The organism is Methylocystis sp. WRRC1 (assembly GCF_020733155.1).
Taxonomy (GTDB): domain Bacteria; phylum Pseudomonadota; class Alphaproteobacteria; order Rhizobiales; family Beijerinckiaceae; genus Methylocystis.
Genome location: NZ_JAJFZJ010000001.1, coordinates 3098289 through 3152499, shown reverse-complemented (window position 1 = coordinate 3152499; position 54211 = coordinate 3098289). Strand labels below are relative to the sequence as shown.

General features: G+C 62.0%; 63 protein-coding genes and 1 pseudogene (2 of these 64 only partly in view). 43 read left to right on the top strand and 21 right to left on the bottom strand.

All coding sequences use genetic code 11. The annotated features are described in order from the left end of the window. The 4 genes in view from LG047_RS15305 to LG047_RS15290 are tightly spaced (at most 3 nt apart) and all read left to right on the top strand, a layout consistent with a single transcriptional unit that may run on beyond the window. Nucleotides 1–373: the end of a hypothetical protein gene (locus LG047_RS15305; RefSeq protein ID WP_227967604.1), read on the top strand. Its footprint begins 2165 nt before the window's first position; 373 of the gene's 2538 nt are visible here — the last part of the coding sequence; the start codon falls outside the window, past its left edge; the stop codon is at nt 371–373. Next, nucleotides 374–1381 carry a phage late control D family protein gene (locus tag LG047_RS15300; protein ID WP_227967603.1) on the top strand — a complete coding sequence of 336 codons (1008 nt, stop codon included), beginning with the start codon at nt 374–376 and terminating at the stop codon, nt 1379–1381. Further along, the gene (locus tag LG047_RS15295) at nt 1378–2103 is read left to right on the top strand and encodes a phage baseplate assembly protein V (protein WP_227967602.1); all 726 of its coding nucleotides are present in this window, start codon (nt 1378–1380) and stop codon (nt 2101–2103) included. The genes LG047_RS15300 and LG047_RS15295 overlap by 4 nt, the downstream gene beginning before the upstream one ends. Before the next feature lie 3 nt (nt 2104–2106). Continuing rightward, nucleotides 2107–2475 (top strand): hypothetical protein, encoded by a 369-nt coding sequence (locus tag LG047_RS15290; protein ID WP_227967601.1) that lies wholly within the window; start codon nt 2107–2109, stop codon nt 2473–2475. Between the two features lie 49 nt (nt 2476–2524). Here the strand turns inward: LG047_RS15290 and LG047_RS15285 are convergent, their stop codons facing one another. Continuing rightward, nucleotides 2525–3652 (bottom strand): transposase, encoded by a 1128-nt coding sequence (locus tag LG047_RS15285; protein ID WP_227967600.1) that lies wholly within the window; start codon nt 3650–3652, stop codon nt 2525–2527. A 164-nt stretch (nt 3653–3816) separates the two neighbouring features. On the opposite strand from LG047_RS15285, the gene LG047_RS15280 reads away from it, so the two are divergent. The 20 genes from LG047_RS15280 (at nt 3817) to LG047_RS15185 (ending at nt 16011) form a co-directional block, all read left to right on the top strand. After that, nucleotides 3817–4947, top strand: coding sequence for a baseplate J/gp47 family protein (locus tag LG047_RS15280; RefSeq protein ID WP_227967599.1), 1131 nt, complete (start codon nt 3817–3819; stop codon nt 4945–4947). A gap of 1 nt (nt 4948) precedes the next feature. Continuing rightward, nucleotides 4949–5698, top strand: coding sequence for a hypothetical protein (locus tag LG047_RS15275; RefSeq protein ID WP_227967598.1), 750 nt, complete (start codon nt 4949–4951; stop codon nt 5696–5698). A gap of 4 nt (nt 5699–5702) precedes the next feature. Then, nucleotides 5703–6221, top strand: a complete 519-nt coding sequence (locus LG047_RS15270; protein ID WP_227967597.1) for a hypothetical protein — start codon at nt 5703–5705, stop codon at nt 6219–6221. Between the two features lie 60 nt (nt 6222–6281). Next, nucleotides 6282–8105, top strand: coding sequence for a glycine-rich domain-containing protein (locus LG047_RS19680; protein ID WP_305080339.1), 1824 nt, complete (start codon nt 6282–6284; stop codon nt 8103–8105). A gap of 3 nt (nt 8106–8108) precedes the next feature. Further along, nucleotides 8109–8561 carry a hypothetical protein gene (locus LG047_RS15260; RefSeq protein WP_227967596.1) on the top strand — a complete coding sequence of 151 codons (453 nt, stop codon included), beginning with the start codon at nt 8109–8111 and terminating at the stop codon, nt 8559–8561. Beyond that, on the top strand, nt 8561–8956 hold the full coding sequence (locus LG047_RS15255) for a hypothetical protein (protein ID WP_227967595.1): 396 nt from the start codon (nt 8561–8563) through the stop codon (nt 8954–8956). Before LG047_RS15260 ends, LG047_RS15255 begins: the two co-directional genes overlap by 1 nt. Then, complete coding sequence (locus LG047_RS15250; RefSeq protein WP_227967594.1) at nt 8953–9243, top strand: hypothetical protein; 291 nt, start codon at nt 8953–8955, stop codon at nt 9241–9243. The genes LG047_RS15255 and LG047_RS15250 overlap by 4 nt, the downstream gene beginning before the upstream one ends. A gap of 16 nt (nt 9244–9259) precedes the next feature. Beyond that, entirely contained in the window at nt 9260–12295 is a 3036-nt protein-coding gene (locus LG047_RS15245) for a hypothetical protein (protein ID WP_227967593.1), read from the top strand. Between the two features lie 5 nt (nt 12296–12300). Next, nucleotides 12301–12510, top strand: a complete 210-nt coding sequence (locus LG047_RS15240) for a hypothetical protein (protein WP_227967592.1) — start codon at nt 12301–12303, stop codon at nt 12508–12510. 92 nt (nt 12511–12602) lie between these two features. Beyond that, nucleotides 12603–12848 (top strand): hypothetical protein, encoded by a 246-nt coding sequence (locus tag LG047_RS15235; RefSeq protein WP_227967591.1) that lies wholly within the window; start codon nt 12603–12605, stop codon nt 12846–12848. 5 nt (nt 12849–12853) lie between these two features. Then, on the top strand, nt 12854–13039 hold the full coding sequence (locus LG047_RS15230) for a hypothetical protein (RefSeq protein ID WP_227967590.1): 186 nt from the start codon (nt 12854–12856) through the stop codon (nt 13037–13039). Next, nucleotides 13036–13257 (top strand): hypothetical protein, encoded by a 222-nt coding sequence (locus LG047_RS15225; RefSeq protein WP_227967589.1) that lies wholly within the window; start codon nt 13036–13038, stop codon nt 13255–13257. The genes LG047_RS15230 and LG047_RS15225 overlap by 4 nt, the downstream gene beginning before the upstream one ends. A 16-nt stretch (nt 13258–13273) precedes the next feature. Then, nucleotides 13274–13816, top strand: a complete 543-nt coding sequence (locus LG047_RS15220) for a hypothetical protein (protein WP_227967588.1) — start codon at nt 13274–13276, stop codon at nt 13814–13816. After that, complete coding sequence (locus tag LG047_RS15215) at nt 13816–13959, top strand: hypothetical protein (protein ID WP_227967587.1); 144 nt, start codon at nt 13816–13818, stop codon at nt 13957–13959. Before LG047_RS15220 ends, LG047_RS15215 begins: the two co-directional genes overlap by 1 nt. Nucleotides 13960–13964: 5 nt before the next feature. After that, on the top strand, nt 13965–14156 hold the full coding sequence (locus LG047_RS15210) for a hypothetical protein (RefSeq protein WP_227967586.1): 192 nt from the start codon (nt 13965–13967) through the stop codon (nt 14154–14156). Between the two features lie 221 nt (nt 14157–14377). Continuing rightward, a complete protein-coding gene (locus LG047_RS15205) occupies nt 14378–14587 on the top strand; it encodes a hypothetical protein (protein ID WP_227967585.1) in 210 nt (69 codons plus the stop codon). A 25-nt stretch (nt 14588–14612) separates the two neighbouring features. Further along, nucleotides 14613–14855 carry a hypothetical protein gene (locus tag LG047_RS15200; protein ID WP_227967584.1) on the top strand — a complete coding sequence of 81 codons (243 nt, stop codon included), beginning with the start codon at nt 14613–14615 and terminating at the stop codon, nt 14853–14855. 2 nt (nt 14856–14857) lie between these two features. Beyond that, nucleotides 14858–15115 carry a hypothetical protein gene (locus tag LG047_RS15195; protein ID WP_227967583.1) on the top strand — a complete coding sequence of 86 codons (258 nt, stop codon included), beginning with the start codon at nt 14858–14860 and terminating at the stop codon, nt 15113–15115. Nucleotides 15116–15284: 169 nt separating this feature from the next. Continuing rightward, nucleotides 15285–15470 carry a hypothetical protein gene (locus LG047_RS15190; RefSeq protein ID WP_227967582.1) on the top strand — a complete coding sequence of 62 codons (186 nt, stop codon included), beginning with the start codon at nt 15285–15287 and terminating at the stop codon, nt 15468–15470. A 64-nt stretch (nt 15471–15534) separates the two neighbouring features. Then, nucleotides 15535–16011: a hypothetical protein gene (locus tag LG047_RS15185; protein ID WP_227967581.1), complete on the top strand. Its 477-nt coding sequence runs from the start codon at nt 15535–15537 to the stop codon at nt 16009–16011. Nucleotides 16012–16050: 39 nt separating this feature from the next. Here LG047_RS15185 and LG047_RS15180 read toward each other — a convergent pair whose 3' ends face one another. The 4 genes from LG047_RS15180 to LG047_RS19810 are packed head-to-tail and all read right to left on the bottom strand — an operon-like array spanning nt 16051 to nt 17516. Continuing rightward, nucleotides 16051–16266, bottom strand: a complete 216-nt coding sequence (locus tag LG047_RS15180) for a hypothetical protein (RefSeq protein WP_227967580.1) — start codon at nt 16264–16266, stop codon at nt 16051–16053. Then, nucleotides 16263–16844 carry a hypothetical protein gene (locus LG047_RS15175; RefSeq protein ID WP_227967579.1) on the bottom strand — a complete coding sequence of 194 codons (582 nt, stop codon included), beginning with the start codon at nt 16842–16844 and terminating at the stop codon, nt 16263–16265. Before LG047_RS15175 ends, LG047_RS15180 begins: the two co-directional genes overlap by 4 nt. Next, nucleotides 16837–17010 carry a hypothetical protein gene (locus LG047_RS15170; RefSeq protein WP_227967578.1) on the bottom strand — a complete coding sequence of 58 codons (174 nt, stop codon included), beginning with the start codon at nt 17008–17010 and terminating at the stop codon, nt 16837–16839. Before LG047_RS15170 ends, LG047_RS15175 begins: the two co-directional genes overlap by 8 nt. Beyond that, on the bottom strand, nt 17007–17516 hold the full coding sequence (locus LG047_RS19810) for an HNH endonuclease (RefSeq protein ID WP_227968513.1): 510 nt from the start codon (nt 17514–17516) through the stop codon (nt 17007–17009). Before LG047_RS19810 ends, LG047_RS15170 begins: the two co-directional genes overlap by 4 nt. 421 nt (nt 17517–17937) lie before the next feature. Between LG047_RS19810 and LG047_RS15160 the strand changes: the two genes are divergently transcribed. The 4 genes from LG047_RS15160 (at nt 17938) to LG047_RS15145 (ending at nt 21921) form a co-directional block, all read left to right on the top strand. Next, nucleotides 17938–18672: a TetR/AcrR family transcriptional regulator gene (locus LG047_RS15160; protein WP_227967577.1), complete on the top strand. Its 735-nt coding sequence runs from the start codon at nt 17938–17940 to the stop codon at nt 18670–18672. A 165-nt stretch (nt 18673–18837) separates the two neighbouring features. Continuing rightward, nucleotides 18838–20130: a selenium-binding family protein gene (locus tag LG047_RS15155; RefSeq protein ID WP_227967576.1), complete on the top strand. Its 1293-nt coding sequence runs from the start codon at nt 18838–18840 to the stop codon at nt 20128–20130. A gap of 2 nt (nt 20131–20132) precedes the next feature. Further along, a complete protein-coding gene (locus tag LG047_RS15150) occupies nt 20133–20843 on the top strand; it encodes an SCO family protein (protein WP_227967575.1) in 711 nt (236 codons plus the stop codon). A 1-nt stretch (nt 20844) separates the two neighbouring features. Continuing rightward, nucleotides 20845–21921, top strand: a complete 1077-nt coding sequence (locus LG047_RS15145) for a cytochrome-c peroxidase (protein ID WP_227967574.1) — start codon at nt 20845–20847, stop codon at nt 21919–21921. Here the strand turns inward: LG047_RS15145 and LG047_RS15140 are convergent. Beyond that, nucleotides 21916–22749 carry an enoyl-CoA hydratase gene (locus LG047_RS15140; RefSeq protein WP_255679578.1) on the bottom strand — a complete coding sequence of 278 codons (834 nt, stop codon included), beginning with the start codon at nt 22747–22749 and terminating at the stop codon, nt 21916–21918. The two genes, LG047_RS15145 and LG047_RS15140, sit on opposite strands and share 6 nt — an antisense overlap. Before the next feature lie 181 nt (nt 22750–22930). Here LG047_RS15140 and LG047_RS15135 point away from each other — a divergent pair, with 181 nt between their 5' ends. Then, entirely contained in the window at nt 22931–23773 is an 843-nt protein-coding gene (locus LG047_RS15135) for a hypothetical protein (RefSeq protein ID WP_227967573.1), read from the top strand. 75 nt (nt 23774–23848) lie between these two features. Here LG047_RS15135 and LG047_RS15130 read toward each other — a convergent pair whose 3' ends face one another. The 3 genes from LG047_RS15130 to LG047_RS15120 form a co-directional block, all read right to left on the bottom strand. Then, the gene (locus tag LG047_RS15130; RefSeq protein WP_227967572.1) at nt 23849–25354 is read right to left on the bottom strand and encodes a PAS domain-containing sensor histidine kinase; all 1506 of its coding nucleotides are present in this window, start codon (nt 25352–25354) and stop codon (nt 23849–23851) included. A gap of 379 nt (nt 25355–25733) precedes the next feature. After that, nucleotides 25734–26144 (bottom strand): ArsC/Spx/MgsR family protein, encoded by a 411-nt coding sequence (locus LG047_RS15125; RefSeq protein WP_227967571.1) that lies wholly within the window; start codon nt 26142–26144, stop codon nt 25734–25736. A 173-nt stretch (nt 26145–26317) separates the two neighbouring features. Next, nucleotides 26318–27034, bottom strand: coding sequence for an SIMPL domain-containing protein (locus LG047_RS15120; protein ID WP_227967570.1), 717 nt, complete (start codon nt 27032–27034; stop codon nt 26318–26320). Nucleotides 27035–27163: 129 nt separating this feature from the next. Between LG047_RS15120 and LG047_RS15115 the strand changes: the two genes are divergently transcribed. From LG047_RS15115 to LG047_RS15100, 4 genes are all read left to right on the top strand, one after another. Beyond that, nucleotides 27164–27847, top strand: a complete 684-nt coding sequence (locus LG047_RS15115; RefSeq protein ID WP_227967569.1) for a glutathione S-transferase family protein — start codon at nt 27164–27166, stop codon at nt 27845–27847. A gap of 14 nt (nt 27848–27861) precedes the next feature. Further along, nucleotides 27862–28971, top strand: a complete 1110-nt coding sequence (gene queG / locus LG047_RS15110; protein WP_370635073.1) for a tRNA epoxyqueuosine(34) reductase QueG — start codon at nt 27862–27864, stop codon at nt 28969–28971. 104 nt (nt 28972–29075) lie between these two features. Then, nucleotides 29076–30305 (top strand): hypothetical protein, encoded by a 1230-nt coding sequence (locus LG047_RS15105; protein ID WP_227967568.1) that lies wholly within the window; start codon nt 29076–29078, stop codon nt 30303–30305. Nucleotides 30306–30318: 13 nt separating this feature from the next. Next, entirely contained in the window at nt 30319–31332 is a 1014-nt protein-coding gene (locus LG047_RS15100) for a WD40 repeat domain-containing protein (RefSeq protein WP_227967567.1), read from the top strand. 89 nt (nt 31333–31421) lie between these two features. On the opposite strand, the gene LG047_RS15095 is transcribed toward LG047_RS15100, so the two are convergent. Next, nucleotides 31422–32327 (bottom strand): alpha/beta hydrolase, encoded by a 906-nt coding sequence (locus LG047_RS15095; RefSeq protein WP_144259592.1) that lies wholly within the window; start codon nt 32325–32327, stop codon nt 31422–31424. Nucleotides 32328–32562: 235 nt separating this feature from the next. Here LG047_RS15095 and thiD point away from each other — a divergent pair, with 235 nt between their 5' ends. After that, the gene (gene thiD, locus LG047_RS15090; RefSeq protein WP_227967566.1) at nt 32563–33366 is read left to right on the top strand and encodes a bifunctional hydroxymethylpyrimidine kinase/phosphomethylpyrimidine kinase; all 804 of its coding nucleotides are present in this window, start codon (nt 32563–32565) and stop codon (nt 33364–33366) included. A 24-nt stretch (nt 33367–33390) separates the two neighbouring features. On the opposite strand, the gene LG047_RS15085 is transcribed toward thiD, so the two are convergent. Further along, entirely contained in the window at nt 33391–33840 is a 450-nt protein-coding gene (locus LG047_RS15085) for a GatB/YqeY domain-containing protein (protein WP_036283018.1), read from the bottom strand. A 61-nt stretch (nt 33841–33901) separates the two neighbouring features. On the opposite strand from LG047_RS15085, the gene carA reads away from it, so the two are divergent. Together carA and LG047_RS15075 are read left to right on the top strand one after the other, a co-directional pair. Beyond that, nucleotides 33902–35092, top strand: coding sequence for a glutamine-hydrolyzing carbamoyl-phosphate synthase small subunit (carA, locus tag LG047_RS15080; RefSeq protein ID WP_227967565.1), 1191 nt, complete (start codon nt 33902–33904; stop codon nt 35090–35092). A 55-nt stretch (nt 35093–35147) separates the two neighbouring features. After that, nucleotides 35148–36008 (top strand): hypothetical protein, encoded by an 861-nt coding sequence (locus LG047_RS15075; RefSeq protein WP_227967564.1) that lies wholly within the window; start codon nt 35148–35150, stop codon nt 36006–36008. Nucleotides 36009–36505: 497 nt separating this feature from the next. Here LG047_RS15075 and LG047_RS15070 read toward each other — a convergent pair whose 3' ends face one another. From LG047_RS15070 to LG047_RS15050, 5 genes are all read right to left on the bottom strand, one after another. Further along, nucleotides 36506–37288 carry an FkbM family methyltransferase gene (locus tag LG047_RS15070; protein ID WP_227967563.1) on the bottom strand — a complete coding sequence of 261 codons (783 nt, stop codon included), beginning with the start codon at nt 37286–37288 and terminating at the stop codon, nt 36506–36508. 630 nt (nt 37289–37918) lie between these two features. Beyond that, nucleotides 37919–38140, bottom strand: coding sequence for an IS3 family transposase (locus LG047_RS19805; RefSeq protein WP_227967562.1), 222 nt, complete (start codon nt 38138–38140; stop codon nt 37919–37921). A 483-nt stretch (nt 38141–38623) separates the two neighbouring features. Then, complete coding sequence (locus tag LG047_RS15060) at nt 38624–41329, bottom strand: glycosyltransferase (protein WP_227967561.1); 2706 nt, start codon at nt 41327–41329, stop codon at nt 38624–38626. Continuing rightward, nucleotides 41326–42867, bottom strand: coding sequence for a DUF6212 domain-containing protein (locus tag LG047_RS15055; protein WP_227967560.1), 1542 nt, complete (start codon nt 42865–42867; stop codon nt 41326–41328). The genes LG047_RS15060 and LG047_RS15055 overlap by 4 nt, the downstream gene beginning before the upstream one ends. Nucleotides 42868–43727: 860 nt before the next feature. After that, entirely contained in the window at nt 43728–44456 is a 729-nt protein-coding gene (locus LG047_RS15050) for a GyrI-like domain-containing protein (RefSeq protein ID WP_227967559.1), read from the bottom strand. Nucleotides 44457–44609: 153 nt separating this feature from the next. Here LG047_RS15050 and dapF point away from each other — a divergent pair, with 153 nt between their 5' ends. From dapF to LG047_RS15035, 3 genes are all read left to right on the top strand, one after another. Continuing rightward, complete coding sequence (gene dapF, locus LG047_RS15045) at nt 44610–45470, top strand: diaminopimelate epimerase (RefSeq protein ID WP_227967558.1); 861 nt, start codon at nt 44610–44612, stop codon at nt 45468–45470. A gap of 5 nt (nt 45471–45475) precedes the next feature. Beyond that, nucleotides 45476–46624: a MiaB/RimO family radical SAM methylthiotransferase gene (locus LG047_RS15040; protein ID WP_227968510.1), complete on the top strand. Its 1149-nt coding sequence runs from the start codon at nt 45476–45478 to the stop codon at nt 46622–46624. Between the two features lie 243 nt (nt 46625–46867). Continuing rightward, complete coding sequence (locus LG047_RS15035; protein ID WP_227967557.1) at nt 46868–47545, top strand: class I SAM-dependent methyltransferase; 678 nt, start codon at nt 46868–46870, stop codon at nt 47543–47545. Between the two features lie 46 nt (nt 47546–47591). Here LG047_RS15035 and LG047_RS15030 read toward each other — a convergent pair whose 3' ends face one another. The 3 genes from LG047_RS15030 to LG047_RS15020 form a co-directional block, all read right to left on the bottom strand. After that, nucleotides 47592–48104, bottom strand: a complete 513-nt coding sequence (locus LG047_RS15030; protein ID WP_227967556.1) for a phospholipase D-like domain-containing protein — start codon at nt 48102–48104, stop codon at nt 47592–47594. Nucleotides 48105–48171: 67 nt separating this feature from the next. Further along, nucleotides 48172–49380, bottom strand: a complete 1209-nt coding sequence (locus LG047_RS15025) for a sorbosone dehydrogenase family protein (RefSeq protein ID WP_227967555.1) — start codon at nt 49378–49380, stop codon at nt 48172–48174. Nucleotides 49381–49469: 89 nt separating this feature from the next. Then, nucleotides 49470–49916, bottom strand: coding sequence for a PRC-barrel domain-containing protein (locus LG047_RS15020; RefSeq protein ID WP_370635058.1), 447 nt, complete (start codon nt 49914–49916; stop codon nt 49470–49472). A gap of 210 nt (nt 49917–50126) precedes the next feature. On the opposite strand from LG047_RS15020, the gene LG047_RS15015 reads away from it, so the two are divergent. Beyond that, nucleotides 50127–50837 (top strand): TerC family protein, encoded by a 711-nt coding sequence (locus LG047_RS15015; protein ID WP_227967554.1) that lies wholly within the window; start codon nt 50127–50129, stop codon nt 50835–50837. A gap of 136 nt (nt 50838–50973) precedes the next feature. Here LG047_RS15015 and LG047_RS15010 read toward each other — a convergent pair whose 3' ends face one another. Together LG047_RS15010 and rpsU are read right to left on the bottom strand one after the other, a co-directional pair. Further along, nucleotides 50974–51846, bottom strand: a complete 873-nt coding sequence (locus tag LG047_RS15010) for a tetratricopeptide repeat protein (protein WP_084679022.1) — start codon at nt 51844–51846, stop codon at nt 50974–50976. A gap of 122 nt (nt 51847–51968) precedes the next feature. Beyond that, a pseudogene (gene rpsU / locus LG047_RS15005) lies at nt 51969–52187 on the bottom strand (30S ribosomal protein S21); the annotation flags it as partial. A 216-nt stretch (nt 52188–52403) separates the two neighbouring features. Between rpsU and LG047_RS15000 the strand changes: the two are divergent. The 3 genes in view from LG047_RS15000 to LG047_RS14990 are tightly spaced (each overlapping or abutting the next) and all read left to right on the top strand, a layout consistent with a single transcriptional unit that may run on beyond the window. Further along, on the top strand, nt 52404–52595 hold the full coding sequence (locus LG047_RS15000; protein WP_227967553.1) for a hypothetical protein: 192 nt from the start codon (nt 52404–52406) through the stop codon (nt 52593–52595). After that, nucleotides 52592–53368 (top strand): metal ABC transporter ATP-binding protein, encoded by a 777-nt coding sequence (locus LG047_RS14995; protein WP_227967552.1) that lies wholly within the window; start codon nt 52592–52594, stop codon nt 53366–53368. The genes LG047_RS15000 and LG047_RS14995 overlap by 4 nt, the downstream gene beginning before the upstream one ends. After that, on the top strand, nt 53358–54211 hold the 5' portion of the coding sequence (locus LG047_RS14990; protein ID WP_036287817.1) for a metal ABC transporter permease. The gene runs 16 nt beyond the window's last position; the window shows 854 of its 870 coding nt (coding positions 1–854); its start codon is at nt 53358–53360; the stop codon falls past the right edge of the window. The genes LG047_RS14995 and LG047_RS14990 overlap by 11 nt, the downstream gene beginning before the upstream one ends.

Below are 54211 nucleotides of genomic sequence, written 5' to 3'. Positions count from 1 at the left end.
CGGCGTGCTGGTCTATCGCGCCGACGGCGCGAATCGTTGGCAAGTGGATGACACCGGGACGATGCTCGCCGGAAGTCGTGTCACGGTTACTGCTGCCCTGCCGAGCTTGTCAACTTGCGGCACGTCCCCGGCCGTCACGGCCGGGTCATCGAACAACGGCGGAAGTTTCACTCTCGGCACCGGCTCGCCGACAGCTTGCACGGTGACGTTTAATTCCGCCTATGCGAACACCGCGTTTTGCACAGTCACGCCCCGGTCATCGCTTGGCGCGGTCACGTATTACATCTCCTCCCAGAGCAAGACGGCGTTCACCGTCACATTGAGCGCCGGAACGGATAGCGCCCAGTTCAACTACACCTGCTTCGGAAACTAAATGGCCATCTCATCCGGCGTTCGCCGTCACCGCGCATGGGTTGAGGCGGCGGGCCGCCGCTGGCTCGTCATCCGCGGAGACGCATATCTTGAGGCGACGCGGGAATCTTCGTCCTTCTCCGTCTCCATTCCGATGCGAAGAGCGGAGCGCGTCTTCGCCGATGCGGAGAGCCTCGATGCGAAGATCGTCGTCGCCAGCGGCTTCGGCGATCGGACCATCATCACCGGCGAGCTCGACGATGCGCAGTTCGATTACGAGGCGCGGACCATTCATCTCACCGGGCGCTGCAAGTCCGCAAAGCTCCACGAAATGAAGACGTCTGAAAAGTGGACGAACAAGAAGCCGGACGAAATCATCAAGGACCTGGCGCAGAAAGCCGGTCTGGACGCGGACGTCACCAGCGCCAAGGTCCGCGCCGGGCGAAAATGGGCCGATGATTACGTCAAGCTCTCCGACAACGTCTCATTCGCCGCCGTCATCCACAAGATGAGCGAACTGATGGGCGCGCGATGGTGGGTGGACGCAGATGGGAAACTCCACGTCAAGGACGACGCCTCGGGAACCTACACGATCAGCTATCGCGAAAACGGTTCCGGCCCGATCAACTCGGACGCGCTGCGCATCCGCATTTCCAAGAACTTCGTCGCCGCAAAGGACGTCGAGGTGAAGGTCAAAAGCTGGAACCAGAAAAAGAAGAAGGTCATCGAGGCGGAAAAGAAAATATCCGGCAAGGGCGGCAAGGTCGCCTACGAATATCACATCCCCGGGCTCGAACAGGACCTCGCCGATCAATACGCCAAGGCGAAGGCGGCGGAACATGTCGCGCATGAAATCCAGCTTCAGGCGGATTGCATCGGCGACCCGGATTGCGCGCCCGGCATGAAACTCCAGTTGATCGGGACCGCCTTCGCGCAGTCGCTCGACATCGACAGCGTCTCTCACGCCTTCGGCATGCGCGGGCATCTCATGACCATCAGCGCCAAGAGCGCGAAGGACGGCCGCGAGTGAATATCGAGAACCTCATCTTCAGGTGCCTGGAGCGGTTTCTCGCCACCAAGTCGGCGGAGCGCTACGGGATCGTCACCTCCTACGACCCGAAGAAGCACGCGGCGAAGGTTAAAATACAGCCCTCGGGGCAGGAAACGGGCTGGATACCGATTCACGCTCACCACATCGGCGACGGCTGGGGCATTCTCGTCGGGCTGTCGCCGGGCGACCAGGTGAGGCTCGGATACTCGGGGGGAGATTTCGAGGTCGCGGAAATCATCTCGCGGGTGCACTCGGATGAAGACAAGCCGCCGCAGGTCGAGAGCGGCGAAATCCTCCTGAAGCACACGGAAGCCGGATCGTTCAAGTTCGACAAGGACAAGAACATGGTCTGGACCGGCGCCAATGGTCAGGTCGTCACCACGGACAAGAAGGGGAACATGTCGCTTTCCCTGAAGGTCCAGAACAATCAGGACGCCGACAAGGACAGCCCGACGTTCAGCGTCTCGCTCGATGGCGGCGACAACGCCAAGCACTCCGTCATCATCCATCCCAAAAACGGCATCACCCACAAGTCCAGCGTGAAAGTGACGATCGACGCGGAGAAGATCGAACACAAGGGCTCGCTGAAGGTCTCAGGCTCAATCCTCGCGACGAAGGTCATCCAGAGCGGCGACGGCTTCAAGGGGCCGCTGTTCTCGGGGACAGCCGGGGATCCGGGTGACGCCGATAACTGGGGCTGACAGATGGCGGATATTCACCACGAATGGCGCGAGGATTTGCAATGGTCGCCCACCGGCGACCTGCTGACCGTCGAGGACGGCGACTTCGTGCGCCAGCGCATCGAGCGCCGCCTGTTCACTGCGGTGCGCGGCTATGTCTGGCACACCGAATATGGCGCGGGTCTGCCGCAAAAGATCGGCGGCCTGTTCCAGCCCTATCAGATCGCGGCTCTCGTGCGCGCGCAGCTCGCCCTTGAAGACAGCGTGGCGCAGAACCCGCCGCCGCGCGTGCGCGTATCCGAAGACCGTAACAACCCCGGCCTGCAAATCGTCCGCATCGACTATCAGGAAGCGCCTTCAGGGCGGCAGATCGGTCTAACCCTCTCCTTCTGAGGCTTTCGTGACAACTCCTCCGCCTGAAGGCGGAGGCTTCTCAGAACAGCTACGCGGCAACCCGCCCGCTTGAGTCCTGAAGGCCGTGTCCCGGCCAGAAACCGAAAGCCCTGAAATGCACGACCATTGCAGCCGCAACGTCTCTATCAAGGTCGCAACCGCATTCGCAGCGGTGGCGACGCTCGCCGAGCGGTTTCGGCTTGATCGTGCCGCATTCAGGGCAGGTTTGAGACGTGCCGCGCGGGTCCACTTCGATCAATGCGCTACCAGCTTTCGCGGCTTTGTAGCGGAGCATCGCGGTAAGTTGCGCCCACGCAGCGTCATTCACTTCTTTGGCGAGCATTCCGCGCGCCAAGCCTTTCACATTCAAGTCCTCGATTCCGATTGCAGCAAAGCGCGAGACGAGATCGGCGGAGAGCTTATGCAGGAAGTCAGAGCGTTTGCGCGCGACCTTCGCACTGTAGTTAGCGAGGCGAGCACGCATCTTTGTCCGGCGCTTCGATCCTCGCCTGCACCTAGTGAGTGATCGTTGTCGCCGGCGCAATCCTTTCTTCGTGCATTTCGTCCAGTTCGGACGAACGATTGTTTCGCCGTTGGACAGGGCGACAAGAGACGAGAGGCCGATGTCGATACCTATGCATTCACCAGCGCGCCGCTCGACTTCGGCAATCTCGACGTGAAAGACGACAAACCATTTGCCATTCTGGCGCGTCAGGATTGCGCTCTTCGGCTCGGCGGCAAGCGGCCTATGCTGCTTGACCTTAATCTCGCCAGGAACGCCGACGAATCCGAGACGCCCGTTTTTGCGGACCGTGAGACCGTCGCCGACGCGGAACTCTGCGGCGTGATAGCGCGAAGCGGAACGGAAACGCGGGAAGCCGGCTCTTTCGCCGCGCTTTATCCGACCGAAGAACCCCTTAAAGGTCTTGTCGAGACGGCGAAGAACCTGTTGCTCGGCGGTAAAGGACCATCGCGCGAGGCCATCGTCAGCCGCGCGAACGGCTTTAAGCTCTTTGGCTTGCGTTCCGTAATTCAAAGATATGCCGCGCGTGCGATACGCCGCGATGCGCTGTTCAAGCCCGGCATTGTAAAGCTTACAGAAGTCGCGAAGCATTGCTGCGAGCGCATCGGATTGCGCGCGGTTGGGATAGACGCGAAACTTCTGAGAAAGTAACAAGAGGCGGGCCTTCGTTCCGTTGCTGCGGAGCCTAGGTCAAGAGCCCGTTCGGCGTTGCTGCGCCGGGCGGGCTCGCCTTTTGTATCACCCGATCTTTTCTCGAACAAGAGGACGCGGCTCCTCCCCGGCCTGAAGGCCGGGGTCCCCGTTGCGTGTGTGATTCGATGGCGACGCTCACACCTCGCTCCTTCTCGGCGATCGTCTCCATGATCGCGGTGGCCGTGCAAGGCCGCGCCCAGAAGGTGCTGGACTATTCCGTCGGATCGGTCCTGCGCGCCATCGCGGAATCGGAAGCCGGCGTCGCCCTGTGGCTTCAGGGGCTGCTGCTGAAGCTGCTGCTGACCACGCGCGCGGCGACGTCGACCGGCGCCGACCTCGATACATGGGTTGGCGACTTCGGCCTTGTCAGGCTCGGCTCGGCGCCCGCGACCGGCTACGTGCAGTTTTCCAGCTTCACCGCCCTCACGGAACGATATGTCCCGGTCGGGAGCGAAGTGCGCAGCAGCGACCTCACCCAGACCTACAAGGTCGTCGCGGACGCCACCAATCCGGCCTATGACGCGAACAACCAGCGCTATGTGCTAGCGGTCGGCGTCTTCACCATCACCGTCCCCGTGCAGGCGGCGGTGTCGGGCGTAAGCGGCAATGTCGCGTCGGGGCAGGTGACGCTCATTTCATCGAGCATGCCCGGCGTCGATACCGTCAACAACAGCGTCGCGCTCGTCGGCGGCTCCGATCCGGAGACGGACAAGCAGCTTCGCGCGCGCTTCGTCTCATTCATCGGGGCGCTCTCCAAGGCCACGCGGCAGGCGATCGGATATGCAATCGAATCCCTGCAGATCGGCGCGCTCTATTCGATCATCGAGCACGAACTGCCCGACGGGACCGAAGATCAGGGCTTCGTCTCTGTCGTCGTCGATGACGGCACCGGCTCGCCGGCGCTCGCCTTCATGCAGAATTGCGCCGCAGCTGTCGAAGCCGTGCGCGCCGCCGGCATCCGCACCGGGACATTCCAGGTGACGAAATTCCCGGTTTCGGTCGCCTGTTCGATCAGGATCGCGCCCGGCTATCTCACCGCCAATGTCGTCGGGCAAGCGTCGGCGGCGATCGTCGAATACATCAACGCGCTTCAGATCGGGCAGACGCTCTATTATACGCGCATCGCCAAGGTCGCCTATGACGTGCCGGGCGTCGAAGATGTGTTTTCGATCACGCTCAACAATACGACCGGCGATATCGTGGCGACGCAATCGCAGGTCATCAAATGCGCCAACGCCGCCGTGACGGGGGTGTGAAATGGCGACCGGCGATATCGACGACATCGTTCGCCGCCTGCGGTCGACGCTCCCGCCGTGGTTCCCGACCGACGCGCCCGTTCTCGATTCAATACTCACCGGCTCGGCGACCGCGTTCAAGGCGAGCTACGATTTCTATCTCGGGGTCAAGGCGCAGACCCGCATCGCCACGGCGTCGGGCTTCTTCCTCGACCTCATCGCGTTCGATTTCCTCCCGCCGTCATTCATCCGCCGCGATCAGGAATCGGACGAGCTGTTCCGCGTCCGCACGCTGCGCGAGATTTTCCGCGAGCGCGTCACCCGCAAGGGCATAGAGGGAGCGCTTCAGGACCTCACCCGCCAGAAGCCGCAGATCATCGAGCTGTGGAACGCCGGCGACACCGGCGCCTATGACCTTCCGCAGACGCTCGGTTATGACGCCGCAGGCTATCTCGGCGACATGGACGCGAAATACGACGTCCTTGTGCGCGCGTTCATGCCGCCCGGCTTCGGCATACCCAATGTCGGCGGCTACGACCTCGGCGGCGGATACGATTCCGGCTGGAGCGCCTATGCCGATGACGAAGCGGCGGCGGGCGAAGTCTCCCCCGGCGACATTTACGGCGCCTGTGAGCGAAACCGCGCGGCGGGCGTCATCACATGGGTGCAGATCAACCCCGCCGGCGGCGTCGTCATCCCGGTTGAGCCGGGCGCGCTGATCTTCAACGACCCCGACAATTCGGCGTGGCTCCTGATGTTCCTGCTGGGATAGATCAATGACGACACCTGTGAAAGACGGCGGCGGCGTAAGCACGCTCATTTCGACCACAATAAATCCCGGCGACGGCGGAATCGTCGGATCAACCTGCATCACCGATCCATCGTCGGGGCAGAAAGCATCAGTCAATGCATCGGGACAGCTCGAGGCCGCGATCACCTTCAACGGCTCGGTCGGAACGGATTATTCCGTCAACAAGCCGACGATCCCGAACGTCGGCGCCAATTTCGCAGCAAGCGGCCCTTACGCCAGCTATGTGCTGCTGCAAACCGTCGAGGCGTCGGCGGTGAGAAAGAACATCGAGGTTCTCAACACCTCGGGCGCGCAGATCGTGGTCATCCGCGATGATGGCGTCGTCTCCGCAGGGGCGCAGCCGACAAACGCCTCGCTGATCGCGCTCGCCGGGGGCGCGGGCGTCGGGTCACAGGGCGGCTCCTGGTATTCGCGCAGCTTCCGCGGACGCCTTCAAGTTTACGCGCCATCAGCGGGCGCTTTCGTCACGATCATGCAGGATTGAGCGAACCTCACCTGACCGCCAGCCGGCCGCCGCAAGGCGGCTTTTTTATTGGGGAATCGAATGGATCGCGTCACGACATACGTCGGCGCCGTGCCCTCGGCCAAGGACGTTCTGAAACTCGGTCAATTCGCAATGACCGGGCTCGGCAAAATCGCCGATGGCGTCTTCGGAACCGGAACGATCGTCAATGGCTTCACCTGCGAACCGACGTCGCCGGCATCGCTCGCCGTGGTGCTGGGCCCGGGCGAGGTTTACGAGCTCGAGAGCCTCGAAGCGACGGCGGTTTCGGCGCTTCCTTCGGACACCGCGCATCAGATCGTCAAGCAGGGCGTCCTTCTGGATAGCGCCCAGCTCGGGATCACGCCGCCCGCGACCTCCGGCTACAGCCAGGTCTTTCTCATCCAGGTCCAATATGCGGATTCGGACACCTCGACGCAGGTGCTGAACTATTACAATTCGGCAGATCCCGGCACGCCATTCTGGGGACCGCCGGTCAATGGCGCCGGGTCCGGACAGGCGCAGAGCACGGTGCGCGCGGGAACCGTCGCCTATCAGGTGAAAGCGGGCGCGCCGGCCATCACCGGCACACAGGTTGCGCCGACTGCCGACGCCGGCTGGACCGGGCTCTTTACGATCACCGTCGCCAATGGCGCGACGTCAATTTCTTCGGGCAACATCACCAAGCTTTCGACCGCGCCTTTCATCAAGGTCAAACTCCCCGAGGTTCCCGCGTGGGTCCAGCGGGGCGAATACGCCTTCGCCAATGACGCGGGATCCGCGAACGTCGTCGCCATCACGCTCGATCCGGTCCCGGCGAGCCTCGGCGACGGCGGCTTCCACATCTTCGTGAAGAAGGTCAACGCCGCCAACACCGGCGCGATGACGGGAACGATCACGCTCGCCGACGGCAGCACGGCGGGCCCCTACAATATCGTCGACCAGAATGGCGCGGCGATCCCGGCGGGCAACGTCCCCGCCGGCATGCTGATGCACTTGTGTTTCGACGGTTCGGTGCTGCGCCTCGTCAATGGCGCGGTCGAAATCACCAACGTCTCCTCGATCACCGCGCTCTCCGGCGAGGGCATCCTCGTCAAGCCGGACAATTCGGTAAATCTCAACTATCCGGGGCTCGATGCGGACGCGACGCCCGCGGACACCGACATCGTCTCGCGCTATTCGACCGGCGATTCCAAGCACGTCCAGATGACATGGGCGCAGCATCTCGCTTCGCTCGGCATCGGCCAGACGCAATCGCATTCCCTGTCCACGCCGGGGACGTCCAACATCACCGTCCCGAGCTGGGCGCGGCGCATGCGCTGGCGCGCTTGGGGCGGCGGCGGCGCGGGCGGCAACGGGCAAAACGGCGGCGCGGCGGGCGGCGGCGGCGGCGGCGAATATCGCGAGGGCGTCATCTGGGTGAAGTCCGGCGGCGTTGTGCAGCCGGGCGACACCATCACCGCCATCGTCGGCGCGGGCGGCGCGGTCAACACCGCCAACGGCGGCAATGGCGGTAACGGCGGCTCATCGTCGCTGTCCTGTTCCTCCTCGGGGACGATCGCGGTCGCGGTCGGCGGTTCCGGCGGTCTCGGGACGGGCATTCCGATCGTCTATCAGGTCGGCGGCAACGGCGGCTCAGGCGGCGCGGGCGGCTATCTTTCGATCCCCGGCTCGAAAGGCGGTTCGGGAGCGCCGTGGCAGGCGGGCGTCGGCGGCTCCGCATTCGGCGCGCCGGTGGCGGCGACGCAGTTCATCTCCTCACAGCAGGCGGGCGTCGCGGGCGTCAAGCCGGGCGGCGCGGGCTCCGGCTCCGGCGCGACTTACGGCTTCTATCCGCTGGGCGGCGCCGGCGCGGCGGGCCGCATCGACATCTGGTTCGAGGGCTGAAACATGAAATACGCGCTCATCATCAACGAAGCCGTGCATGAAATCTTCGACACGGATCCGCGCTACCCGCGCTCGATGGACGTGCGGCAGGTCGGCGACAATGTGCAGGTCGGATGGACCGTCACCAAGGACGGGAAAGCCTCGCCTCCCAATCGCGAGGACACCGGCGACATCGCCGAAATGGCGGCGCGGCTTCCAAACCAGATCATCGAACAGGCCTATCTGGGCAAGAGAACATCCGCCTACGGCTATTACGCGCATCTGACCGCGAAGAAAGTCGCAGGCGGGCTATCGCCGGAACAGCAGCGCCATTTCGACATTCTGCACCAGGCGGCGGAATGGGAGGAAGACGTCATTGAACGCGCCAAGACCTTCGGCTCCGTGCTTGAAGCGGCGCAGCCCGACGCATGGCCGGCGCCGCCTCCCGGTCTCCTTGAAGTCGTCAAGGACTGCTGATGACCAACATCCGTCTTCTCCCGCAACTGTCGGCGAGCTTCACCATCGCCAACAATGCCGACTGGCTGGACGAAATCCAGTTCCTGCAACCGGGCGAAGCGACGCCGCTCGACATCACCGGGATTGACTTCAGGGGCGTGCTTGTCGGCGGGAACGGCGCGGTGCTGCTGTCTATGCAGACCGCTGACGGAACGCTCGTCAATGGCGGCGCAACCGGCGTGCTGTCGTTCAATGTGCGCCGCTTCCCGACCGAAGGCGGCGTGCTGACATGCACCAGCGTCCTGAAGGCGGGGACAGCGCAGGTCGAATTGCTCGCCTCAGCCGACGGCTATTACGTCAATCTTCTGACGCTCTCGCGCGCACAGGCGATCATCATCGACGGGCTCGTGAAATGACCATCACCTCGCTCATCATCGCGCAGCAGGCCGGCGCCGTCGTTCCCGCCGGGCCGGCGCAATCAGGAACACAGCTGCTCTATCAGGGGGTATGGGACGCATCCACGAACCTCGTCACGCCGATCGTCGGCGTCGGCGGCCCGCTCGTTTCATCGGTCGGAAACGAAGGCTGGATGTATCGCGTCGCAGTCGCGGGCTCCACCAATCTCGACGGCGTCTCGGCATGGGGCGTCAACGATTATGTCGTCTTCCTCGCGGGCGCCTGGCGCAAGATCGCCGGCGCGTAAAAACGGAAATCAAAACATGCTCTTTCGCATCATCATCGCGCTTGCTTTCTCGATTGCCGTCGCGCGCGCCGAGACGACAAACCCGCCCGGTCCCGGGTTCGGCGGCGACGGATCGTCGCTGACCAATCTCAACGGCAGCGCGATCACATCTGGAACTGTTCCGGCCGCGCGCGGCGGCGCGGGAGCGGTCAATGGCGCCCTCAAGGGGAATGGATCGGGCGTCGTTTCGCAAGCGGCGTGTGACGATTTGTCCGACGCTGCAACAGCATGCTCCGCTAAGACGATGCTGGCGACGCGCGCAGATTTGCGAGCCGCATCAACGGCGATCGCTCGTGTTTTTGATGGGTCTGTCTGGAGGTGGCAGGCTGGCGATCAGAGCACAAAAATTCTCGGTGCGGCGGTCACATCGACGAGTGTCGACTCCGGCACTGGTATCATCACCAAAGCGGGCCATGGCCTGACGACCGGCAATGCCGTCGTAACGACAACGGCCGTCGACGGGCTAGCGCTCAACACGCTCTACTATGTCATCTTCATCGACTACAGCACGTTCAGGCTCGCATCGAGCTTCGATAATGCGCAGGCCGGCTCCGCTCTCACCTTGACGGGGACGACCAATGTCACGCTGAAGCGGCATTACGACCCCGGTCAAGGCATATATGTGACGCCCGCCGGAGCAATCAGCGGGGCAAATGGGGCGTGGGCGCGCGCCTACGATAGCGCTCAATTGAGCTTGCGATTTTTTGGCGCCGACCCGACAGGGGTCGATTATAGCGACGAAGCTATCGCGAACGCACGCGACGTGATGGAAAAGTCACTCGGCGCCGACAATCTCGTGGCGGTATCGGTCACAGGAGATGGCGGCGTTTATCGGACGCACTACCCGGTTAACCTCACAAATCTTAAAGGGCGCAGCGCTACAATTCGAAACCTTCGCATCCATTGTGAGGCGCAGGATAAAGCCTGCATCGAGTATATCGGGTCGCTCAATACTCTTACGGATAATGTCGTCGTTTATGGTGATCCCTCCGCGCGTCCGCACACAGGCGTCGTTTTCGGCCGCATAGACGATGGCGGGGGAGTTCCGTTCCCTGTCGCAGAACAAAACGACATCGGCGAGTTGAAGGTCTACGGCACGTTCACATGCTCGGCGTTCACGAACCTCGCGTCCGAAGTCATGCACGTCAATCACCTGAATGTGCAGAACGACTATTGGGCCAGTTCTGCCGCAGCGGCTATTTTCGCCGGCTACACCGACGCGCCGAAGAACACATGCCCGAGCGGTTTGCCGCCGTCCAATTACCAGAAAATCGGCGAAGGCTCGCAGAGCCTCGGAGCGGTTACGATCGACGCGCTGGATGCGCGCCGCTCGCCCGCCTACGGCTATACAATCATCAGTATCAGCAAGACCAACCCCGCAGTGGTCACAATATCTGCCGCCGACGCCGCGGCAGCCGCCGCGAATTTCGGTCTTGCCAACGGGCAGACCGTGTTCCTCGATGCTGTTTCCGGGTCGGATTCCGCATGGCTCGCGACACTCGGCTATAAGGTTTTCGCTGTCGCGAATCTAAACATAGGAGCCGGCACGTTTGAGCTTTCCGGGGTGGATACTTCAGCGTTGGCGGGGACGTTTACTTCCGGCATTTTGCGGAACAATACCGGCGCCCCGATCCATCTCGCCCAGGTAGCGTCATTCAAGGACAGCGGCGGCTATAAGGTAGCGTACTCGGATCATTTCTACCGAATTGACCCCCGCGGCAACACAGATTGGAACTGGAACATCAAGCTGCGCGGACGCTATGAAACCGCGTCAGATTATCTCGTCAAGTTTCTCGGGAACGGTGTAACCAATATCATCCGAAATCTCGAAATCGACACCGACAATTCCGCCATTCGTAGTGCGCTGATCACAACCGGCGGCATTACAGGAAGCGGCCTGATCGAGCTTGACGATTTGAAGGTGAAGATCGGTCACAACGCCCAGACTCCGACCGTTGGGTTGTTGGCGGACCCCTCTGTTATCGCTTTGCGCGGCGCGCAAATCGACGCTCCGAATACAGCATGGTTCAACGGCAATGTCCCGAAGATTGGGTTGCGTGATGCCGAGTGCATTGGTTGGCTGGGCAATCCTGGGATGACGAGGACCGGGGATATTTGCAATGACGGCACAAACCTGATCATCCACGCGAAGAACACGCAGGGCATCGTGTTTGGCGATGCTTCGGCGAATTACTATTTCGCTAACTCTGTCGCCTTCCGTCCTCAAACCGATAATACCCGCAATCTCGGGGGCGCGGCGCAACGCTGGAAGACTTTTTATGCTTACGATGCTGCCCTCGCCGGAAAACTGACCATATCGACCGGCACACTGACGGCAAGCACCCCCGGCCTAAATCTCACGCAGACGTGGGACAATGCCGCTACAGCGTTTACGGCGGCAAATATAGATATCACAGATACAGCCAGCAGCGCTTTTAGCAGGTTGCAGAGTTGGCAAGTTGGCGGCGTGGATAAGGCTTATGTTAGAAAAGATGGCTGGATTTATGCTTCTACAGGTTACAACGTAACGAATAATGCAGGCAGTTACATACTCGGAGCTTCGAGTGACGCCATTTTGAGCCGGCGTGCGGCGGCAAATTGGCGCCTCGGGGCTGCCGACGCCGCCTCGCCTGTCGCGCAAACTCTCAGCGTGCAATCTGTTGTAGCTGGCACAACGAATACTGCTGGCGTCGATTGGACCTTAACAGGCTCGCAAGGGACGGGAACCGGCGCTGGCGGCAAGATCATATTCAAAGTCGCCCCGGCGGGCCTGACAGGTTCGGCGCAAAACGCGCTCGCCGACGCGCTGACCATCAACGCCGACAAGAGCGTGGTTTTCGCGAGCAACATCACCATCGGCGACGCTGCCGCGCTGATCAAATCATCCGTGGCGATGAACAATGGCGCGGCGGCGCAGACCGGAACTCTGACCAACGCCCCCGCCGCAGGAAACCCGACGAAGTGGATACCAATCAACGATAACGGTACAACCCGCTACATCCCAGCATGGTGAAACACATGAAGCGACTGACCATCACGATAATCGCTCTGTTCGCAACGCAGGCCCTCGCTCAGGAAGCGCCGGACCCAGCGCTGCAATTGCTCAATGAGGCGAACGCCCGAGTCGTAGACCTCGCGCGCCAAGTCCGAGCGGCGACAAAGCGCGCGGAAGATGCGGAGGCGAAACTCAAAGCGGCGGAAAAGCCCGCCGCCACAGAGAAGAAATAATCCATGCGCGCGCCGCTGCTGTTCCGGGTTCTTCTTCCGGTCTGCGCGGCGCGCGTGCTTATCGCCTTCGTCAGAGGCCTTCGGAGGGTAAGATGATCGAGATCATTCCTCCCTGTCACATGTGGCCGATGGTGCTGATGTTCGCCGGTTGCGCTGGCGCCGCGTTCATCATCATGCGCTGGGCGCGCGACGATCCGAAACCCGAACCAGCGTGGCGATGGGGCGACGCGCCAAGGCGTCGCAAGCGCGCGCCTGACGGGATAATCGGTCACTGCCTCGGCATGATGATCGCCGGGCTCGCCGTCGCCTATGCGCTCAATTACCCGATCTGCGGATAACGCCCATGACGCCGGAAGAAGCCGCGTCCTTCATCATCAAGCGGTGGATCGATTATCACACGCCGCAAGCGATAATGATGCAGATGATCTGTCTCGGCGTCCCGCTCACAAAGCGCGAAATTCTCAAGGTCATCAAGCTTTGGGTCGACCTGAATGACGAGGCGACGACGCTGAAAGTGAGGCGGCGATGAGTGAGGTCCGATCAGCGGCGGCGCAGGCCGGGATCTGCGATGAGCAACTCCTGATTCACAACACGGCGGGCGCGTTCGCGCGGGCGGCGAGCCCGTCCGAGATAGACGCGGCATGGCGGCAATATGTGACGCCTGTTTACGAGTCGGTCAGCGAAGAGACGCAAGGTCTTCTTCACCGGCTCTATTCGCTGCGCCTGACCACACTGCACAACGGCTAAACCGGAAGGAAAGCCAATGGCTGCGAATCCGATCAACAGGAAATATTTTTTCGACCGCATCCGTCACGCGCTGTTCGGCGGGAAGCTGACGGCGGCGCAGGTCGAGGGCGTCACCAAGATACTCGACTATCGAGACGCCACATGGCCGAAGATGAGCGACGATGAACTCGCCTATCTTCTGGCGACCGTGAAGCATGAAACGGCGCACAAGATGCAGCCGATCAAGGAAATGGGCGGCGAGCGCTATCTGCGAGCCAAGAAATATTATCCGTGGTATGGGCGCGGGCTCATTCAGATTACTTGGAAAGAAAACTACGAAAAATACGGGATAAAGCGCGCCGACGATGCGCTCAAATGGCCAAACGCTCTCCACGTCGCGTTCCACGGCATGATATTTGGCGAGTTCACCGGCAAGAAACTCGCCGATTACATCCGCCCCGGCCGCGTCGATTATGTCGGAGCGCGCCGCATCATCAACGGGACGGATCGCGCAAAGCTGGTCGCAGGCTATGCGCGGGCCTTTCAGGACGCCCTGAAGCAGTCGCGGGAGCCGCAGTGATGGGCCGCTTCCTCTACGACCTCTCCACAGAAGCGCTCGGCGCCGTCATCGGCCTCACGGTCGCCGTCGTCACCATCCTCGCCCTGATCGCCGTCGGCGCGCTGGCGGCGGTTCGGGATCGCGTCGCCGGCTACAGGGAGTAGCGACCATGCTGCGCCAGTTCCTCGCATCCACTGTCATCCTTATGGCCGCCATGGCGCTTCTTGTCGGGGTCGCCGTGCTCGCCGGTTGCAATCGGATCGAGGGCGCCGGCTTCAGCAACTCCGGCTCCTACCAGGGGCCGGTCAAATGCGTCGAGACCCGGCCGGGCCTTACGCGCTGCTATTCCGTGGCGCGGTGATGGACGCGCTTCTGTTCTTCCTTGTCGCCGCGCCTGGGGCGCTCGCAGGCGTTTGCGTCATCGCGGCGTGGATTTGCGAGATGGATACGCGCGGGCCGGGGTGATGTGAGGGCCTTTCACCCTCTTGATCTTTGCGCTGATCGTTATCCGGTCCGTCAGCTCCCAGATTTCGGCAAACAAAGATACCGCGCCTGGCGGAACCGGGCAATGAGAAAGGTGAAATGATGACCGAGAAGACCATCGGCGAACTGCGCGTTCGCACGGATTTCAATCCGAGCGCTCAGGGCGTTGTCGACCAGATCAAACAGAAATCTGCCGAGCTTATCAATATGTGCGAGGCGCTGAAGGAAAAAGACCCACGCCTCGCGGCGCTCGCGCAGACCGCATACGAGGAAGCCGCCATGTGGGCTGTCAAGGCGGCGACCGCGTAACAAGGCAACACGGAAAGGGTAGAATATGGAATCTGCAAAGAGCCTTCTCCAGAGCAAGACGTTTTGGGCGAACGTCGTATCCGCCGGTTGCTTCCTCATGGCGATGTTCGGCAAGCCCGTCGCGGTCGACCAAGCGGCGACTGCGGACCTTCTGAGCAATCTCGCCGCGCATGGGTGGGAAGTCGCCGGTATCGTCTCGACGCTCGTCTCGACGGTCTTCCGCGCCGTGGCGACCAAAGAGATCAAAGGCGTCGTAAAGGCGCCCTGATCATGAGCCTCGCCGCGATCCTCGCCTTCGTCATGAAGGTGCTCCCCACCGTCCTCGACCTGATCAATCGCGTCGTCGCCTACGCGCACGACAACAAAATGATCAATCTTGGAGAGGCGAAGGCGATCGCGGCGGGGGTCGAAAGACTGAATGAGACGCTCGCGAAAGCGAAGGCTGCTGCTGACGAAGCGGAGGCCGCGCACGCGAGCGACGCGACCGATGACGCCTTCGACCGGGATTTCGAGAGGAAGGACCAATGACGATCGAATGCCTCGGCCTCATCTTCGCATTCTGGTGTGAAGTCCCGCAAGCGCCGCCTGCGGATTCCTATTGCCAGCTCTACCGTCCGGTTCATTGGCACGCATCGGACACGCGGAGGACCAAAGAGCAGGCCGATACGAACAACCGAATCTACAAGCGAGTATGCCGATGAGCGACGACGATTCTCGCCTGCGCGGGTGGCTATCCGTCGTGCTGATGATCATCATTCCGGTGATCCTCGCCGCGGGCGCGCTGATCATGAAAATCGACAACACGCAATCCGCTCATGACGCGGTTCACGCGATCATCCTCGACAGGATCGGGGAGATCGAGCGGGAAATACGCAAACACTGAAGCGAGACGCGCCGGGCGGATCAGGCCCCGCGCGCCTCTAACACCGGTCGGGTAGGGCCGACCGATGCTGAGCGGATTCTCTCAGCTAAAGGCTAACAGAACCTTAATAGCCGGGAGGGCGGAAATGGGCGATCAGATAACGAAAGAAACCGTAAAAGAGGCTGTTTCGGAAGTTCTCGTCGAGCGCGTAGACCCGCTAATCAAGAAAATCATTTTGGAGATGCTGACCGATAAATTCGAGAAAACATTGGGGGTTAATTGCATGGACCCGGATGATCGCCTCGAAACCCGTAAAGACATGGAATTTGCCCGCGCCGAGCGACTGCACGCAATGACGAAGGAAGGGAAAGCTGAGCGCGCCTTCCTGAAGACGATCGGCGAAAGGCCGCAGGCAGAGTGCGACGAGATCGCGAAAGACGCCGCCTTCGTGCGAGACCTCCGGCTTGGGGCGCGCAAGACGGCGTTGAAGATCGCAGGCGCCGTTGGGCTCGGTATGCTCGCGATCCTCTGGCCGGACATCGTGAAGCATATCGGGAAGTAGCATCGTTCTCAAAAGAGAAAGCCCATCCGGCGAGAGATTTCATTTTGGCGGCTCCGGCAGCGGCACCCAAAAAGCAAAGGTCGGGCCTAACGGGTATTCGTAGTATAATACGGTATCTACGTAGCGCCATCGCTCGCCGTATTGATCTACGCAATAGCGCGCCTCTACAACAAATGCGTCTCCACCAGAAAGATCAAAAACGAGAATATTCGTCCCGTCTTTCGGCGCGGTTTCGATCGGTTGCCAGATAGTCATTCTCCAAGCTCCTTTTTGGCTTCAGCGATGGCGGCGCGTAGAGACCTAATTACCGTATTCAAATATTCTGCGGATTCATTGCAATCGGCCGTAACAGCACTCCATGCGAAGCTGCTTACATCATCCGCCGCCTCGCATACGCGGCGCAGGATGGCGGCGAGATGGTCGGCGCGGGCTTTTTCCTCGTGCTCGCGTTTTTCGTCCTCGAAAACGAGTAGAGGCATTCCGTCAACCGGGCATTTTTCCGCTCGAACTGGCGGAAGTTCGCACAATTCAACGCGGTTTCGGAGCGCTTGCGGCTTCCCTATCAGGGCCTCTTTCGCGTCCCGTATCCAGAATTTGCGCGCCGTATCCTCTCGCCGGAAAGCTAAGTCCCTATCCCGCTTCACCTGTTCGATTTCGGCGGCGAGATGGTCGGCGCGCTCCAAATTCTGTTGAGCCTGCGTCTCGTTTGATAGGGCCAGAAGCGCCGCTTCTTGAAGATTGCATTCGAGCGCTTCGATGCGGTCGGCGGCTTCTCCACAAATGGGGAAGTTGAACGTAGCTTCATCGCGCAGCCGTTTCACAAGATCAGTCATTGATAGCACTCCTGATTTTGGCGGTGAGCCGCTCCCATTCTTCAGGGAAGTCAGTCGCAAAGCCTTCGTCGGCTTCGATCCATTCGAGCGCCTCCCTCAAAGCCTCATCCTTCTCGCGGATGGCGGCTTGAAGATCGGCAATATATTCTCTGGCATCGTCACTCATCGTCTCGCCTCCGGTTGAATGCGGAGGGCGGAAAATGATTTAAACTTCGCGTTGTCTATGCCATTTTCGCGGCGGACTCGATTGATTGTTTTCATCGGGATACCAAGCGATTTTTCGAGTTCTGTCGCTGGCGCTCCAGACGCTAGTATTTTAGCGCATATATCAGGCGTAACTTGATATTTGCGCGGCGATCCTCTTCGGTTTCCCCTGCCCTTCGCGTCCATGTCAGCAACATTTTCTGCGTGCGTTCCGATGGATAAGTGAGCCGGGTTGCAGCACGCTGGGTTGTCGCAAGAATGGAGCACTTCGATACCGTGCCATCCTCCACCGCTTGGTATCCTCCCCTTGGAAAGCGAGTAGGCTATTCGATGCGACGAATAGAGGCGGCCATTGATCTTAAATCGCCCGTATCCGAACCCGCTTGTCGCTGCTTTCCATGGCCAGCACTCGTCAGGGCCTTTGCGCTCATATTTCCTGTGGAACCGTTGCCTGTCAGCTATCCCCATTTCAGGGATTTGGCGATTTACGACCCGCCGTTTTTGTCCGGGCGTTGAAAATCGAGCTTTAGCGATTTCAATGGGTTGCAAATTCCCGAATTTTGCGACAAGCGATTGATTTTCATAGCTTATTGCACTTCTGCCCGGCCCACCAATAAAATCAACATCCCGGCGCACTATTCAGCCAGATGGCGCCTCGCGCGCCCATTGCCGGTCCGCGACGCCCGATCATTGTGGTCGATATGCTGGGAAATTCCGCCGCCTTGCGAATCACGACGTTCTCACGGACCGGCGGGGCGGCGGTCGCCTGAAACGATGATTCAGGCCGAAACGATCGAGTCGAGCCAGCAACAGACAAAGCGATGGCCTGCGCCCGCTTCCGTCACGGCAATTTTCCGAGAATTCGCGCGAATTTTGGCGGTCGCCCCGCGTGACGGGCGAGGAATTCGGGAAGGTCGATCTGCCTGGGCGTCACCGTCACGGACGCGGCGCCAATTTTTCGATCGGCCGAAAACTGAACATCCCCCTTTCCGGCTTGCCAAATGAGACGACCGGTCATATTCTGTCCACCATGAGCAAGCGCGACATCAAGGAACTTCGGGAAAAGCTTCTGGACCAGGGCGTCGCCCTCCTGATGGAGCAGGGCTATCACGGCACCGGCCTGCAGGAACTGGTGCAGAAGGTCGGCGTGCCGAAAGGGTCCTTCTACAATTACTTTCCCAGCAAGGAGGCATTCAGCGCCGAGGTCGTCAAGCATTACATCGACCCTTTCATCCGTCAGCTCGACGCGCACCTTCAGCGCAGCGACGTGAAAGCGGAGGCGGCGCTGAAAGCCTATTTTCGGGAGCTGATCGAAGAAACGGAGCGCCGTGATTTCAAGGGCGGCTGTCTGCTCGGAAATCTCATCGGCGAGATCGGCGACACCAGCGACGCCTGCCAGACATCGCTCCGCGAGGCCGTGCATCGCTATCGCGACAAGCTGCGCGAGGGTCTCTCCCGCGCACAGCAGGAGGGCAGTTTCCGCAAGGACATGGACGCTAAGGAAATGGCGGATTTTCTCGTCAATGTCTGGCAAGGCGCGCTCCTGCGCATGAAGATCGAGAAATCGGTGCGCCCCCTCGTCCAGTTCTGTGACTTCCTGCTCAATGACTATTTCAAGGCGTGACCGTCATTTGACCATTTTTAAGACGACCGGTCATCTCATTTTGGCGCCTCGAAAAAAGTCCCGACCGCAGCAAATGACTCTGAAGAAAAACAGGAGTTCGATATGAAACGCCCGACAACAAACCCGCCAAATATTTGCGCCTTCTTGAACGGAAGGCCGCCGAACATGTCGCAGCTCGTCAGCGGCGCAGTCGTCGCATGCAGTCTCGCTTTCCTTCTGTCAGGCGCGGGGCTCTCCGCCCGCGCGGACGAGACCTGCAATTCGCCCTTCATGACAGGGCTCATCAAGGGGCAGGAACAATATCTCCACGTCTGGACGCTCGGCGAAAAAGGCGTGGGCGACGAGTCCGACAAGCTCGTGACGGTCGATGTCGTTCCCGGCTCGCCGACTTACGGAAAAGTCATCAACACGATTTCGGTCGGCGGCCGTGGCGAGGCGCATCACATGGGCTTCACCGATGATCGTAAATATCTCTGGGCCGGCCGTCTCGACGACAGCAAGATCTTCATCTTCGACGTCGGTTCCGATCCGTCGAAGCCGAAACTCGTGCGGATCATCGACGATCTCGCGGAAAAAAGCGGCTACGTCGGCCCGCATACTTTCTACGCCCTGCCCGGCCGCATGCTCGTGCAGGCATTGTCGAACAAGAAGGACCACGGCGGCGCGACGGGCCTCATTACCTACAACAATGCGGGCGAGCAGATTGCGACGACGCCCATGCCGCTCGACAATGGCGGCGACGGCTATGGTTACGACATCGCGATCAATCCCGGCCAGAACCGAATGCTGACGTCGAGCTTCACCGGCTGGACGAATTACATGATGGATCTGTCGCAATTGATCCAGGACAGCGCCGCCATGAAGAATTTCGGCAACACGATGGTGCTGTGGGATCTGAAGGCCATGAAGCCCGAGAAGGTCTTTTCCGTTCCCGGCGCGCCGCTCGAAATCCGCTGGGCGCTGAAACCCGGCGCCGACTGGGCGGTCACGGCAAGCGCGCTGACGTCAAAGCTATGGCTCGTCAAGCAGGACGAGAACGGTCAATGGCAGGCGAAGGCTGTTGCGGACATCGGCGATCCGTCGAAGATTCCGCTGCCCGTCGACATCTCGATTTCGTCGGACGCGTCCCGCCTCTGGGTCAACACATTCATGGATGGCTCGACGCGCCTCTTCGATCTTTCAAATCCCGAGGCGCCGAAGGAAATCTACTCGAAGAAGATCGGCGCGCAGGTCAACATGGTCTCGCAAAGCTGGGACGGCAAACGCGTCTACTACACGACCTCCCTTCTCGCCAATTGGGACAAGAAAGGCGCCGACAACGAACAGTTCCTGAAAGGCTATTCCTGGGACGGAAAGGAGCTGAAGCTCGATTTCGCGATCGATTTCACCAAGGAAGGTCTCGGCCGCGCGCATCACATGAAATTCACGGCGCGCCAGCAGAAGGCCGAGTTGCGGTGAGAATGACGGGCATGAAAATGAAAGGCGCGCGCGCGCCTTTCACCGCCGGCGTTGTCGCGACTCTCTGGATCGCGACGGCGTCGGGGCTTTGCGCCGAGCCTGTGACCCCGAGCGTTGCAAATCTTCCCGCGCCCGGAAGCTACAGCCTCAATCGCATCCAGCGCGTTCCCGAAGCGCAATTGCTGGACGCGGACGGCAAGCCCGCGCAGCTCGCCAGCTTCACGCGCGGCGCAGTGACGGCGCTCGGCTTTTTCTACGGCCATTGCGCGGATCCCACAGGATGCCCGGTCGCCTGGTCGGCGTTCGAATCCCTGAAGCGCGAGGCGAGCAGCGACCCGCTGCTGATGAACAAACTGAGACTGATATTTGTCAGCATTGATCCGGCGCATGACACGCCCGCGACGATGCGGCTCCTGCAAAAAGCGGAAAGTGGGGCAGATGCAACTATTCCATGGACATTTCTGACGAGCGGTTCGGAAGACGATCTCGCGCCCCTGCTTCGGGAGATGGGTCAGGATATTTCATTCGAAACCGACGCGGACGGCAAGCGCACGGGCGTCGTCAATCACATGCTGAAAGTCTTCCTCATCGACCCGAACGGCTGGGTGCGAGAGATTTACACTACGGCCTTTCTTGCGCCGGAGAACCTTCTCAACGACGCGCGCACGCTCGCCATCGTCCATTCCGAGGCGAACAATCGTGGAGCGCCCTGACATGTCGCATCCGATGCTGCGGGCTTTGAAATGCGTCGCTGTGACGATCGCGCTCGTCATCTGCGTGACGGCGGCAGACGCCGAAGAACGCAAGCCGCTGCTCGGCCTGCCCGCCGTTCCGTCAATGACCGCAGGCTCGGAGGCGATGCGCAAGCTGGGCGAGCGTCTCTTTTTCGACCGAAGCCTCTCCGCCAACGGCACATTGTCCTGCGCGATGTGTCACATCCCCGCGCAGGCCTATGCGTCGAACCAGAGCGCGCTTTCGATCGGAATGGAAGGCCGATCGTTACGCCGGAACGCGCCGTCGCTTTACAATGTCGTATTCAAGAAATTCCTGTTCCACGACGGACGCGAGACGGACCTCGCCGCGCAGGTCTGGGGACCGCTCCTTGCTGCGGATGAAATGGGCAACCCCGCCATCGGACCGCTTCTCGATCGGCTGCGTAATGATCCCGCATATGGCGCGGCCTTCAGCGCCGCCTTTCCGGGCGAAGGCGTCACGATGATCACGCTTGGCCGCGCCATCGCCGCCTTCGAGGCGACATTGCTTATCGGCGACGACCGCATCGATCACGCATTGTTTGGCGGCGAAAAGAGCGCGCTCACGCCGCAGGAATGGCGCGGCTACGACATATTCGTCACGAAAGGCGGCTGCGTCTCATGCCACGTGATCGGCGACAACATTGCTCTCTTCACGGATCAGTCATGGCACAATACCGGCGTGGCGTTCGCGAAGCGCAATCCGGTCACGACTCGCGTCGAGCTGGCGCCCGGCGTCTTTCAGGACGTGCAGCTTTCGGCGATCGGGCTCGACAAGGCGGAAGTCCGGAATGACGTCGGTCGCTTCGAAATCTCGCGCAACCCCGACGATCGCTGGACCTATACGACGCCCATGCTGCGCGGCGTGAAGAATTCATGGCCCTACATGCATGACGGAAGCTTGAGGACCCTTGCAGAGGTTGTCGAATTCTACGACCGTGGCGGCGGCGTCAATCCGGCGCTTGATCCGAGTATCAGGCCACTCGGCCTGACGGACGAGGAGAAAGCTGCGCTGGTCGCCTTTCTCGAGTCGCTATGACGCGTCTCTCTGCGCCCATTGCGGCGCGCGCTTTTCGAGAAAGGCCGCTATGCCTTCGCGCGCGTCCGCCTGCAGCATATTCGCCACCATCACGGCGCTCGCGTCTTCGTAAGCCTGCGACAGGGGCGCCTCCAATTGACGGTAGAAACATTTCTTGCCGAATGTAATCGCCTGCGCGGATTTTTGCGCGATCTTCCAGGCAAGCGCCAAGGCCAGCGCGCGGGCGCCATCCGGCGAAACATGATTGACGAGACCGAAACGCAAGGCGTCGTTGGCGTCGAACACGTCGCCGGTGAGCAGCATTTCCATCGCATGCTTGCGCGCAAGATTGCGCGACAGAGCCACCGCCGGCGTCGAGCAGAAGAGTCCGATGTTCACGCCCGGCGTGCAGAAGCGCGCGTGCGGCCCGGCGACGGCAAGATCGCAAGCCGCGACGAGCTGGCAGCCGGCCGCGGTGGCCATTCCGTCAACGGCGGCGATAACGGGCTGCGGCATACCGACGATCTGCTGCATCACATTCGAACAGGCGCGCATCGTTTGCGTAAAGAACGCTTCGCCGCCGTCGCTGTCGCTGCGATGCGCGGTCATTTCCTTGAGATCGTGACCAGCACAGAAAACGCCGCCTTCCGCCTGAACCACGATTGCGCGCACGCCCGGCCGTTGCGCAGCTTTTGTGAGATTCTGCGCCAATGCTTCGAACATGGCTGACGACAGCGCGTTTCGCGTTTCCGGGCTGTTCAGCGTGATGATCGCGACGGGGCCGTCTTCGGCCAGCGTGACAAGCGCGCGCGCCACGTTTTCGGAGCGGGGATTTTCCTGTTGCGTCAACGTCTGCGTTTCCTCGTCAAATCCGCTCCTGACCCGACAGGTCAGGGAAGCGCCTCCCGATCCGCGTCAACTAGCATTTCGATTGCACCGCTCAAGAGGACCATGCTCATGGTCCGCTTGCCAGCGAAAGGGCGCAATGTAGAGTCGCGCTCAGGCGCGGAGCGCGATTGGCGGAAGCAACATGCGAAACCTTGTGATCAGAGCATGTGTGATTTTTCTGTTCGGTTTGAGCTTCTCCACAGGCTTGGCGGCCAAACCGCCCATAGTCAAGCCAGCGCCGCCGCCCGAGGCCGAAAACCCGCCGGCGTCCCTCCAGGCTCAACGTCCCGAACCTGAAAAACCGTCAGCGCCGCCACAGCCGCCGCGCGCGGAGCCCGGGCCGCCGCCGCCCAGGCAACAAAAGGAAAATCCGCGCCGGGTCGCGGAAGCAAAGGCGGCGTCGTCCGAATTCACGGATATATTCGGGCTGCGATTCAAGAACGGCGAGCTTTTTCTCGCGGCCTTCACGGCCGGGCTTTTCCTCGGAACATTGGGGTTATGGCGGTCCAGCCGCAAGCTCATTCGCGAAGGAAGGGAGTTTTCCGAGCGCAAGCTCAGGGCCTATCTCCATGTCACACGCGTCGAGTTCCACGGGAGCCTCGGCGGCGAGCCGAAGTTTTTCCTCGAATACGCCAATCTCGGACAGACGCCCGCCTACGAAGTCGCCGACTGGTGCGTTGTCGAACTGCGCCACCATCTCTCCGACCTTCCCTTTCTGGACAGCGGCGAGATCACGCATCACGGAGACCTGGGGCCGGGCCAGAAGCAAAGCTTCGTGAAAGAGGGCCCCCGCCAGTTCACCAGCGAGGAAATCAACGATATCATTTCCGGCGTGTCGACAATCCATTTCTATGGCGCGTTCGCATACCGGGACGCCTTCGGGAAGCTTCACCGAACGCAATTCAGAAGGATGCTCGTCGACGCCAACGGAGCGGGCGAGCGCATCCATTTCGGAGTCTGCTCCGAAGGCGAAAGATCGGATTGAGACGGACGCGCCTGCATAAGGAAATGCGCGCGCAGTTTCATTGAACGCGTTCAAGGCGCGGGGGACGCCCATTCGTCACGAAGCCATTGCGGGCGTCTCGACATGTGCGGCCAAAGGAAGACGGACGATAAATTCACTGCCACGTCCCAAGCCCTCGCTACGCGCCTCGATCCGTCCGCCGTGCAACTGGACGACGCTGCGCGCGAGCGCGAGGCCGACGCCGATGCCGCCCGGCGCGCGCCGGCATGTTGGTTCGACCTGCGCGAACATTTCGAAGATCGACGACAACTGCTGCCGTGGAATCCCGATGCCGTTGTCGCGCACCGTGACGACGGCCTCCTCGCCCTCGCGCGCGGCGGCGATCTCGATTCGCCCGCCCGCGTCGGTGTATCGCGCCGCATTGTTGATGAGATTGGTGAACACCTGAGCAAGGCGAACCGGGTCGCCATCGATTTGCAGGGGCTCAGCTGAAAGATCGACGGCGAGCCGGTGTGACCCTGCCTGGATTTGCGGCTGACTGAGATCGATCGCCTGGGTCAGGATCGCGGCGAGATCTGTCCGCGCCTTTCTAAGCTCCACCTTGCCATGGCTGATGCGAGTGATCTCCAGCAGATCGTCGACGAGGCGCGCCATATGGTCGACCTGACGCCCGGCCCGTTCGAGCGCCGCGCGTCTTTTTTCCTTCGTGGCGGAATCGTCGTCCTCGAGTAATCGGAGGACATGGACCGCGTTTTTGATCGGCGCGAGAGGATTGCGCAGTTCATGCGCAAGCGTCGCGAGGAACTCGTCCTTGCGCCGATCCGTCTCGCACAAGGCATGGATGCGCTTCTTTTCGGTGACCTCATGCACCACGACGTTGAAGCCGATGATCTGGCCCTCACTGTCGAAGGCCGGATGGAGGCTTAGGCTGAAATAGCGCGCGACTCCGGGAGGGCGCGGCGCCCTCCCGCGAAACTCGATGTCTCGCAATGCTTCGCCCGTCGAAAGGATCTTTCTGGCGCTTTCCTCGATCCCGGGCGCGAGCGCGGGCGCGACTTCCCGCACCCTGCGGCCGATATGCGCCTCGATCGGCAGGCCGTTGATTTCCGCGAGCCAACGGTTCACGCAAAGATAGCGTAAATCCCGATCGAGGTGACACAGGCCGATCGGCGCGTTCTCATACAACCATTCGATCTGGTCGCGCTGACGATCCATTTCGACCGCTTCGTCGCGCAAAGCGGCGTCTGCGAGCTCTCGCCCGGTGACGTCCTCAGCGAGGATGACGACGCCGCAGATTTCGCCGGAGGCGGCGCGCCAGGGCATGAATTCCCATCGCACCCATTGAATGGAGCCATCCGCGCGCTCGAAACGATCCGCCGGCGAAATGACGGTTTCGCCCCCAAGGACGCGGCTGCGCGCCTCGCGCCACCGCTGCGGGATCTCGGGAAGGATTTCACAATGACGGTTCTCGCGCGGATCGCCCGCTCGCTCGTAATCCACCCGCCAGCGCGGGCTCATTGCGACATATTTCATGTCACAATCGAACATCGCGGCGGCGACAGGCATATTCTCGATAAAGGCTTGCAAATCTGCGCCGTTCATTGGCGATGTTCAACTCCGCGGCCGGAATGGAGCGGCAGGCCGCGCGGCCGATAACATTAATTATAAACCCCACAGCGCCAGCTGTGCAATTCCGCTAAGGCCCGAAAGCGCCAAGCGGCCATGTAAGCGGTTGTGCAGATTATATTTTGGCAAGGCTGGAATACAACACCAATGATGTAACATCTTGATGGTGGAGCCTTGCTTCTTTTGCGGCGCGCGTGATCAAGTGGCCAGGCCGTCGCCGGGCATTGCGAGAATCAGCCGGGCCAGCGGCCGATCGCATGAGCAAATTCAATATAAAACAATGGCTACTGGAAATTGATCGCCGGTCGGAGACAATAGTCGCGCGGGCGCCGCGCGCCGTCCGCTCGCGTCTCTTTCAGGCGGCGTCGCTTTCGATCACATGAATGCAGCCGTCGACAGCGTCATCCGCATCCGCCTTCAGGCCGACCCAGGCCCGAACCGCCTCGCGATCGAAGCCCGCCTCGCAATGATCGCCGACGCGCATGAGCGGGCGGCGGATCAGCGTCGGGTCGAGGATCATCATCATCAGCGCTTCCTGCGGATTTACCTTTTCGGGGTCGATTTCTCCCGACTTGATCCGCGGGGAAGCGGTGTTGAACCATTCCTCGACAGGCTTGGAGCCGAAATAGGGGCGCAGGCTCGGCGCGCTCCAGGGCTCGGTGAGCAGGTTGCGCGCGTCGACCTGATGTCCGGAAGCGAGGAGCAGCGCTTTTTGTCTGGCGTTGCCGGCGCAGCCCGGCTTTTCGTAAAAGATGATGCGAGCCATGGGCGTCCTCATCACGCTGCGGCGAAAGCCCAAGCTTTTCGCCACTATCAGCCTATCCCGGATTTGTGCGTTGCGATAGCGAATCGGCGCCTAAAGATCAAGCATTGCAATAGGCAACACGCTGTAATTACGGGCAGTTTGCTTTACAGAGCGCAAAACCGGTCTCCTGAGCCTCAGCGCCCCAAGGCCCAGGTGACGCTGACGCGCGAAGAAATCCGCTGCAGGCCGGGCCGCATCGGAACCTGAGTCGCCTCGGGAGCCGGAGCCAGGCGCGCCGCATAGGGGCGCATTTGCGGAATCTCGCTGTCCACGGGGCGGATCTCGAGGACGCGACCGAGGCGCAGGCCGGCTGCTTCCGCGTAGGTTCTGGCGCGACGCTCTGCGTCCTTCACCGCCGCGGCGCGCAGGGCGTCGAGCTTCTCGTCGGGATTGGAAAAGTCATATTCCACCCCATCGAAACTGTTCACGCCCTTGTCGATCAGCCGTCCGGCGATCGCCCCGGCCTTGTCGAGCGGCTTCACCCGCGCGGCCAGATCATTGCGGGCGCGGTAGAGTTTCTGCACGCCTTTCGATTTTCCCTTGGCGTCATGCTCTTCTATCGTGAAGGGCTCGAGCGTGACGCCCTGCGTCTGGATGTCGACGTCCGCGACGCCCAGCGACTTGAGTTCGGCGAGGATTTCTGCGGCGACGCGCGCATTTTCGGTCGCCGCCTCGGCGGCGGTCGGGCGCTCGGTCACGACGCCGAAACGCAGCGTCGCTCGGTCCGGCGCAACTTCCTCGAAGGCCTCTCCGACGACAGAAATGTTCGGAACCGTATCCTTGAGCGGCTCGGCGCTAACGGAAACGCAACCTGTCAGGACCAGAGACAGTGCGAATGCGAAACGAATCATGGCATATCCTCTACGCGCGGCGGCAAAGACGCCGCTGTGTGAGCCGCAAAAGCGCCAGCTTGTGACGTTATTCGGCTCGAACATACAGGAAATCGGCGCAATCGTCCCGCGCCGCCGCGAACAGGCCTCATGCCCACCCTCTATCATCACCCGCTCTGCCCTCATTCCCGCTTCGTCCGGCTTGTTCTCGCTGAATATGGCGTCAACGCTGAGCTGATCGAGGAGCGCGCCGCTGACAGACGCCCCGAATTTCTGGCGCTCGACCCTGCCGGCCGGACCCCGGTCTTCATCGACGACGACGGTTCGGTCGTCCCGGGCGTCGGCGTGATCGCCGAATATCTGGACGAGGTCTATGGCCCCGCGCGCGGCGTGCAGCGTCTGCTGCCGCAGGAGAAGGGCCCGCGAATCGAGACGCGGCGCCTCGTCGACTGGTTCAACGTCAAATTCTTCGACGAAGTGACCGGCTGGCTGGTGAAGGAAAAGGTCTACAAGCGCTTCTCGCCCCAGGGCGGCGCGCCGGACATGGACGTGCTGCGGGTCGCGCGCGCGAACATCCGCCACCATATGCGTTACATCGGCTATCTCACGAGCACGCGGAACTGGCTCGCCGGCGATCGTCTGACCTACGCCGATTTCGCGGCGGCCGCGCATATTTCCTGCGCCGACTATCTGGGCGACGCGCCATGGGACGAGGACGAAGCGGCGAAGCACTGGTACCAGCGGATCAAGTCGAGGCCGGCCTTCCGACCGCTTCTCGCCGACCGGGCGCCGGGCATGACGCCGTCGCCGCTCTACGCCGAACTGGACTTCTGACGCTCGAGGACGACATCCGCGCTCACGCGCTCTCGCTCGGCTTCGACGCCTGCCGCGTCGCGCCCGCGGAGGCTGCGCCGGAACTCGCCGGACGCCTGAGGGAATGGCTGGCGCTGGGGGCTCATGGCGACATGGGCTGGCTGGCGGAAACCGCCGACCGCCGCGTGTCCCCCCGCGCCCTCTGGCCCAATGTCAACAGCGTCGTGATGCTGGGTCTCAACTATGGTCCAGCCGAGGACCCGCTCGCGGCGCTCGAAAAGCGCCAAAGCGGCGCGATTTCGGTCTACGCCCGCCACCGCGACTATCACGACATCGTCAAGGGACGGCTCAAGCAGCTGGCGGCTTTCATGCTCAAGCGCGCGGGCGGCGGCGAGGTCAAAGTCTTCGTCGACACCGCCCCCGTCATGGAGAAGCCGCTGGCGCAGGCCGCCGGGCTCGGATGGCAGGGCAAGCACAGCAATCTCGTCTCGCGTGTTTTCGGGTCCTGGCTGTTTCTCGGCGCAATCTTCACCGATTTGCGCCTCACCCCCGACCCGCCGGAGCGCGACCATTGCGGCTCCTGCCGCAACTGCCTCGACATCTGCCCGACGCAGGCCTTCATCGGCCCCTACAGGCTCGACGCCCGCCGCTGCGTCTCGTATCTGACCATTGAAAACAAAGGGCCGATCCCCCGCGAATACCGCACGGCCATCGGCAACCGGATTTACGGCTGCGACGATTGCCTCGCCGTCTGTCCCTGGAACAAATTCGCCGTGGCGACGCGCGAGGCGAAGCTCGCCGCCCGTCCCGATCTCGACGCGCCGCCGCTCGGCGAACTCGCCCGGCTCGACGACGCCGGCTTTCGCGCGTTCTTTTCCGGCTCGCCCGTCAAGCGGATCGGCCGCGCCCGTTTCCTCCGCAACGTGCTGGTCGCCATCGGCAACAGCGGCGACCGCGCGCTTGCAGCGGAGGCCGAGCGGTTACTCGACGATCCGGAGCCGGTGGTCCGTGGCGCGGCGGTCTGGGCGCTGGCGCGGCTGGCGCCGGCGCGCGTCGCCGCACTGCAACCCCGTCACATGTCAACAGAACTGGACGAGACCGTGCGGCTGGAATGGGCAAAAGAGACACAGTGGGGAAAAAATTAGCCCTCAGACCGGAATCGTGCGTTGCAACACACACATGCTCCGCCATTTCATTTTAAGGTCTCCGACCAAGCCCGATTCAGCTCCCACTCCGCAGCGCCAGTCCGATGTTTACGTTTTCACGACGCCCCGCCGACGACCCCGCGGAGGAAGCCGCCCGCCTCCTGCTGCGCGTAGGCGTCTTCCTGCTGTTCGTGATCTCGCTTGTCGCGCCCATCCTCGCGCGCCAGACCGTTTACATCCTTCTGCCGATCGGGGCGGCGCTGCTGCTCATTTCGGCCAGCCTCTCGGAGGACGCGCGCGCCGGCCGGTCGCTGCGCGCGATCCTGCTGTCGCCGCCTATGCTCGCCGCCATGCTGCTCGTGCTCTGGACCGGGCTTTCCCTGCTCTGGACGCCCTTCAGCGGCCCGGGCGAGCGATTCGGCAAGGCTGTCGCTACGCTGGGACTCGTCGCCGTGGCGACCGGCTTTCTGCCGCTGCGCACCAAGACGTCGAATCTCAATCTTCTGCCGATCGGCGCAGCGATCGCGGCGGTGGCGCTGGTCGCGATCACGCTGCTGCTGAAACCTCAATATTCGATCGAGGACATTCTCGACGTCGGCCCCCTCGCCCGCGCGGGGCTCGGGCTCGCGCTGCTCGTCTGGCCCGCGATGGGCGCGCTCGCCGTGCGCGGCCGCTGGTATTCGGCCGCGGCGCTGGGGGTGGGCACGATCCTCGCCTGTTATCTGTCGAAGGCTCCGAACGCCCTTCCGGCGCTGGTCGGCGGCGCAGTCGTCTTCGCCGCCGCCTTCGGCCGCGCCCGGCAGATGTCCATGGCGCTCGCCGCGCTGATGGCGGCGATCATCCTGCTCGCCCCGCTCGCCGCCTTCTCGACGCATCTCGTCTGGCCCGAGAGTCCGCCGGCGTTCTTCAAGCACCTCGCCTTCTGGGGCCACATGATCGCGAGCGACGGGCCGCGCACGCTGATCGGCCATGGCTTCGGCGCCGCGACCTGGGGCGTTCTGGGCGGCTATCTGACGCCGGCGACGCCGCGCAGCCTGATTTTCCAGATCTGGTTCGATCTCGGCGTTCTCGGCGCGGCGGCGCTGGCGCTGGTCGCCGTGCGGGCGAGCCTCGCGGTAGGCGGAACGCGGCCGGCGCTTGCGCCCTTTCTGCTCGGCGGACTTGGCGCCGGCTTCGTCATCTGCCTATTGGGACCGGCGGCGGAGCAGCTCTGGTGGCTGACCCTCGCGGGACTTGACGCCATCGCTTTCGCGCTGGTGACGCGCGGCCAGTTCCGCAAGCGCCGCCCGCGCCTGCCGGCCGGCTGGGGCGCGCCCGCGCAAGAGGGCGCCTGACGAGAGAGCTTTCGTGACCGACTATCCGACTCTGACCTCCAACGTCGAGACCATCGCTCTCGGCGAGGCCGCGGCAGGCGCGGCGTTTCTCGGGGATACGCCCGTTTTCGCGCTGGCCGACGGCCAATTGCGTTTTGGCGATGGTGCGGAGGGGCGGCGCGTTCCGGCGCATCCCGACGCCTCTATCCTCGTCGTCGCGAGTGACGGGCGCCGCATCGTCACGGGCGGAGACGACGGCCGCGTGGTCGCGACCGACGAGACCGGCGCGTGCGAAACGATCGCCGACGAGAAGGGCAAATGGATCGACGCCTTGGCGCTGCATGAAGGCGCCATCGCCTGGTCGGCGGGTCGCTGGGTGCGGACGCGCTCGGCCAAAGGCGAGGAGAAATCGCTCGACATACCGTCGACTTCGCGAGGCCTCGCCTTCTTCCCCAAGGGCTACCGCCTCGCCATCGCGCATTACAATGGCGCGACCCTCTGGTTCCCCAACGCCGGCAAGCCGGAATTGCTCAGCTGGAACGGCTCGCATCTCGACACGACGATTTCGCCAGACGGGCGATTCCTCGTCACCTCCATGCAGGAGAACACGCTCCACGGCTGGCGCGTCGCGGACGGCAAGCACATGCGCATGGCGGGCTATCCGGGGAAGACCCGCAGCTTTTCCTGGTCGCATGACGGGAAATGGCTCGCCACCTCGGGCGCGGACGCCTGCATCATCTGGCCCTTCTCCGGCAAGGACGGCCCCATGGGACAGGCGCCGCGCGAATGCGGCGTGCGCGTGAACGTGCCGGTGACGCGCGTCGCCTTCCATCCCGGCGCGCTGGTCGTCGCCATCGGCTATGAAGACGGACTCGTCATGCTTGCCCGCATCTCCGACGGCTCGGAAATCCTCGTGCGCCGCATGGCGGAGGACTCGAAAAACGCCCGCATCAGCGCGCTCGCATGGGATGCGAGGGGCGCGCGACTTGCTTTCGGCGCGGAGAATGGCGACGCCGGCGTGTTGACGCTGCCGAAGTCTCACGGCTGACAGGGCCCGTCGCGGCGCGGAGCCTTGCTCCGCGCCGGGCGTCTCTACCTTGAAGACCAGTCACGCTTTCGGTGGCGCGGCGCGCCGGTTCAGAGCGCATTTAATGGATTGGGCCGCAAGATGTTGCTTATGCAGAGCAAGGCGGCGCGGTCGATGGCGGTTCTCTGCGTCCCTGAGAGGCCCGAGAATGAATGGCCGCCGAGGAAGGGGATGAACTTGTAGGACACGCCGAGCTGCGACAGTCTGCTGATCAGGGAGAGCGACTGCGACACCGGGACGACCGGATCGAGGGTGCCGTGGACGACGCAGGCGGGCGCCGTCCGTGTGCTCAAAGTGAAGATAGGCGACGCGTTACGGTACAGATTCGGAACCACCGGGTAAGGCCGCGCGCCGAACAGAGCCGAAGGCGCAAGCTGCGTATACATTTCAGGCCGGGTGAGATCGGTCGGTCCGAACATGTCCACCACCGCCGACACCTTCGGCGACAGGGCCGGGAAGAAGGCCGCGCGATCGATCCCGCCCGTCATATTCGGGGCCGACGTCGCGAGAGACCCTAGAAACAATGCGAGATGGCCGCCGGCGGAGTCGCCGACAGCGCCGATGCGGGCGGGGTCGATCCGCAACGCGCTCGCATATTGGCGCAGCCAGCGTATCGCCAGCTGCACGTCCTGCAACTGGGCGTTCCATTGAGTCGAGCGATCGCCGTATTTCGCAAGGCGGTAATTGATCGCCACCACATGGAAGCCCGCCCGGGCGTACATTTCTGCGTAGTAGCCGGCGTAGGAAGATTTGTCGCCGCCCTGCCATCCGCCGCCGTGGATCATGACGACGACCGGGTTCACGCCCCTGTTGAGCAGATAAAGATCCGCCTTCTCCTGTTCGCTCACGCCATATCTGACGTCCCTGTAGACGGTCCAGTTCGGCGCCGCGTCGGCGGCGCGCGTTTGTAGCGACGCCAGTATCAGAATGGCGAAAAGACAGAAGATCCTCTTCATTTCTCCAACCTTCGAATTTCCCTCCGCAGCAAGGCGGGAGCATGCATGCCGGGGCGCGGCGGCGATATCGAGCAATGAAATTGCATCGTAAAGATTAGCGTCGCGTTCACGGAAGATGAGAAGTTCGAGGCTGTTACGCGGCGAAACGGCGACCGGGAAGCCGAAAGACGCGCGAACGCGGTCCGTACGGCGTCCGACGCTTGGGCGAGCAGAGCGACTGCGCTAACTAGGACTCATGCAGGCCCGAATCCCGAAGCTCCTCTCCATAGCCGGGTCCGACCCTTCGGGCGGAGCGGGCGTGCAAGCCGACCTCAAGACTTTTTCCGCCTTCAGCTGTTACGGCATGGCGGCGGTCACCGCGCTCACCGCGCAGAACACGCGCGGCGTAACGGCGGCCTTCCCCGTCGCACCGGACATTGTCGCGGCGCAGATCGAGGCGGTGATGTCGGACATTCGGCCGGACGCCATCAAGATCGGCATGGTCGCGACGCCGGAAATCGCCCGGGCGATCGCCGGCGCGCTGTGGGAAGCGCCGCTAAATGTCGTGCTCGATCCGGTGCTCGTTCCAACGCAGGGTGTCAGCCTCGCCTCGGCAGGTTTGGAGACGGCGCTCTCCACGACGCTGCTGCCCCTCGCCCGGCTCGTCACGCCCAACCTCCATGAAGCGAGCGCGCTCACCGACACGCCGCTTGCCCGCACGCTCGATGAAATGGCGGCGCAGGGGCGTCTGCTGACCGACGCCGGCGCGCGCGCCGTGCTTGTTACGGGCGGCGACCTTGCGGGCGAACCCCTCGACGTGCTCGCCGACGGCGCCGAGATCCGCGTTTTCCATGGCCGCCGCGTCGAGACGCGCCACACCCATGGCACAGGCTGCGCGCTCTCCTCCGCCATCGCCGCCGAACTCGCCAAGGGCACGGGGCTCATCGACGCCATCGCCGCGGCGAAGGTCTGGCTGGAGGGCGCTCTGGCGGCGGCGGAGGCGCTCGAATTGGGAGACGGCCGCGGCCCGCCCCATCACTTTTTCGCAATGTGGTCCTAGCGGCCGAGGCTCAGCCGGCGCCTGTCACCCGTTCAGCGCCGCCTTGACCGCTGCGCTGGCCTTGGCGAAGTCCATGCGGCCCGTGTATTTCGCCTTGAGCGCGGCGACGACCTTGCCCATGTCCTTGATGGACGCCGCGCCCACCTCGGCGATGGCCGCCTTTATCGCCTCCGCCGCCTCGGCTTCGGTGAGCTGCTGCGGCAGATAGGCGGAGATCACGGCGATTTCGCCGCGCTCCTTCGAAGCGAGATCCTCGCGGCCGGCCTTCTCATAGATGTCGAGCGATTCCTGCCGGCTCTTGATCATCTTCTGCAGCAGGGCCAGCACATCGTCCCCTGTGAGCGTCTTGCCCGCCCCGCGCGCCTCGATATCCTTGTCCTTGAGCGCCGCATTGATGAGGCGCAGGGCGTCCACCTTGGCGCGGTCGCCTGCCTTCATTGCGTCTTTCAGGTCCTGGGTGATCTTCTCGCGCATAGGGTTTCCATTTCGGGGTCGGATGGACTAAATCCACGGTCAACAGGGAATAGAGCGGAACATGAGCGTCAATCAAGACAATGGCTGGACGAAGCCGGTGCACACCGGCGTGCTGGTGCTCGCGAGCGGCGAGGTTATCGAGGGCTACGGCCTTGGCGCCGTCGGCGAGGCGGTGGGCGAGGTCTGCTTCAACACCGCCATGACAGGCTATCAGGAAATTCTCACCGACCCGTCCTACGCCGCGCAGATCGTCACTTTCACCTTCCCGCACATCGGCAATGTCGGGGCCAATGAGGACGACGTCGAGACGGTCGATCTCGCCCGCAGCGCCGGCGCGGTCGGCGCGATTTTCGGCGCGCCGGTGACGGACCCATCCAATTTCCGCGCCGAGTCGACGCTGACGAGCTGGCTCGAGAAGCGCGGGATCGTGGCTCTTTGCGGAATCGACACGCGCGCGCTGACGGCGCTGATCCGCGAAAAGGGGATGCAGAACGCCGTCATTGCCCACTCGCCGGACGGCCGGTTCGACATGGCCGCGCTCAAGGCGAAGGCCGCGGCCTGGCCGGGCATCGACGGGATGGACCTCGTCCCGACCGTGGGCGCGAAAGAGCGCTTCGACTGGCGCGAGACCACCTGGAAGCTCGGCGCGGGTTATGGCGCGCGCGAGGGCGCGCCGAGATATCGCGTCGTCGCCATCGACTATGGCGTGAAGCGCAACATCCTGCGCCTGCTGGCGGAACAGGGCTGCGAGGTTATCGTCGCGCCCGCGACGGCGACGAGCGCGGAAATTCTCGCGCTAAAACCCGACGGCGTCTTCCTCTCCAACGGGCCGGGCGACCCGGCCGAGACGGGGAAATACGCCGCGCCCGTCATCCGGGACCTGCTGGCTGCGAAGGTTCCGACTTTCGGTATTTGTCTGGGTCACCAGATGATGGCGCTCGCCGTCGGGGCCAGGACGCGGAAAATGCCGCAAGGACATCACGGCGCCAATCATCCGGTGAAGGACTTCACCACGGGCAAGGTCGAGATCGTGTCGATGAACCACGGCTTCGCGGTCGATCGCGACACGCTTCCGGAGAATGCGGTCGAAACGCATCGCTCGCTCTTCGACGGCTCCAATTGCGGCATCGCTCTGACGGACCGACCGGCCTTCTCGGTGCAGCATCACCCCGAGGCCTCGCCGGGACCTCAGGACAGCCATTATCTGTTCCGCCGCTTCGTTGAACTGATGAGAGAGGCGAAAGCCGCGTGACGGCGGCCCGGCGGGAGCGCAAAATGGCGGCGTCGTCCACGAACGGAGCGCCGCCATGCGCCTCCTCCGATTTGCCGCGACGGCGGCGCTGACGCTCACAGCCGCCGTTGTCATTTCCCTGACGGCAAGGCCGGCGTTGCGTCATGCGCTCCTCGCCGAGCTGAATGACCCGGGCGCCCTGCCCGCGCTCGAAAGCGACGGGCGCATCCGCTTCGAGCCGGCGGCGCGCGCCTGCGCGCAAGAGGTCGCCGCGATCCTTCCCGGCGCGCTAAGACGCGTCGAGAGCGAGCATGGCCGCCCCTTCGCGAAAGCCCCGCTGATCGGAGTCTACGAATCCTTCGACACTTACGCGCGCGCAAACGGCCTCGGCGACTCTGGCGTCGCAGGCGTTTCGCGAGCGGGACGCGCCTTGCTCTCGCCGACCCTGTGCGGGGAAGAGCGCGCGCGGCTCGACGGCGTGCTGACCCATGAATTGTCGCATATTCATTTCTTCGGCTGGCGACCGCGCCACGCGCCGCGCCCGCCGCCGTGGTTCACCGAAGGCCTTGCCGTGACGGTTTCGAAGGGCGGCGGCGCCGAGGGCGTCAGCGACGAGGAGGCCGCGCAGGCGATCCGCGACGGCTACGCCGTCATTCTCGACGATCGTCCGTGGTTCGATTTCACCGACATCCGCTTCGAGCGCGAGCCTTCCGCGACGGGCGCTCTCGACGCTTACTCCTACCGCCAGCGACTGGCCTTCCGGCAGGCGGCTGTCTTCATCGCCTGGCTGCGGGCGCGCGATCCCGTCGCCTTCGGGCGCCTGCTGCGCAGCCTCGAGAGCGGCGCGCCGTTCGACGAGGCGTTTCACGAATCCTTTCGCGCGGCGCCGATGGACTGCTGGCGAGATTACGTCGCCGCCATCTCACATGCGGGCTGAACCGCGCGCCGCGCGCGCTCGGCATTAATTCTGCGGGGGTCAACGCTCCACTATCTCTGCGCGTTCTGCGACAGTTGGGAGCACACGATCAAAACCGAGCGCATCGTGGATCCTGAACCCAAGGCGCTTTATCTGTTTGTGGCGAAAACCGAGGGGAATCGGCTAAAAAACTCAAGCCGCGACATTGAGGAACGATGTCCGCCATCATCGCAGAGGTCGCCCCCCGCTCTCAGCGCGGGCGCCACTATTTCGTTTTTCAGGCCCCATAATCCTCCAATACCGACAAACGTCTTTCGCGGAACAAGCATTCCAATAACGGCTGCTATGTCTGTCAGAATGAGAACGTCGATCATGTTTAGCTCCAGTTAAAGGACCGGACGATCGGTCTCAAATACGCCAGCCTGAAAATTGGGGGCGAGCAATCGAACCAAGAACCGCATGTCATTTTCGTTCAACGATACGCCTGACTCCCATTCGAATTTCAACTGAATCCAAACCTATTGGATAACTCCCAGCTGTTTCAATGTCGCGCTGCTCGTGACATGGAAATCCATCCATCCATGTACGAGCGGACTATTGTGTTTCTGGAGTTCCCTGAAAGCGAGATAATCCCTCGCCGCGTCCTCGAAACTCAGCCATCCAGCATGCGGCAGTTCGCGTCCGAATAAGCCGCTCATGTGACCGTTGAAGCAGACGGGAACGAACAACCCCTCCTGCGCCGGGTTTGGCGGCGTCATAGCGCTGTTGAGGTCTTGATTGACGATCTGAACCAGATCGTACCCTGCTGCGAAAAGATGGGCCAATGCGCCAAGGGAAGTTGCTTGAATCGAAACGAAGGCCGGTCGGCGCGGATCGGCCAGCAGCTGCTGAACAACCAGTTCATCCGCCCCTTCAAGATCGCATTTGAGATAGTAAGGAACACCATAATCATCGAACATTTGGCTGATCGTGATGGTTTCGACCTTGATTTCCTGACTGACGTGTCCGCCCTTCTCCGCCCAGTCCTTGAACGCGCTCGACCAGTCGTCCTGTATCGGATTGACATAAAATGAGATTGTTTCACCCGAATTACGCCATAAAGCCCGATTGACGATGAAAAGCCTCTCCGCTTCGACGAACGCCTCATGCTCCTGATGCGCCGCTTCGACGAAAGCGGGATTGGCCTCGAGGGAAACTACACGAAACCTCTTGTCCAGATAGAACTTCGTGTCCAGCGCATGATGCATCCCCAAATCGTAAATGAGATCCGGCTGATAGGTATCGTTATTAACATGCAGCATCAAAGAATCTCCGGTTGCTTCGTCAAATCGCCTATCCAAACGCGGTTCTTATCGACCCGCGGATCGGCCCCACTTTTCTTCAACGGGCTCGACGGAAATCTCGCGCCGCTGCATTGCAACGTATCATTTGCGTCCGCTCTCTCACTACACCTATGAGCCATGACGCTTCGCACAGCCTTCATAATCGATATTGGTCTATGGCGAAGCGTGGCCTAACTTTATTTACATTCATCAGCAATGCGAAAACCTTCCACACTTCTCAATTTTCGTTCTCGAGCGCAGCCGTCACTTGTCCCGGGCGTAGGCAATCGGGCCGCGGCTGAACCACACTATTGATGTTGTTTTGACTTTGCAAAGCATCGGCATGTGGATTATGGACTGCCCTCCATTTGAACGGACAACGGTCTGGCTGGTTACGCACTGAGGCGGATGAACTCCCGAGAGGATCGGAAATTCAGGCCCGATTGGCGGAGAGCTTCGCAAGATTTCTCCATCCAGCGCGTCAGCCTGGCTAGGATTGTTGGATGTCTGGCGAGACGGCGAGTCGGGCTTAGCCGCGCGTGAGCGCCTTCAAGAAGCCTTCCGATACGCCATTGCTCTGCGAGCTTCGAACCGGCAGGAGCAACAGCGTCAAACCGTGCGAATCGTAATGACTTTGCCGTCATGGGCGCGGCCCGGCCTTCGCGCCGTGCGGCGTTCGAGCGTGAGGCCGTTGCCCTTCATAATCCACCAAATGCGCTTCATATTCACAGGCGACCTGCCTTCGGCTGGCAATTTGCAGTTCCCGAGCGCGCAGATGCGCCGATAGCCGTATGTCGGACGCGCGTCGACGCAGGCGGCTTTCGCGACCACAATGTTTCGTGTTCTCCTAATGTGCGCCAAGGTTACGTCAGGCACTTGCACGAAGGGCTGGATAAGCGATCGAACGCGAGATGCTTCGCTTCAGAAATCAAACAGCCGTTTTCAATCCAAAGGTGTTGAAGCAGGCTCAACTCGATATTATCTCCTCGCCCGTTTCATTTTAGGGAGCATCGTGTCGCAATCGTTGGACGAAGCTTTAATCGCCAACCCAACCACCGCCCTGATCGCGGGATCTTCACCTGCTACATTCTCCTCGAAAATTTTCAACACGCTTAAATCATCGACATCTTGGCGGCACGCTTTTCATGTCGTCCATAAAAGAGAGGTCTACCTTCTGCGGATTTGGCGTTTTCTGCTCCCCGCAAAACATTAACCCGAATTTTATTGAATGTTGCGCCTCGCCCTTATGCCCCGACCCACGTTCAGTGTTCTCTATTATACGATGAGCGAACTTCGTCGACCGGGTCTATCCTATCATCCGGTCGCCTCCGGCAATAAAATGCGGGCAGGGTCGACTTGACCGCCGTTCGTATCCTCCTCGAGATGCAAATCCAGTTCAGAGAAGCAACGATCATTGGCGTGCTTCGCAACGTCCGCGACGAATCCCTGTTCACAATAGAGACTTGCTCGTCGTGAAGTAACTTCGCGGCGTATACGCTCGTGCAAATCTATTATCGCATTATCCCAACTACGATCCTCAACCGAAGCAATCGCCGATTCAGCAATTTTCAATCTTTCGTCCGCGTTAGCAGCCAGATAGGCCAATCGTGTTGTCATATCTTCGACGCAGAATTCCTGTGAAACAATAAGCCCATTAACGCCATCTTCTATCAATTCTCGCATTGCTCCGCAGTCGGCGACCACCGGCACGACACCCGCAATCATCGCTTCTATAACGACAAGCGGGAGCCCTTCATAGTGCGAAGGCAAGAGCAACACGTCTGCCCATTCGAGCAGATCTATCAACTCATCTGCATTATAGACCGCCGGCTCGATTCGAGTATGGTTTATATGCTTCACATCACGTTGATCTATTACAGATTTCCCTACCAGCCTGAATCTGATATTATGATTGTGCCAGTCGATCGAAAGAAGCTGTCGAATTCTATCTAGACCCTTCTGATAGTCGAAGCGACCCATAAGCAGCACATTTAGACCGAGTCTTTTCTTGGCCCCTGCGCGACGATGTGACAGCCAGTGGCGCGCGCGCAGGCGCTCTTCATTAATTCCCGTCGAATTTGGAACGACAACGATCTTGTCATTCGCCATTCCGCGTCCGAGCAATTCCGCACCAAGTTGGTGGGAGCAGGTTATCACCAGATCCAACGCATATTCGTATGCGAGAGCGACTTGTGGATGACCAACGATACGACCTGTCGGCTTCACGTCGTTTGCGTGCAAGTATGCGCCCGTCACGATCCCCATTTGCTGCAGCTTGCGAAACATGCCGAGCATTTTTGATCCGTTACAAGACAGTACAACGTCATAAGATGTAAAGAACCCGGCGGCGGAGGAGACGACATGTTCGTCGTCCCAAGCGGGCAATTTAGTTCCCTCATAAGTACGGCCGCGCCAGCCCTGAAATCCAGTGACATCGACAAAATTGAGAGAATCGAACGCCTCGCGAAGCGTTGCGTCCCAATTGACACGAGAGGCGCCAATTACGACAGCATGGCAGCGCACGCCCCGACGTTTCAGGGCGAGGGCGACGGCGCACGCAACGCGTTCCACGCCGCCGAACTCCATGATAGGCAGCAAGAAGGCGACATCTATCGCTGCTATGTCATTGCCGGCTTGCATGCCATCGACACCGAGATTCGAGCAAATCAATCTGTAGATAGTTGAACGGTCCGGCGACCCGACTTTCATTAGCGTCGCCGGCCATTGTCTCACGAATGCTCCTCCGTAAGCGCGCAACTCCATAAAAAACGACGCGAAGTAGAATACCGCAGTCTTGGCTCCGAGATTCCCAGCGCTCGACGGCATTGAGACCCGCCGGCAGTTGACACTCACCTCCGGCTCCCTCGTGGTCAGGGAACGGATCCGCAAATCCTCCGAATCACTGAGAATTTCTCTTGCCAACGTCATACTGATCATTGCGAGTTGCGCAGCAGCGCCCTCGGACGAGTCAACAGTCGCAGGCTCGACAAACTCATCCGAGGATTCGAATAATTCTGTCACAGCGAGATTATCTGACTGTGTCCTCCGTTCGAGATCGAAGAAAATCCAGTTCGAGACGCGTAAATCATTTATCGCGCTCAACGTGTTGGAGGTCGTCACAACGAGAAAGCAGCCGGGATGAAAACAGTTTGGCTGCTTCATCGCGCAAACAAACAACTTTCTATATTCCTCGAGCGGCATGCTCTTTTGCTCGGATTGGGCGGTGCTGGTCAACACGACTCGCGCCTCGTCCGCAAGATAAATCGCATATCTTGGAAGATCGGACATCTCCATACATAGGAGGGATTTCGAATCGCCAGTCCAGCGATGCTTATGTCTCATGTAATTGGAAATATTGGCATGCTCCCGATTGGAGTCCGCGAGCATGCTCTCAGGCCGCTTTCGATAGCGAAAACCCAGACCGGGCCAATGCATCCCCCGGCAACCCGCCTCTAATAGCGACAACCAGAAATCCCAGTCTTCATATCCGGCTTTCATATTTTCATCGAAGCGATGCCCCGATCGAAACACACGCGTCCGCACCAGACTGCCAGCGTCGGAAATATTCATCACAGCGTGGATCAACGGAAGATAATCTCCGCGAAAGTCGGCATGGTAGTCCAGCCCGAACATATTCATGTCCGGATAAAACCAATCAGCATCCGGATGCTGATCGAGAGCATCCTTCATCGACCGAACAGCGTGCAACTCCAGCAAATTGTCCGCGTCGAGAAAGAAAATCCCCTCGATTTGAGGCATTTTGGCGAGAACGTAATCGATCCCACGATTTCGGGCAGACGATAAACCCTGATTTGTCCCTCTTATGTAGTAAATCTGCTCGTTTGCGATTGATAAGGAGAGACTCGTAAGGTGACTTGAAAGATGCGGACATCCATCATCGACAATGACGACAGCGACGTTGATTCCTGACTCCTGGGATGCGGCAAGGACAGACTGGATCGCTTCGCAGACGAGCTGACTATGCTTGTATAGCGGCACAACGAATGCAATTTCGATCACGCGGCCTGTCCTTCCGTGCGCATCGCGTATTTATCGGCCGTGCGGCTGATATACATACCCCCGAAAATGCTCCACGCGAACTGGCAATTTCCTGATGGAGATCTTGAAAAAAGAAGTATGTCGCCCGTCTCAATTCCCTCCGGAAGATTGCAATGAATCTGAATTGCGTCGCCGGGAGTGACGGCCATCCAGTCCAAGGGTTCCCAATATTCAGATCCCCGATGACCCACGATGTCGCCTAATGAACCGCCATTTCTGTTGTGAGCACTTTTCAATACAGCTGCGGCGCACTCGATTGCAGCCTCCGATTGCGTTCCGACATGGCTTACCAGTATGCTCAGTTTTTCACCGCCGCCAAACGGGACGTGAGGCACAACGGCGATAGTTGGCTCTTTTCCTGTCGGATGAACGAGAATGCCATTGTATTGCGGCATCAACTTTACGACGTCAAAATCGGCAAGTTCAGCCGTCTCGACAAGCTGACACTGCGCAAGATGTTCCTGGCCCAACGTCCGATGCTCTTCGCGCGAGCCGCTAATATAGGTTTTCGCCAAAGGCGCGGGAACTCGCAGGTCGACGCGGCTGATATCTCCGATTTCGATACTTTCGACCGGCATCAACGCGCCGACCGTCGGTTGCCTCATGTTTCCCGGCAGCCCGGAATATACGCGGACGGAAAGAGGTCGGTCGCCCTCACGTTTGCCATTGATCGCAAGCGCGTAATCCTTGATCGGGGTTGCTCTGCCAAGGCCCACTGAGACGATAGGCGTTGCTGAATAAGGGATTGTCAGAGAAATTTCCATTGGCTCGTCGAGAGCCTTGATGGAAGACGGCATCTCAAATCGGGTCCAGGGTCCCGAAATAGCATCGAGCGACACGACCCACTGACCGATGGATTTGCGCGACCAGCGCCCGATCACCGAGAGATATATTTGCTGCTTTTCGTTGCCGCCTCGACGAACATGCTGGAGCTTCAGCGACACCCCGCTCGGAAAGGGTACGACCTGCGGAAGGGCTTGCGTCAAAGTGACGTAGGAGTTCAGGCCCGTACTTGCTTCAGAAAACGTCCAGTAATCCTCCGCGTCTGGCAGGGCGAAAGCGAGCCAATCACGAGCGAAGGGGACCGACGTCAGATATTCCTCGAGATGCGAGAACGAGGTTTGAACTTCTCGCAGCCTGGACCTGACCTCGCCCAGAGCGATAAGGTTTCGACTGTTTTCAGCAAGCGACAATCGCGCAAAGGCCGTCGCTCGTTTGGCAAGCCAAAAACAAACTCGGGTTGTCGCTTCGGTCGAGTCGAAAACGAATGTCGAGTCTTCCTCGAGTCCTTTCGGAAACAAGGCGACTCCCGGTTTGATAGCCCCTGGTTTTTCGACAATCACGCCCAGCAGCGGCCCGTGCTTGGAAACGTCGTATCCCGTATCCGTCGCCTGATCGAGATCGATGCGTTCGATTCCATTATTTTTCAGCAGGGACACCAACCAATCAGGCGCCTGCTTTTCAGTGGCTACGCAGAAGAGACGTTTTTGATCTAGCATCGGGCATCCCCTAACGCCGCCTGGCGATAATTTTCAACTAACGCCGCCCGTCGTCAAAACGCAGATTGACGGCCGAAGTCCGAAGAGCGCGAGGCAAATCCGGCCCACAAAAGCTCCGAGATGGACGAGGCGCCGAAGCCCGTCGCATGAAAGTTGCACCTTCTGCCGCTCAGTCGGACACGCGGCAGGCGCGTTGGCGCTGCCGTGCGCTCCGTGAGAAGCGTGCGAACGCCGCGAAAAGGTAAACTCTGGCTCACTCCGGACATCTCCGACGCCACTGCAACACTTAAGATGTTACATGAAGATGACCCAATCCGGAATAGCGTCCGGCGACTTTTTTCTTGGCCGGAAGCGGTGGGCATTTTTCCCTTGCTACAAATGCATTATCGCGTCCCGCCGTCGCCTTGCGGGGAGGACCGATAAAATTGTCTTCAGGATAGAGCTGTCGTCGCTATTTCGAGCCGCCAGTGATTTGCGATTGTCCGCATCCGCGCGACTCGGAAAACTGCTAGCGGAGGCCGCCGTAGCGAGCGACAAAGTCGGCCGTTCGACATATCCAGGCTCGGATTTCCGAACACTGGCGGATCGAGAATGCACATGTGTCGCCGACGATGGGGCGCGCCCGCCCGTGCCCGGGAAATTTCCAATGAAATCAGGTATTTTTAGCCAGCGAAGATCGGCGGGCGCATAGCTGGGCCTTCACACCGCGCCCGAGCGGCGTTGTCGCCCATTGCGCCGACCGCTGACGCGGCCGCCGTCCTCACGACGGGACCCGCGCACCTCGGACGAAACGCGAACACGCCCCTCCGCAGACATGAAGAATGTCATACTTCCAATCTCACGCCGGCGCCGGCCAATCATCACTTCAGAAAGACGTAGATATCCACATCGACGTTTGCGTCCTCGCCTTTGAAGTCGGTGAGATATTCCTCGATGATCAGGTCCTTGGTGTCGAGCCCCTTTTCGTCGAGATAGGCCGCGATCGCCTCATAGGTGGCGTCGATCTCGTCATAGGCGCCCCGGTGCTGGAATTTGAGCGCCTTGCCGGCAGGCGACGCGCCGATCTCGACGCCGTCCGCAAGCCTGACCTTGCCCTCCGGCGCGGCGGTGAGAGGGGCCATCGCCTCGAAAGAAAAGCCCGTGTCGTCGGTCTTGGTGAAAACGGCGATCGGCCTGCCGTTAACCGTGAGACCCGCCTTTGTTACGGCGGCGGTGAGCTTTTCGAGCGCGGACGACAGCGTCTTGGCGGCCTCGTCCCACTTGCCCTGCCCCTTGAGCACCGCGGCCGGCCGCGCGTCGACGGCGACGGTCTCGCTCATGACGGCGGCTACGGGGTTTTCCTTGGCCGCACCCTGCTGCGCGTCGGCGGCCCCCGCCGGCTTGTCGGCGTCGCTGCCTCCGCCCCTGGCGTCCGTCTGGGCGGACGGAGCCGGCTGCGCAGGCGCGACTGGCGTTTCGTCCTCGAGCTCGGGAGCCGGAAACAGCCTGCGCTCGGCGACGATCGCCGCCGTCGCGACGAGAAGCGCGAAAACCGCCAGCGCGCGCCAGTGACGCCGCAGGCTGTCGATCAAAGCCGGTTCCTCGTCCATTCCCAGGGCATCCTTTCACACAGGCTGCGAATCGCATTTCGCCCTTGTCGCGCGCAATTGCGACAGGCGTCGGGCGCCGCGAAACTGGCGCTGCCGCGGCGCAGTCTCTATATACGAGCGCTTGTTAACGGAAACAGTGCGAGACCGCCCGCGATGCCGCATCCGCTCGAAAACCGACCGATCCTGCGCATGAACGGCGCTGGCAACGAAATTCTGGTGCTCGATCTGCGCGGCCTCGACCATGTCCTCGCGCCGCAGGAGGCGCGCGCCATCGCCGCCGCGCCGGGCCTGCGCTTCGACCAGTTGATGGCGCTGCATGATCCGCGCGAAAAGGGCGACGACGCCTTCATGCGCATCTATAATGTCGATGGTTCGCTCTCCGGCGCCTGCGGCAATGGCGCGCGCTGCGTGGCCTATGCGCTCGCGCGCGACGGCAAGGAACGGCTGCGGCTTGCGACCGACGCCGCCCGCATCGAGACGCGGCGCGAAGCCGAGACCGTCTTCACCGTGGACATGGGCCGCCCGCGGCTCGACTGGCGGGAGATTCCGCTGTCGCGGGAGGCCGACACTCGCGCGGTGGCGCTGGAGCCGCCGGTCGCGGGCGCGCCCACGCAATTCAGCGCCGTGAGCATGGGCAATCCCCATGCGGTGTTTTTCGTGCCCGACGCGCTTGCGGCGCCGCTCGAAACATTGGGCCCGAAGCTCGAACATCACCCGCTCTTTCCGCAACGGGCCAACATATCCTTCGCGCAGATCGTCGCGCGCGACGATATTCTGCTGCGGGTATGGGAGCGCGGCACGGGCGCGACGAAGGCCTGCGGCTCGGCCGCCTGCGCGACGCTCGTCGCGGCGGCGCGCGCGGGTTTCACCGAGCGGCGGGCGCGCGTGCGCCTGCCGGGCGGCGATCTCCATATCGAGTGGCGCGACGACGATCACGTCATGATGACGGGGCCGGTGGAGTTCGAATTCGAGACGACGCTTTCCGCAAGCCTTTTCGAGGGCGTCGCCGCGTGAGCGAGATGGCGCGGAATGTCGAGGTCGTCACCTTCGGATGCCGGCTCAACATGGTCGACTCCGAAGAGCTCGCGCGCCGGCATGAGGGCGAGCGCGAAACGATCATCGTCAACACATGCGCCGTGACGGGTGAAGCGACCCGGCAGGCGCGACAGGCCATTCGTCGCCTGCATCGCGAGCGTCCGGAGGCGGAGATCGTCGTCGCGGGCTGCGCGGCGCGCATCGATCCGCAAGCCTTCACATCGATCGATGGCGTCTCGCGCGTCATCGCCGAGCAGGCGCAAAACCGCGCTGCTGCGGCGGAGGAAGGCACGCGCGCCTTTCTCGCCGTACAGAACGGCTGTGATCACAGCTGCACCTTCTGCATCATTCCGCTTGGCCGAGGCGCCTCGCGCTCCGCGCCGCCGCAGGAGATTGTCGCGCAGGCTCGCGCGCTCGTCGAGCGCGGCAAACAGGAGATCGTGCTCACCGGGGTCGATCTCACGAGCTATGACGCGGACGGATTGCGGCTCGGAGGGCTTGCCCGGCTGCTGCTTCGCGAAATTCCCGACTTGCCGCGCCTGCGTCTTTCCTCGATCGATTGCATAGAAGCCGACGACGACCTCATCGTCGCGGCCGCGGAAGAAGAACGTCTCTGCCCGCATCTGCATCTATCATTGCAGGCAGGCGACGATCTGATCCTGAAACGCATGAAACGGCGACATTCACGCGCCAAAGCCATTCGTTTTTGCGGGGAACTTCGCGACGCGCGCCCCGACATCGTCTTCGGCGCCGATTTCATCACCGGCTTTCCGACGGAAACGGAAGAAATGTTCACGCGCACGCTCGGGCTGGTCGAAGAATGCGGCCTGACGCATCTCCATGTCTTTCCCTTCTCGCCTCGCCCGGGAACGCCTGCCGCGCGCATGCCACAGGTCGCGCGAGAGGTTGCAAAGGAACGCGCCGCGCGGCTGCGCGAAACCGGCGACGCGGCGCTGGCGCGCCATCTCGACAGGCAAAAGGGAAAGCGGCTCCGCCTGTTGACCGAGCGCGGCGGCATGGCCCGCGCGGCGGATTTCACACCGGCGCGCACGCCGGGCGTAGCGGCGGGAGTGATGATCGACGCCCTCGTCACCGGCCACGACGGCCGGGCTCTCGAGACGGCGTCCCGATAGCGTCGAAGCGGGGAAATGTGGAGCCGCAGCATGACTCGGGTCCCCGTGCGACGGCGATGCGCGGCGTCATGCGCGGCATGGGGCCGGCTATCGGCGGATGACGCCAATAGAGGGGTTCGGCGGGCGGCCTGCGCGTTGGTGCGCCTGACTGAATGCCAGACGACATCGTAAACACTTTTAATGTCATTGCATGTTGGATACACTGCCGGCTCTAGCGCAATATCAGCAGCAGGTAATTGGGACATGTCGACAACTGCCAGCCGGGTCGGGTTGCTTGAAGCAATCGCAGCTTACGTAGGCCGCGACTGGACGAGCGCCAGGAAGGGCGCGCTGGACTATTACGATGCGGCGGAAGGTGAGATGGACTCGCGCTGGACCACTCTATTGTGGCCCTTCCTCGAAGGTTGCAACTTCGAGACTTGCGTGGATCTGGCGGTGGGTCACGGGCGCAACACGGCGAAGCTTCTGCAGCAAAAGGATTGCCAGAAGGTCTACTGTGTAGACATCAATCAGGATAACATTAACTTCTGCTCGGAAAGGTTCGCCGATGAACCGCGCGTTGTCTGCATCAAGAACAACGGCGCCAATCTTCCCGAAATCCCGCCTTACTCCATAACAATGTTTTATTGCTTCGACGCAATGGTCCATTTCGACTCTGACATCGTGCGCAGCTACCTCGCCGAAATCGCGAGACTGCTTGCGCCGCTCGAGGGGCGGGCGTTTCTGCATCACTCCAACTACACCGGCAATCCCGGAGGAGACGTTCACAAAAATCCCCATTGGCGTAATTTCATGTCCGCGGAGCTCATGAAGCACTACGCCGCAAAGGAGGGTCTTGCGGTCGAGAAGCAGCAATTGCTCGACTGGAACTGGGACGGCACGAATATCGACTGCTTCACGCTGTTGCGGCATGCCGAGTGAAATCCGCCAAGTTCCGCTATGAGCGGAATCGACAAAGGCGACGCCTTCACCGCGTCCACATGGCTTCGAACGCCTTCTGAAACCGCTCGACGGCCGCGGGGCATCGCAATGCGACGAGGGAGTTGTCCTGCTTTCGCAGACCGCTGTGCGTGAAATTGCCTGCGCCTTCGCGCACCAGCACGCCGTCGACGGCGTAGGCCTTCAGATGCATGAAGGGTTGCGGATCGCCCTTGTAGCGGATTTCGACATTCTCGCGCGCCGCCAGCCGATTGTAGGCCTCCGCTAGCCGGGACGGCATGCGGGCGTCGCGACCGTCGCGATAGAGGCGAATGCGCACGCCGCGAAGCGCCGCGGCGTCGAGCGCCTGCACGATGGGAATGCTCGTGAGCACATAGGCCGCCATGTCGATAGAGCGGGTCGCGCGGCCAATGAGATCGACGTCGATCGCCTCCAAATTTTCCGCCGGCGCATAGGCGTGCCGCTCGACAACGCAGGAGCTGGCCGCAGCGGCGGACTGCCCGCCAGCACATAGAAAAACGATAAGCGACAGACGTTTCATTCGGCCCCGGTCCGAGAACGGATACGGAACGCTTTTTGCACGTCAGGATTGCGGAATCCAGCGCCAATTACGGCCTGCGATAGGTAATTCGATAGATCGCGCCATTCTGGTCGTCGGTGACGAGCAGCGAGCCGTCCGCGAGTTCCGCGACGTCGACGGGGCGGCCGAGATAACGCCCCGCGCCCGTATTCCAGCCCTCTGCGAAGGGCGTCGCCACGCCGCGCCCGTCGGCGCCGGGCCGCGTGAACATCAATCGGGCGCCGATGGAGACGCTGCGATCCCAGGAGCCGTGCTGAGCCGAAAAAAGGCCCCCGCGATATTCCGGAGGAAACATTGCGCCGCGATAGAAGGTCATGCCGAGATCGGCGGCGTGCGCCTGCGTCTCCACCATCGGGAAAACGGCGTCCGCCGGCGGCGTGTCCCGCTCATATTCCTTCGTGCGGACGTGGCCGCCGCCATACCATGGAAAGCCGAAGTTCAGCCCCGGGCGATCGGCGCGGTTGATTTCGCCGGGAGGAATGTCGTCGCCCATCCCGTCCACCTGATTGTCGGTGAACCAGAGGGCGCCGTCGGCGTCGAAATCCATGCCGACGGAATTGCGAACGCCGGTCGCGAAGACTTCACGGCCGGAGCCGTCGGGATTCATGCGGATGATTCCGCCGACGCCGGTCCGCTCATAGAGCGCGAGCTTGTCGCGCGGCGCCACATTGTCCGGCTGGCCGAGCGAAATATAAAGCCTGCCATCCGGTCCGACGCGGCAGACGCGCGCGGAGTGACTGCGGCTCTCCGAGCTGCGCGGGACGAGATCACCCGCCTTGACGATCGCCTGCGCTTTCGACGCTGCATCGCGCCAGTTGCTCTCGGCGTCGTCGAGCCGCGTCACGCGGTTGCGTTCGACGAGAAAGAGAGCGCCCTCTTTCGACAGGCATACGCCATGCGGCATCGTGAGACTCGGCCATGGCGAGAAATCCTCGACGGCGGCCGCCTTCCCGTCGCCGGGCGTCAGTACATAGGCGCGCTTGTCGTCCGTGCCGACGAAGATCGCCTTGCCTTGCGCGCCGACCGCAAGCGTGCGCGCGCCCGGCGCCAGCGCATAAAGCGAGATCGAGAATCCCGGCGGCAGCTTGATGCGCTGGAGCGTAGCCTCGACCTCGCGCCGGCGGTTTTCACTATCGGCTTGCGTCGGCGCCGAATGCGCGTCCGGGGGAACGGAAAGCGCAGCGGCAAAAGCAAACAGCGCCATTCCGGCGGCGAAAAGTTTTCTTGCAGAAGACATCCGCGTTGCTTCCCGCGATCAAGACCCGGCCACCAATGCAGGAACGAGCGGTCGAAGCAAGGCCGCGAAACGGCCTTCCCCGACCCCCGTCAATGACCCATCGTTCGATCGGCGTCGCCGCGCATCGGCGAGACCGGCGGAACCGGCGAGTTCGGCGTGATGGGAGACATTGGCGATTCCTCCCAATAGGGCGCCGCAGCAAAATGCTCGTGCAAGCGGACCTCCCAGTCGCGGTCATCGAAGCTGTCTTCGTCGAACTGCGGCGCCGACTTCACCTGCTCCGCGGTGACTGCGGTGACATACCCGCCAAGGCTCATGTCATAGTGAAAGGCCTTCCAAGGCAGCGGATATTTCCTGCTGCCGAAACCAAGGAAACCGCCGAAGGTCATGATCGCATAGCGCACCATGCCGGAGGCGCGGTCGATCATCAGATGGTCGATTTCGCCGATTTTGACCCCCGCGAGGTCATGGACATTGGTTCCTTCCACCCGCTCGCTGGAAATGAGATTGACGCTGTGCTGGCCCGTTCCCATCATCGCCTCCCGCGGCAAGGCGCGAGTCGACTTCGATTCGCGCAATGTCCTAGAACCATTCTTCAGGCCGAATGTTCCGCCCCGGAAAAGCGGGCGGGGCGGTTTTTCCTCCTCACGATAGCGACGGCCCCGAAAAGGACCAGCTTTCGCTGTTGTTGAAAACACGCTAATTCGACGACATGGCGCATTGGCCAAAATGCAGGAAACCTACGCATGACTTCTGATCTGACGATCGGATGGGAAATCCTCGAGATCATCTGGATCAACATCCTGCTCTCCGGCGACAATGCGATCCTCATTGCGCTCGCCTGCCGGCAACTGCCCGTAAAACAAAGGCGTTGGGGCGTTTTTCTCGGCGCTCTCGGCGGCGTTGTCCTGCGCGTCGCCTTCACGCTGATCATCGTCGAGCTGATGGCCGTTCCGCTGCTGAAAGCCTTCGGCGCCGTGCTGCTGCTGATCGTGGCCGTGAAGTTGCTGATCGACGAGACGGAGCATTCCGACGTCAAGGCCAAGCCCAATCTCATGGGCGCCGTCGTCTCGATCATCATGGCCGACGCCGTGATGTCGCTCGACAATGTCATCGCCATCGCCGCCGCCGCGCGCGGCTCGGCGCAGCTTATCGTTTTCGGCCTAGCGCTCTCCGTACCGATCGTGATGTTCGGCGCGGGTTTCCTGTTGAAAGTGCTGGAGCGCTTCCCGCTGCTCGTCTGGGCCGGCGCGGGACTGCTCGGCTGGGTCGCGGGCGACATGGCGGCGGCCGATCCCTTCGTTGTCGAGCGCACGCATGGGATGATCGACCACGCCATGCTCGAGCGCGCGCTCTGCATCGGCGGCGCGGCGCTCGTGCTTTTGGTCGCATTTATGGTGGAGGCCTATCGCCAGTGGCGCGAGGACCAGAAGGCGCGGGACGAGGGCAAGCTTTGAAAGCCGCGCGGGTCAGCTTCAGCCGGACGGATCGCCGCTCGGCTGAACAAGACGCTTCGGGAAGAATAGAAGAGCTCTGAAGCGGATTATGTCCGCACAGTCGGATGGCAAGCCGGGAGCATTGCTCCTGAACGCTTCAGCCGCGGGAGTTCTGCCTCGCGATCGGCTGCTGCGGGTCGAGCTGCAGGGCGCGCTGATAGGACTCCTGCGCTTTCTGCCGGTTGCCGTTCTTCTCATAGGCGAGCCCGAGCCACGCCCAGGCGAGCGCGCTCTTGTTGTCGACGTTGAGCGCGGCGTTGAAGTCCTCGACCGCCTTGTCATATTTGCCGAGCGCCACGAGGCTCTCGCCGCGCGCCTGATAGGGCGCAGCCGCGAAGGGGTCGCGGTCGATGGCGTTGTCGAAATCGGTGACGGCGCGGGCGTTGTCGCCGCGCTTCTGATGAATAAGGCCGCGGGCGTGAAAGGCCTGCGCGCTCTCGGGATTGAGACGGATCGCCGTGTCGAGATCGGAGAGCGCCTGGTCGAGATTGCCCTGCGCGCGCAACAAATTCGCGCGGCCGACATAGGCCGGGGCGTGGTTGGGATTGACCTGGATGGCGTGGTCGAAATCGTTGCGGGCGGCCTCGTTTTGGCCGATCTGTCGTTGGGCCAGCGCGCGATTGGTGTATGCCGCCGCACTGTTCGGGTCGAGCTTGATCGCCTGCGTAAAGTCCGCGATGGCCTCGTTGAAGCGCCCGACGCGGGCGTAGGCGACGCCGCGGGTGTTGTAGGCCTCGGCGCTGGATGGGTTGCGCCGGATGACCTCTGTCAGCGAATCGATGTTCGCCGCGGCGGCCTTGGAGTCGGTGTCGGCGATTTCGGCGATGCCGCGCCCCGGTGGCCGGATGCCGCTGGCTGTCTCGCAGCCCGCGAGCGCGATTACGGCAAGCGCCGCGGCGCCACGTACGAGCGTGGCGCGGGAGGGGACAGGAGACGGGCGAACCAATGTCGCCGCAAGGCGGAAGCCCATGCCTTCAAATCCTCTCAGCCGTGTCATTGCAACCTATGGCCGATCTCTGCCGTCTCAACCTTAACAAAAGGTGTAAAAACGGCGAAACGCCGGCTCAGGCGCGCCGCTCAGCGGCCGGTGGCCCTGGCCTTGACCGGCAGCAGGCCCTCGCGCTGCAGCTTCTTGCGGGCCAGCTTGCGGGCGCGGCGAACGGCCTCGGCCTTCTCGCGGGCGCGCTTCTCGGACGGCTTCTCGTAATGGCCGCGCAGCTTCATCTCGCGGAAAATGCCTTCGCGCTGCATCTTCTTCTTCAGCGCCTTAAGAGCCTGATCGACATTGTTGTCGCGAACGAGAACTTGCACGAATCCATCCTGCTTTTGAGGGGCCGCCCGCTCGAAGGGGCGTCCGAATAGGGAATAGGTCGCCGGGCGCTGTACGGAGCGCCTGACCCGCGATGGGGCAGATAGCAGAGTCGCCCTGCCCTGTCCATGCAGAAATGCCCGAAATGCGTGTGGCGGGCGATCAAATCGGCGGCGCCGCGCTTGTTCTTGCGGCGCGTTATATTATAACATTTGGACATGACAGACGCCACGTCCCACGGACATAGCCACGATCACGGCCACGCGCATGCGCGCCTCCCGGCGCCCGTCGTCGCGACCATCGGCGCCGAGCGAACCAGCCTGCTGGGGCTTTCGGCCGTGGGGCGGCTCGGCGGCGTGGCGCTTCTGCTTGCGGCGCTGTGGGCGGGCGTTTTCTGGGCGCTGCATTGACCGCGACCGCCGGACAGCGCGAGCCGATCCGGCTCGTCAATCTCACTCTCGGCTATGACCGCCACCCCGCCGTCCACCATCTGGAGGGCGAGATCGCGCCCGGCGCCGCGCTTGCCGTCTGCGGCCCCAACGGCGCGGGGAAGTCCACGCTACTGAAGGCGCTCGCCGGCGTATTGAAGCCGCTCGGCGGGCGAATCGAGCGCGGCGGCGGTTCGGCCCGCGACGTCGCCTATCTGCCCCAGCTCGTCGACATCGACCGCGCCTTTCCGATCAATGTCCGCGATTTCGTCGCCATGGGCGCCATGCGGCGGATCGGACTTTTCGGCCGGCTCGGCGCGCAGGAGCGTGAGCGCGCCGAGCGCGCGATCGCCCGCGTGGGCCTCACGGGGCTAGAGGATCGGGCGATCGAGACGCTGTCCGGCGGGCAGATGCAGCGCGTGCTCTTCGCGCGGCTCATAATGCAGGATCAGCCGGTGATTCTTCTCGACGAGCCCTTCGGCGCGATCGACGAAGCGACGACCGACGACCTTCTCTCCCTCATCGCGCAATGGCGGGAGGAAGGCCGCACGGTCGTCGCCGTGCTCCACGAACTCGAACTCGCCCGCCGCGCCTTTGCGCAAACGCTGCTGCTGGCGCGCGAGCGCATCGCCTGGGGCGAGACGCGCGAGGCGCTTTGCCCGGAAAACCTCGCCCGCGCCCGCGCCATGTCGGAGGCCTATGACCGGCAGGCGCGCGAATGCCTGCGCGACGAAGAAACCGCCCATGTTCACTGACGTCTTCATCGCGCCCTTCGCCGATTACGAATTCATGCGCCGGGCGCTGGTCGGCTCGGTGGCGCTGGCGCTGTCCGGGTCGCCGCTCGGCGTCTTTCTCATCCTGCGGCGCATGTCGCTCGCCGGCGACGCCCTCTCCCACGCCATCCTCCCCGGCGCGGCGGTTGGCTATCTCGTGGCCGGCCTCTCCCTTCCGGCGATGACCTTCGGCGGACTCGTCGCGGGGCTGGTCATCGCGGTCGCGACCGGCGCCGCCTCCCGCTTCACGACGCTGCGCGAGGACGCCTCGCTCGCCGCCTTCTATCTCGTCTCGCTCGCGCTCGGCGTGACGCTGGTTTCGCTGCGCGGCTCGAGCGTCGATCTGCTGCATGTGCTGTTCGGCTCTGTCGTCGGCCTCGACGACGCGGCGATGCTGATGCTCGCCGGAGTCTCGACCTTCACGCTTGCCGCGCTGGCGATCTTCTACCGCGCGCTGGTGATGGACACGCTCGATCCGCTGTTCCTGCGCCAGACGAGCGCGCTGGGCGAAGCCGTCCCCTTCCTGTTTCTGTCGCTCGTGGTGCTCAATCTCGTCGCCGGTTTTCATGCGCTCGGCACGCTGATGGCCGTCGGCCTCATCATGCTGCCGGCCGCCGCCGCACGGCTCTGGACGCATGAACTCGCCGTCGCCCTGCCGCTCGCCGCCGCAATCGGCGCGCTTTGCAGCTATGTCGGCCTTGTCTTCTCCAATGAAACCGGCGCGCCGACGGGCCCCGCCATCATACTCGCCGCCGGCCTCGTCTATTTCGCTTCTCTCGTTTTCGGCCGCGCCGGGGGCGTGCTTCGCCTGCGGCGTCCGCGCCG

What these genes read in the sequence shown, in the direction of transcription:
- LG047_RS15300 (WP_227967603.1), top strand. Translation starts at nt 374, where the DNA reads ATGGCCATCTCATCCGGCGTTCGCCGTCACCGCGCATGGGTTGAGGCG.
- LG047_RS15290 (WP_227967601.1), top strand. Translation starts at nt 2,107, where the DNA reads ATGGCGGATATTCACCACGAATGGCGCGAGGATTTGCAATGGTCGCCC.
- LG047_RS15280 (WP_227967599.1), top strand. Translation starts at nt 3,817, where the DNA reads ATGGCGACGCTCACACCTCGCTCCTTCTCGGCGATCGTCTCCATGATC.
- LG047_RS15275 (WP_227967598.1), top strand. Translation starts at nt 4,949, where the DNA reads ATGGCGACCGGCGATATCGACGACATCGTTCGCCGCCTGCGGTCGACG.
- LG047_RS15270 (WP_227967597.1), top strand. Translation starts at nt 5,703, where the DNA reads ATGACGACACCTGTGAAAGACGGCGGCGGCGTAAGCACGCTCATTTCG.
- LG047_RS19680 (WP_305080339.1), top strand. Translation starts at nt 6,282, where the DNA reads ATGGATCGCGTCACGACATACGTCGGCGCCGTGCCCTCGGCCAAGGAC.
- LG047_RS15260 (WP_227967596.1), top strand. Translation starts at nt 8,109, where the DNA reads ATGAAATACGCGCTCATCATCAACGAAGCCGTGCATGAAATCTTCGAC.
- LG047_RS15255 (WP_227967595.1), top strand. Translation starts at nt 8,561, where the DNA reads ATGACCAACATCCGTCTTCTCCCGCAACTGTCGGCGAGCTTCACCATC.
- LG047_RS15250 (WP_227967594.1), top strand. Translation starts at nt 8,953, where the DNA reads ATGACCATCACCTCGCTCATCATCGCGCAGCAGGCCGGCGCCGTCGTT.
- LG047_RS15245 (WP_227967593.1), top strand. Translation starts at nt 9,260, where the DNA reads ATGCTCTTTCGCATCATCATCGCGCTTGCTTTCTCGATTGCCGTCGCG.
- LG047_RS15240 (WP_227967592.1), top strand. Translation starts at nt 12,301, where the DNA reads ATGAAGCGACTGACCATCACGATAATCGCTCTGTTCGCAACGCAGGCC.
- LG047_RS15235 (WP_227967591.1), top strand. Translation starts at nt 12,603, where the DNA reads ATGATCGAGATCATTCCTCCCTGTCACATGTGGCCGATGGTGCTGATG.
- LG047_RS15230 (WP_227967590.1), top strand. Translation starts at nt 12,854, where the DNA reads ATGACGCCGGAAGAAGCCGCGTCCTTCATCATCAAGCGGTGGATCGAT.
- LG047_RS15225 (WP_227967589.1), top strand. Translation starts at nt 13,036, where the DNA reads ATGAGTGAGGTCCGATCAGCGGCGGCGCAGGCCGGGATCTGCGATGAG.
- LG047_RS15220 (WP_227967588.1), top strand. Translation starts at nt 13,274, where the DNA reads ATGGCTGCGAATCCGATCAACAGGAAATATTTTTTCGACCGCATCCGT.
- LG047_RS15215 (WP_227967587.1), top strand. Translation starts at nt 13,816, where the DNA reads ATGGGCCGCTTCCTCTACGACCTCTCCACAGAAGCGCTCGGCGCCGTC.
- LG047_RS15210 (WP_227967586.1), top strand. Translation starts at nt 13,965, where the DNA reads ATGCTGCGCCAGTTCCTCGCATCCACTGTCATCCTTATGGCCGCCATG.
- LG047_RS15205 (WP_227967585.1), top strand. Translation starts at nt 14,378, where the DNA reads ATGATGACCGAGAAGACCATCGGCGAACTGCGCGTTCGCACGGATTTC.
- LG047_RS15200 (WP_227967584.1), top strand. Translation starts at nt 14,613, where the DNA reads ATGGAATCTGCAAAGAGCCTTCTCCAGAGCAAGACGTTTTGGGCGAAC.
- LG047_RS15195 (WP_227967583.1), top strand. Translation starts at nt 14,858, where the DNA reads ATGAGCCTCGCCGCGATCCTCGCCTTCGTCATGAAGGTGCTCCCCACC.
- LG047_RS15190 (WP_227967582.1), top strand. Translation starts at nt 15,285, where the DNA reads ATGAGCGACGACGATTCTCGCCTGCGCGGGTGGCTATCCGTCGTGCTG.
- LG047_RS15185 (WP_227967581.1), top strand. Translation starts at nt 15,535, where the DNA reads ATGCTGAGCGGATTCTCTCAGCTAAAGGCTAACAGAACCTTAATAGCC.
- LG047_RS15180 (WP_227967580.1), bottom strand. Translation starts at nt 16,266, where the DNA reads ATGACTATCTGGCAACCGATCGAAACCGCGCCGAAAGACGGGACGAAT.
- LG047_RS15175 (WP_227967579.1), bottom strand. Translation starts at nt 16,844, where the DNA reads ATGACTGATCTTGTGAAACGGCTGCGCGATGAAGCTACGTTCAACTTC.
- LG047_RS15170 (WP_227967578.1), bottom strand. Translation starts at nt 17,010, where the DNA reads ATGAGTGACGATGCCAGAGAATATATTGCCGATCTTCAAGCCGCCATC.
- LG047_RS19810 (WP_227968513.1), bottom strand. Translation starts at nt 17,516, where the DNA reads ATGGGGATAGCTGACAGGCAACGGTTCCACAGGAAATATGAGCGCAAA.
- LG047_RS15155 (WP_227967576.1), top strand. Translation starts at nt 18,838, where the DNA reads ATGTCGCAGCTCGTCAGCGGCGCAGTCGTCGCATGCAGTCTCGCTTTC.
- LG047_RS15150 (WP_227967575.1), top strand. Translation starts at nt 20,133, where the DNA reads ATGACGGGCATGAAAATGAAAGGCGCGCGCGCGCCTTTCACCGCCGGC.
- LG047_RS15145 (WP_227967574.1), top strand. Translation starts at nt 20,845, where the DNA reads ATGTCGCATCCGATGCTGCGGGCTTTGAAATGCGTCGCTGTGACGATC.
- LG047_RS15135 (WP_227967573.1), top strand. Translation starts at nt 22,931, where the DNA reads ATGCGAAACCTTGTGATCAGAGCATGTGTGATTTTTCTGTTCGGTTTG.
- LG047_RS15130 (WP_227967572.1), bottom strand. Translation starts at nt 25,354, where the DNA reads ATGAACGGCGCAGATTTGCAAGCCTTTATCGAGAATATGCCTGTCGCC.
- LG047_RS15125 (WP_227967571.1), bottom strand. Translation starts at nt 26,144, where the DNA reads ATGGCTCGCATCATCTTTTACGAAAAGCCGGGCTGCGCCGGCAACGCC.
- LG047_RS15120 (WP_227967570.1), bottom strand. Translation starts at nt 27,034, where the DNA reads ATGATTCGTTTCGCATTCGCACTGTCTCTGGTCCTGACAGGTTGCGTT.
- LG047_RS15115 (WP_227967569.1), top strand. Translation starts at nt 27,164, where the DNA reads ATGCCCACCCTCTATCATCACCCGCTCTGCCCTCATTCCCGCTTCGTC.
- LG047_RS15105 (WP_227967568.1), top strand. Translation starts at nt 29,076, where the DNA reads ATGTTTACGTTTTCACGACGCCCCGCCGACGACCCCGCGGAGGAAGCC.
- LG047_RS15095 (WP_144259592.1), bottom strand. Translation starts at nt 32,327, where the DNA reads ATGAAGAGGATCTTCTGTCTTTTCGCCATTCTGATACTGGCGTCGCTA.
- thiD (WP_227967566.1), top strand. Translation starts at nt 32,563, where the DNA reads ATGCAGGCCCGAATCCCGAAGCTCCTCTCCATAGCCGGGTCCGACCCT.
- LG047_RS15085 (WP_036283018.1), bottom strand. Translation starts at nt 33,840, where the DNA reads ATGCGCGAGAAGATCACCCAGGACCTGAAAGACGCAATGAAGGCAGGC.
- carA (WP_227967565.1), top strand. Translation starts at nt 33,902, where the DNA reads ATGAGCGTCAATCAAGACAATGGCTGGACGAAGCCGGTGCACACCGGC.
- LG047_RS15075 (WP_227967564.1), top strand. Translation starts at nt 35,148, where the DNA reads ATGCGCCTCCTCCGATTTGCCGCGACGGCGGCGCTGACGCTCACAGCC.
- LG047_RS15070 (WP_227967563.1), bottom strand. Translation starts at nt 37,288, where the DNA reads ATGCTGCATGTTAATAACGATACCTATCAGCCGGATCTCATTTACGAT.
- LG047_RS15055 (WP_227967560.1), bottom strand. Translation starts at nt 42,867, where the DNA reads ATGCTAGATCAAAAACGTCTCTTCTGCGTAGCCACTGAAAAGCAGGCG.
- LG047_RS15050 (WP_227967559.1), bottom strand. Translation starts at nt 44,456, where the DNA reads ATGGACGAGGAACCGGCTTTGATCGACAGCCTGCGGCGTCACTGGCGC.
- dapF (WP_227967558.1), top strand. Translation starts at nt 44,610, where the DNA reads ATGCCGCATCCGCTCGAAAACCGACCGATCCTGCGCATGAACGGCGCT.
- LG047_RS15040 (WP_227968510.1), top strand. Translation starts at nt 45,476, where the DNA reads ATGGCGCGGAATGTCGAGGTCGTCACCTTCGGATGCCGGCTCAACATG.
- LG047_RS15035 (WP_227967557.1), top strand. Translation starts at nt 46,868, where the DNA reads ATGTCGACAACTGCCAGCCGGGTCGGGTTGCTTGAAGCAATCGCAGCT.
- LG047_RS15030 (WP_227967556.1), bottom strand. Translation starts at nt 48,104, where the DNA reads ATGAAACGTCTGTCGCTTATCGTTTTTCTATGTGCTGGCGGGCAGTCC.
- LG047_RS15025 (WP_227967555.1), bottom strand. Translation starts at nt 49,380, where the DNA reads ATGTCTTCTGCAAGAAAACTTTTCGCCGCCGGAATGGCGCTGTTTGCT.
- LG047_RS15020 (WP_370635058.1), bottom strand. Translation starts at nt 49,916, where the DNA reads ATGATGGGAACGGGCCAGCACAGCGTCAATCTCATTTCCAGCGAGCGG.
- LG047_RS15015 (WP_227967554.1), top strand. Translation starts at nt 50,127, where the DNA reads ATGACTTCTGATCTGACGATCGGATGGGAAATCCTCGAGATCATCTGG.
- LG047_RS15010 (WP_084679022.1), bottom strand. Translation starts at nt 51,846, where the DNA reads ATGGGCTTCCGCCTTGCGGCGACATTGGTTCGCCCGTCTCCTGTCCCC.
- LG047_RS15000 (WP_227967553.1), top strand. Translation starts at nt 52,404, where the DNA reads ATGACAGACGCCACGTCCCACGGACATAGCCACGATCACGGCCACGCG.